This window comes from Pseudomonas sp. GV085, assembly GCF_003050925.1.
Classification (GTDB): Bacteria; Pseudomonadota; Gammaproteobacteria; order Pseudomonadales; family Pseudomonadaceae; genus Aquipseudomonas.
Genome location: NZ_QAOV01000005.1, coordinates 1 through 57035, shown reverse-complemented (window position 1 = coordinate 57035; position 57035 = coordinate 1). Strand labels below are relative to the sequence as shown.

Annotated in this window: 51 protein-coding genes and 1 pseudogene (1 of these 52 running past the window's edge); 25 read left to right on the top strand and 27 right to left on the bottom strand. The window is 59.3% G+C overall.

The window, feature by feature from the left end:
* The 4 genes from C8K63_RS12040 to rpsU form a co-directional block, all read right to left on the bottom strand.
* Positions 1-1101: the 5' end (the start) of a bifunctional diguanylate cyclase/phosphodiesterase gene (locus tag C8K63_RS12040; protein ID WP_108216914.1), read on the bottom strand. The gene continues 2646 nt to the left of window position 1, outside the view; only the first 1101 of its 3747 coding nucleotides appear in the window; it begins with the start codon at positions 1099-1101; its stop codon lies beyond the left edge, outside the window.
* Positions 1102-1223: 122 nt separating this feature from the next.
* Entirely contained in the window at positions 1224-3071 is a 1848-nt protein-coding gene (gene rpoD / locus C8K63_RS12035) for an RNA polymerase sigma factor RpoD (protein WP_108216913.1), read from the bottom strand.
* A gap of 67 nt (positions 3072-3138) precedes the next feature.
* On the bottom strand, positions 3139-5106 hold the full coding sequence (gene dnaG, locus C8K63_RS12025) for a DNA primase (RefSeq protein ID WP_008017402.1): 1968 nt from the start codon (positions 5104-5106) through the stop codon (positions 3139-3141).
* Between the two features lie 480 nt (positions 5107-5586).
* On the bottom strand, positions 5587-5802 hold the full coding sequence (rpsU, locus tag C8K63_RS12020; protein ID WP_002551877.1) for a 30S ribosomal protein S21: 216 nt from the start codon (positions 5800-5802) through the stop codon (positions 5587-5589).
* A gap of 199 nt (positions 5803-6001) precedes the next feature.
* Between rpsU and tsaD the strand changes: the two genes are divergently transcribed.
* The gene (gene tsaD, locus C8K63_RS12015; protein WP_108216912.1) at positions 6002-7027 is read left to right on the top strand and encodes a tRNA (adenosine(37)-N6)-threonylcarbamoyltransferase complex transferase subunit TsaD; all 1026 of its coding nucleotides are present in this window, start codon (positions 6002-6004) and stop codon (positions 7025-7027) included.
* A 23-nt stretch (positions 7028-7050) separates the two neighbouring features.
* Here tsaD and plsY read toward each other — a convergent pair whose 3' ends face one another.
* Positions 7051-7620 carry a glycerol-3-phosphate 1-O-acyltransferase PlsY gene (gene plsY, locus C8K63_RS12010; RefSeq protein WP_108216911.1) on the bottom strand — a complete coding sequence of 190 codons (570 nt, stop codon included), beginning with the start codon at positions 7618-7620 and terminating at the stop codon, positions 7051-7053.
* A 74-nt stretch (positions 7621-7694) separates the two neighbouring features.
* Between plsY and folB the strand changes: the two genes are divergently transcribed.
* Positions 7695-8051, top strand: coding sequence for a dihydroneopterin aldolase (gene folB, locus C8K63_RS12005; RefSeq protein ID WP_108216910.1), 357 nt, complete (start codon positions 7695-7697; stop codon positions 8049-8051).
* Positions 8042-8560 carry a 2-amino-4-hydroxy-6-hydroxymethyldihydropteridine diphosphokinase gene (gene folK / locus C8K63_RS12000; RefSeq protein ID WP_108216909.1) on the top strand — a complete coding sequence of 173 codons (519 nt, stop codon included), beginning with the start codon at positions 8042-8044 and terminating at the stop codon, positions 8558-8560. Before folB ends, folK begins: the two co-directional genes overlap by 10 nt.
* Before the next feature lie 120 nt (positions 8561-8680).
* Here the strand turns inward: folK and C8K63_RS11995 are convergent, their stop codons facing one another.
* The 11 genes from C8K63_RS11995 to C8K63_RS11945 all read right to left on the bottom strand — a co-directional run bounded on the left by C8K63_RS11995 (position 8681) and on the right by C8K63_RS11945 (position 22857).
* On the bottom strand, positions 8681-9904 hold the full coding sequence (locus tag C8K63_RS11995) for a multifunctional CCA addition/repair protein (protein ID WP_108216908.1): 1224 nt from the start codon (positions 9902-9904) through the stop codon (positions 8681-8683).
* A 63-nt stretch (positions 9905-9967) separates the two neighbouring features.
* On the bottom strand, positions 9968-11530 hold the full coding sequence (locus tag C8K63_RS11990; protein WP_108216907.1) for a SpoVR family protein: 1563 nt from the start codon (positions 11528-11530) through the stop codon (positions 9968-9970).
* Positions 11527-12798, bottom strand: coding sequence for a YeaH/YhbH family protein (locus C8K63_RS11985; protein WP_108216906.1), 1272 nt, complete (start codon positions 12796-12798; stop codon positions 11527-11529). Before C8K63_RS11985 ends, C8K63_RS11990 begins: the two co-directional genes overlap by 4 nt.
* Before the next feature lie 203 nt (positions 12799-13001).
* Positions 13002-14924 carry a PrkA family serine protein kinase gene (locus C8K63_RS11980; protein ID WP_108216905.1) on the bottom strand — a complete coding sequence of 641 codons (1923 nt, stop codon included), beginning with the start codon at positions 14922-14924 and terminating at the stop codon, positions 13002-13004.
* Positions 14925-15221: 297 nt separating this feature from the next.
* A complete protein-coding gene (gene glpE / locus C8K63_RS11975) occupies positions 15222-15551 on the bottom strand; it encodes a thiosulfate sulfurtransferase GlpE (protein ID WP_060541633.1) in 330 nt (109 codons plus the stop codon).
* A gap of 33 nt (positions 15552-15584) precedes the next feature.
* Positions 15585-16466 (bottom strand): symmetrical bis(5'-nucleosyl)-tetraphosphatase, encoded by an 882-nt coding sequence (locus C8K63_RS11970; RefSeq protein WP_108216904.1) that lies wholly within the window; start codon positions 16464-16466, stop codon positions 15585-15587.
* Complete coding sequence (gene apaG, locus C8K63_RS11965) at positions 16466-16846, bottom strand: Co2+/Mg2+ efflux protein ApaG (protein ID WP_108216903.1); 381 nt, start codon at positions 16844-16846, stop codon at positions 16466-16468. Before apaG ends, C8K63_RS11970 begins: the two co-directional genes overlap by 1 nt.
* A gap of 114 nt (positions 16847-16960) precedes the next feature.
* Positions 16961-17779, bottom strand: a complete 819-nt coding sequence (rsmA, locus tag C8K63_RS11960) for a 16S rRNA (adenine(1518)-N(6)/adenine(1519)-N(6))-dimethyltransferase RsmA (RefSeq protein ID WP_108216902.1) — start codon at positions 17777-17779, stop codon at positions 16961-16963.
* A complete protein-coding gene (gene pdxA / locus C8K63_RS11955) occupies positions 17776-18765 on the bottom strand; it encodes a 4-hydroxythreonine-4-phosphate dehydrogenase PdxA (RefSeq protein ID WP_108216901.1) in 990 nt (329 codons plus the stop codon). Before pdxA ends, rsmA begins: the two co-directional genes overlap by 4 nt.
* Positions 18762-20084, bottom strand: coding sequence for a peptidylprolyl isomerase SurA (gene surA / locus C8K63_RS11950; RefSeq protein WP_177413281.1), 1323 nt, complete (start codon positions 20082-20084; stop codon positions 18762-18764). The genes pdxA and surA overlap by 4 nt, the downstream gene beginning before the upstream one ends.
* Positions 20059-22857, bottom strand: coding sequence for an LPS-assembly protein LptD (locus C8K63_RS11945; protein ID WP_108216900.1), 2799 nt, complete (start codon positions 22855-22857; stop codon positions 20059-20061). Before C8K63_RS11945 ends, surA begins: the two co-directional genes overlap by 26 nt.
* Positions 22858-22987: 130 nt before the next feature.
* On the opposite strand from C8K63_RS11945, the gene C8K63_RS11940 reads away from it, so the two are divergent.
* Genes C8K63_RS11940 through C8K63_RS11930 form a run of 3 tightly spaced genes read left to right on the top strand, consistent with a single transcriptional unit; the run spans position 22988 to position 25444 of the window.
* Complete coding sequence (locus C8K63_RS11940; RefSeq protein ID WP_108216899.1) at positions 22988-24007, top strand: aminoglycoside phosphotransferase family protein; 1020 nt, start codon at positions 22988-22990, stop codon at positions 24005-24007.
* The gene (gene murU / locus C8K63_RS11935) at positions 24004-24675 is read left to right on the top strand and encodes an N-acetylmuramate alpha-1-phosphate uridylyltransferase MurU (protein WP_108216898.1); all 672 of its coding nucleotides are present in this window, start codon (positions 24004-24006) and stop codon (positions 24673-24675) included. The genes C8K63_RS11940 and murU overlap by 4 nt, the downstream gene beginning before the upstream one ends.
* 1 nt (position 24676) lies before the next feature.
* On the top strand, positions 24677-25444 hold the full coding sequence (locus C8K63_RS11930; protein WP_108216897.1) for a TerB family tellurite resistance protein: 768 nt from the start codon (positions 24677-24679) through the stop codon (positions 25442-25444).
* A gap of 124 nt (positions 25445-25568) precedes the next feature.
* On the opposite strand, the gene C8K63_RS11925 is transcribed toward C8K63_RS11930, so the two are convergent.
* Positions 25569-26558 carry an alpha/beta hydrolase family protein gene (locus tag C8K63_RS11925; RefSeq protein WP_108216896.1) on the bottom strand — a complete coding sequence of 330 codons (990 nt, stop codon included), beginning with the start codon at positions 26556-26558 and terminating at the stop codon, positions 25569-25571.
* Positions 26559-26631: 73 nt separating this feature from the next.
* Between C8K63_RS11925 and C8K63_RS11920 the strand changes: the two genes are divergently transcribed.
* From C8K63_RS11920 to trpE, 10 genes and pseudogenes are all read left to right on the top strand, one after another.
* Positions 26632-29028 carry a PAS domain S-box protein gene (locus C8K63_RS11920; protein WP_108216895.1) on the top strand — a complete coding sequence of 799 codons (2397 nt, stop codon included), beginning with the start codon at positions 26632-26634 and terminating at the stop codon, positions 29026-29028.
* 116 nt (positions 29029-29144) lie between these two features.
* A complete protein-coding gene (locus tag C8K63_RS11915; protein WP_008051638.1) occupies positions 29145-29774 on the top strand; it encodes a response regulator transcription factor in 630 nt (209 codons plus the stop codon).
* Positions 29775-30135: 361 nt separating this feature from the next.
* Positions 30136-31260 (top strand): ABC transporter ATP-binding protein, encoded by a 1125-nt coding sequence (locus C8K63_RS11910; protein ID WP_108216894.1) that lies wholly within the window; start codon positions 30136-30138, stop codon positions 31258-31260.
* A gap of 47 nt (positions 31261-31307) precedes the next feature.
* Positions 31308-32351, top strand: coding sequence for an ABC transporter substrate-binding protein (locus C8K63_RS11905; protein ID WP_108216893.1), 1044 nt, complete (start codon positions 31308-31310; stop codon positions 32349-32351).
* A gap of 182 nt (positions 32352-32533) precedes the next feature.
* Positions 32534-33781, top strand: coding sequence for an ABC transporter permease (locus C8K63_RS11895; protein ID WP_108216892.1), 1248 nt, complete (start codon positions 32534-32536; stop codon positions 33779-33781).
* A gap of 12 nt (positions 33782-33793) precedes the next feature.
* A complete protein-coding gene (locus C8K63_RS11890; protein WP_007986034.1) occupies positions 33794-34618 on the top strand; it encodes an ABC transporter permease in 825 nt (274 codons plus the stop codon).
* Between the two features lie 230 nt (positions 34619-34848).
* Positions 34849-35022 (top strand): annotated as a pseudogene (locus tag C8K63_RS11885) (alcohol dehydrogenase); the annotation flags it as partial.
* A 195-nt stretch (positions 35023-35217) separates the two neighbouring features.
* Positions 35218-35892, top strand: coding sequence for a ribulose-phosphate 3-epimerase (rpe, locus tag C8K63_RS11880; RefSeq protein ID WP_108216891.1), 675 nt, complete (start codon positions 35218-35220; stop codon positions 35890-35892).
* Positions 35889-36707 (top strand): phosphoglycolate phosphatase, encoded by an 819-nt coding sequence (locus C8K63_RS11875; RefSeq protein WP_108216890.1) that lies wholly within the window; start codon positions 35889-35891, stop codon positions 36705-36707. The genes rpe and C8K63_RS11875 overlap by 4 nt, the downstream gene beginning before the upstream one ends.
* A 70-nt stretch (positions 36708-36777) precedes the next feature.
* Positions 36778-38259, top strand: coding sequence for an anthranilate synthase component I (gene trpE / locus C8K63_RS11870; protein ID WP_108216889.1), 1482 nt, complete (start codon positions 36778-36780; stop codon positions 38257-38259).
* 164 nt (positions 38260-38423) lie between these two features.
* Here the strand turns inward: trpE and estP are convergent, their stop codons facing one another.
* Positions 38424-40334 (bottom strand): esterase EstP, encoded by a 1911-nt coding sequence (gene estP, locus C8K63_RS11865; RefSeq protein WP_108216888.1) that lies wholly within the window; start codon positions 40332-40334, stop codon positions 38424-38426.
* A gap of 408 nt (positions 40335-40742) precedes the next feature.
* Between estP and C8K63_RS11860 the strand changes: the two genes are divergently transcribed.
* From C8K63_RS11860 to C8K63_RS11845, 4 genes are all read left to right on the top strand, one after another.
* Positions 40743-41336 carry an aminodeoxychorismate/anthranilate synthase component II gene (locus C8K63_RS11860; RefSeq protein ID WP_108216887.1) on the top strand — a complete coding sequence of 198 codons (594 nt, stop codon included), beginning with the start codon at positions 40743-40745 and terminating at the stop codon, positions 41334-41336.
* Between the two features lie 9 nt (positions 41337-41345).
* Positions 41346-42395, top strand: a complete 1050-nt coding sequence (gene trpD, locus C8K63_RS11855) for an anthranilate phosphoribosyltransferase (protein WP_108216886.1) — start codon at positions 41346-41348, stop codon at positions 42393-42395.
* Positions 42392-43228, top strand: coding sequence for an indole-3-glycerol phosphate synthase TrpC (gene trpC / locus C8K63_RS11850; RefSeq protein ID WP_108216885.1), 837 nt, complete (start codon positions 42392-42394; stop codon positions 43226-43228). Before trpD ends, trpC begins: the two co-directional genes overlap by 4 nt.
* 159 nt (positions 43229-43387) lie before the next feature.
* Positions 43388-44089, top strand: a complete 702-nt coding sequence (locus C8K63_RS11845; protein WP_108216884.1) for a lipoate--protein ligase family protein — start codon at positions 43388-43390, stop codon at positions 44087-44089.
* A gap of 10 nt (positions 44090-44099) precedes the next feature.
* Here the strand turns inward: C8K63_RS11845 and crp are convergent, their stop codons facing one another.
* A complete protein-coding gene (crp, locus tag C8K63_RS11840; protein ID WP_108216883.1) occupies positions 44100-44744 on the bottom strand; it encodes a cAMP-activated global transcriptional regulator CRP in 645 nt (214 codons plus the stop codon).
* Between the two features lie 229 nt (positions 44745-44973).
* Here crp and C8K63_RS11835 point away from each other — a divergent pair, with 229 nt between their 5' ends.
* Together C8K63_RS11835 and speD are read left to right on the top strand one after the other, a co-directional pair.
* Positions 44974-45396, top strand: coding sequence for an OsmC family protein (locus tag C8K63_RS11835; protein ID WP_007994936.1), 423 nt, complete (start codon positions 44974-44976; stop codon positions 45394-45396).
* A gap of 239 nt (positions 45397-45635) precedes the next feature.
* The gene (gene speD / locus C8K63_RS11830; protein ID WP_057396317.1) at positions 45636-46427 is read left to right on the top strand and encodes an adenosylmethionine decarboxylase; all 792 of its coding nucleotides are present in this window, start codon (positions 45636-45638) and stop codon (positions 46425-46427) included.
* A gap of 117 nt (positions 46428-46544) precedes the next feature.
* On the opposite strand, the gene coq7 is transcribed toward speD, so the two are convergent.
* From coq7 to hemJ, 6 genes are all read right to left on the bottom strand, one after another.
* Positions 46545-47192 carry a 2-polyprenyl-3-methyl-6-methoxy-1,4-benzoquinone monooxygenase gene (gene coq7, locus C8K63_RS11825; RefSeq protein WP_096515638.1) on the bottom strand — a complete coding sequence of 216 codons (648 nt, stop codon included), beginning with the start codon at positions 47190-47192 and terminating at the stop codon, positions 46545-46547.
* Between the two features lie 160 nt (positions 47193-47352).
* Positions 47353-47691 carry a histidine triad nucleotide-binding protein gene (locus C8K63_RS11820; protein ID WP_007986008.1) on the bottom strand — a complete coding sequence of 113 codons (339 nt, stop codon included), beginning with the start codon at positions 47689-47691 and terminating at the stop codon, positions 47353-47355.
* A gap of 80 nt (positions 47692-47771) precedes the next feature.
* Positions 47772-48560 (bottom strand): SDR family oxidoreductase, encoded by a 789-nt coding sequence (locus tag C8K63_RS11815; RefSeq protein ID WP_108216882.1) that lies wholly within the window; start codon positions 48558-48560, stop codon positions 47772-47774.
* A gap of 61 nt (positions 48561-48621) precedes the next feature.
* Positions 48622-49587 carry a DUF805 domain-containing protein gene (locus tag C8K63_RS11810; protein ID WP_108216881.1) on the bottom strand — a complete coding sequence of 322 codons (966 nt, stop codon included), beginning with the start codon at positions 49585-49587 and terminating at the stop codon, positions 48622-48624.
* 93 nt (positions 49588-49680) lie between these two features.
* On the bottom strand, positions 49681-50649 hold the full coding sequence (locus C8K63_RS11805; RefSeq protein ID WP_108216880.1) for a nitronate monooxygenase family protein: 969 nt from the start codon (positions 50647-50649) through the stop codon (positions 49681-49683).
* Positions 50650-50682: 33 nt separating this feature from the next.
* Positions 50683-51114, bottom strand: a complete 432-nt coding sequence (hemJ, locus tag C8K63_RS11800) for a protoporphyrinogen oxidase HemJ (protein WP_108216879.1) — start codon at positions 51112-51114, stop codon at positions 50683-50685.
* 134 nt (positions 51115-51248) lie between these two features.
* Between hemJ and argC the strand changes: the two genes are divergently transcribed.
* Together argC and erpA are read left to right on the top strand one after the other, a co-directional pair.
* Positions 51249-52283, top strand: a complete 1035-nt coding sequence (gene argC / locus C8K63_RS11795; protein ID WP_108216878.1) for an N-acetyl-gamma-glutamyl-phosphate reductase — start codon at positions 51249-51251, stop codon at positions 52281-52283.
* 166 nt (positions 52284-52449) lie between these two features.
* On the top strand, positions 52450-52800 hold the full coding sequence (gene erpA / locus C8K63_RS11790; RefSeq protein ID WP_007906865.1) for an iron-sulfur cluster insertion protein ErpA: 351 nt from the start codon (positions 52450-52452) through the stop codon (positions 52798-52800).
* 68 nt (positions 52801-52868) lie between these two features.
* Here erpA and C8K63_RS11785 read toward each other — a convergent pair whose 3' ends face one another.
* Together C8K63_RS11785 and C8K63_RS11780 are read right to left on the bottom strand one after the other, a co-directional pair.
* The gene (locus C8K63_RS11785; RefSeq protein ID WP_108216877.1) at positions 52869-53960 is read right to left on the bottom strand and encodes an anhydro-N-acetylmuramic acid kinase; all 1092 of its coding nucleotides are present in this window, start codon (positions 53958-53960) and stop codon (positions 52869-52871) included.
* Between the two features lie 3 nt (positions 53961-53963).
* On the bottom strand, positions 53964-55400 hold the full coding sequence (locus C8K63_RS11780; protein WP_108217244.1) for a peptidoglycan DD-metalloendopeptidase family protein: 1437 nt from the start codon (positions 55398-55400) through the stop codon (positions 53964-53966).
* Positions 55401-55611: 211 nt separating this feature from the next.
* Between C8K63_RS11780 and tyrS the strand changes: the two genes are divergently transcribed.
* Positions 55612-56811: a tyrosine--tRNA ligase gene (tyrS, locus tag C8K63_RS11775; protein ID WP_108216876.1), complete on the top strand. Its 1200-nt coding sequence runs from the start codon at positions 55612-55614 to the stop codon at positions 56809-56811.
* The last annotated feature ends 224 nt before the right edge of the window (positions 56812-57035 follow it).

Genomic DNA, 57035 nt, shown 5'->3' with positions numbered 1-57035 from the left:
GTCGGCGGGGTGAATGATGTTGCGCCAGAAGCCCGGAATCAGCCAATGGGACAGGGGATAACCGAGAAGGTCTTCGGCGTGGGGCGATACATAGCTGTAGGTGAAGTCGGTGACTTTTGCTTCCCAGGCGATGGCCGACAGGCTCTCCACCAGGCCTCGGTAGTGGTATTCGCTGCTGCGCAGTTCCTGTTCAAGGTCGACCCGGCGGGCGATTTCCGAGCTCAAGCGGCGGTTGATGCGGATAACCACCGCCAGCACGGTAGAAAGCAGCAGCAATCCGGGCAGGCCATACACCAGCAGGTCATTCCAGAAAGTTCGATGATCGAGGACGTTGCCGACCCAATGTTCCTGAATAGCGCTGATTTCAGCGGGGCTCATGTCCGCCAGGACTTTGTCGAGAATGCCGACCAGCATCTTGTTGTCGCGGGGTACAGCCATGGCCAGTTGATAGCGATAGGGGGTTTCACCGCTGACATACAACCCATCGAGCTTGAGTTGGCGCAGGCTCCAGACGCTGGAAGCCAGATCGCCCACCACGGCGTCCACTTCGTCGGTGGCCAGCGCCTGTAGCGTCGAGCTGACGTTGGGCATCGCCACCAGGTTCAAGTCGGGATGGTGGGTGCGCAGCAGTTCGTGGGGAGCGTAGTTTTCCACTACAGCGATTTTCAGGCCGTACAGGTCTTGCAGGTTATGTGGCTGGGGGCCCCCGACATGGGCCAGGATGACAATCGGAAAATCCAGATAGGGGCGGGTGAACGACAGGTATTTCTGGCGTTCAGGGGTCGACATGATGCCCGGCAGCAAGTCCAGTTTGCCCTTTTTGGCCTGTTCCAGGACGGCGGTCCAGCTCACCGGCTCGATGGGTGTGAGCCGGGTTGCCAGCCTTTTGCGGATGACCTCGATGTAATCCGCGGCAAGGCCCTGGTAGCGGCCCTCATCGTCACGAAACTCGAAGGGCGGCCACGAGGCATCGACACCCAGGCGCAATTCCGGGTGACCCGCCAGCCAGCTACGTTCTTCGTCGGTTAGAGTCAGCGCGCCAGCCGTTGCGGTCCAGGTCATCAGCGACAGCAAAAAAAGCACGGTCGGCAGTCTGGGCATAACGGTCTCGTTATGGCTCGGGGGAATGTTTCGAGTGTAGACGGCTACAGGGCGGAGGGGGGGAGCGGGGGGATTTAATCTGTACAAAGCAAAACCCCCGGCCTAGGCCGGGGGTTCTGTGATCACTCGTCGAGGAAGGAGCGCAGATGCTCGCTTCTCGTCGGGTGGCGCAGCTTGCGCAGCGCCTTGGCTTCGATCTGACGAATCCGCTCACGGGTCACGTCGAACTGCTTACCAACCTCTTCGAGGGTGTGGTCGGTATTCATGTCGATACCGAAGCGCATGCGCAGTACCTTGGCTTCACGGGCAGTGAGGCCGGACAGCACTTCGCGAGTCGCTTCCTTAAGGCTCTCAACGGTTGCAACATCGATTGGCGACTGCATGGTCGAGTCTTCGATGAAGTCACCCAGGTGGGAGTCTTCGTCATCACCGATCGGGGTTTCCATGGAGATCGGCTCTTTTGCGATCTTCAATACCTTGCGGATCTTGTCCTCAGGCATTTCCATGCGTTCGCCCAGCTCTTCCGGGGTCGGTTCGCGACCCATTTCCTGCAACATCTGCCGGGAAATGCGGTTGAGCTTGTTGATCGTCTCGATCATGTGCACCGGAATACGGATGGTGCGGGCCTGGTCGGCGATCGAGCGAGTGATCGCCTGACGGATCCACCAGGTGGCATAAGTCGAGAATTTGTAGCCGCGGCGGTATTCGAACTTGTCTACCGCTTTCATCAAGCCAATGTTGCCTTCCTGGATCAGATCGAGGAATTGCAGGCCACGGTTGGTGTACTTCTTGGCGATGGAGATCACCAGGCGCAAGTTGGCTTCAACCATCTCTTTCTTCGCGCGGCGGGCCTTGGCCTCACCGATCGACATGCGACGGTTGATGTCCTTGATCTCGGCGATGGTCAAACCGGTTTCGGCTTCCAGCGCGGTCAGCTTCTGCTGGCAACGGATAATGTCCGGCTGCAGACGACCAATGGCTTCAGCGTATTTGCCTTTGCCTTTGGCCAGGGCATCACTCCAGCTTTCGTCGACTTCGTTGCCCGGGAACTGGCGCAGGAAGTCGGCACGCGGCATGCGTGCATCACGAACGCAGAGCTGCATGATTGCGCGCTCTTGCTGACGCAGGCGATCGAGGGCACTGCGAACACGCTCGACCAGGCCTTCGAATTGCTTCGGCACCAGTTTGATCGGCATGAACAGCTCGGCCAGGGCCAACAGCTCGGCAATTGCTGCCTTGTTGTTGCGACCGTGCTTTTTCAGCGCCTTGCGGGTGATTTCCATCTGATCGGCCACAGCGCCGAAGCGCTGTGCAGCGATGACTGGATCCGGACCGCTTTCGGCTTCTTCCTCGTCATCCGAGGCCTCACCGTCTTCGTCGTCGGAATCGTCATCCGCCTTGACGGCTTTCGCGTCAATCGGCGGCGGCACTTCTGCCGCAGGCGGCGCGATGCCGTCGTCCGGGTCGATATAACCGCTCAGGACGTCAGACAGGCGACCACCTTCGGTGGTGACGCGGGTGTACTCGGAGAGAATATGATCAACCGTGCCGGGGAAGTGCGCGATTGCGCTCATCACCTCACGGATGCCCTCTTCAATACGCTTGGCGATTTCGATTTCGCCTTCACGTGTGAGGAGCTCCACCGTACCCATTTCGCGCATGTACATGCGCACCGGGTCGGTAGTGCGACCAATGTCGGTCTCGACCGCAGCCAACGCTGCAGCGGCCTCTTCGGCTGCGGCTTCGTCGGTATCGGCGTCGGCCAGCATAAGGGAATCCTTATCTGGCGCAACCTCGAATACGTTGATCCCCATGTCATTGATCATGCGGATGATGTCTTCCACCTGTTCCGGATCTGAAATATCCTCCGGCAGGTGGTCGTTGACCTCCGCGTAAGTCAGGTAGCCCTGCTCACGACCAAGGGTGATCAACTCTTTGATACGAGACTGCTGTTGCGCTTTTCCGGACATAACACCCTATCCACTGAAGGTCTTGGCGGGCAAAAAACAAGCCGAGGATTATACCTGAGCAATGACCTCACGCGCCAGTTGAGGTCGGGTTTGATGCGGAAACATTGCGACTCAAGAGGTCGCGCAGTTGATTTTTCTCTTCGCTGGTCAATTCGCTTTGACGTGCTTTTCTAAGAAGTTGTTCCAGGTTTCGCTCGCGTTGGCGGGCCGACAAGCTAGTAATGGTGTCGAAAAACTGTTGTTCAAGGTTGTCTCCATCAATCAGCCATTCCTTTTCCGCCAGGGCTTTGAGCAGGCGGCCTTGTTCTGTGCCGTGCCAACGGGCAATCAGCTGAATTGAGTTTAGCTTGGGATTCTTCTGCACGGCTTCGAGCAGCGCCACCAGCAATTGTGTGTTGGTGTGATCTTCGGCGGCGAAGTGCCCGGCATCCTCGACTTTTTCGGCCAATTGCGGGTGATGCAGCAGCGTGCGCAAGGCGGCGAGGGTTGGCGGTTCTACGGCGGCGGGCACCCGTGGCGCGCGGGGTTGATCGCGATCACCGCCTCGCTTGCCATTCTTGTCCCATGGTTTCTTGTCCCATTTCTTGCCTCCTGCACCCGGTTTCTTCGGCGTCCATTCCTGCTGCGGCACATACATTTCCTGTGCCTGCGGCTGATGATAGTCGCTGTAATCGGGCATTGCGTCGTAATCGATGCCCGGGTCGTAGGCCGGCGGTGCTTCTTGCGGGGCGCTTTGTGCCAGCTGGCTCACTGCTTCGCCGCTAAGACCGGTGATTTCGCTCAGGCGCTGACGCATCAAGGTGCGCAGGTTGGCGCCGGGGACTTTGTCGATCAGTGGCGCGGCGAGGGTGGCCATGTGGGCCTTGCCCTCGAGCGAGCGCGGGTCGGCTTCTTCCGTCAGCTGCTGGAAGAAATAATCGGCCAGAGGCTGCGCGTGCTGGTTGATCCGTGCGCGGAAGGCATCGGTGCCTTCGGAGCGGACCAGGGTGTCCGGGTCTTCGCCTTCGGGCAGGAACAGAAAACGTGCGCGACGACCGTCCTGCAGGCTCGAAAGTGTCGCTTCCAGCGCCCGCCATGCCGCATTGCGACCGGCCTGATCGCCGTCGAAGCAGAACAGCACGCTGGGCACGACGCGAAACAGTCGCTTGAGGTGTTCCTCGCTGGTAGCGGTGCCCAGGGTCGCAACGGCATTGCGCAGGCCTTGCTGGGCCAGGGCTATGACGTCCATGTAACCCTCGACGACGATGATCTCGTCGAGATTGCGGTTGGTCTTGCGCGCTTCGTACAGGCCGTAGAGTTCCTGGCCTTTATGGAAAACCGGAGTTTCCGGGGAATTCAGGTACTTCGGCTTGTCGTCGCCCAATACCCGGCCGCCAAAGGCGATGACGCGCCCGCGACTGTCGCGGATCGGGAACATCACGCGGTCGCGGAAGCGGTCGTAACGTTTGCCGCTTTCGGCGTTTTCGATCAGCAGGCCGGCATCGATCATGGCTTTTTGTTGCAGGGTATCGCTGCTCAAGTGCTTGAACAGGTTGTCCCAGCCAGGCGGAGCAAAACCCAGGCCGAAGTCCCTGGCAATTTCGCCGGTCAGCCCGCGCCCTTTCAGGTAGTCCACGGCGGCCTTGCGCGATGGATGACTTTTCAGGGCCTGGCGATAAAAGTCGGCGGCGGCGCTGAGTAGCGGATACAGCGGCGAATCGGTTGGCTGTCGCGGTTTATGCGGGCGGCCGCTTTCTTCGCGGGGGATTTCCATGCCGGCGGCTTTGGCCAGCTCTTCGACGGCCTGGACGAAATCCAGGTTGTCGTGGTCCATGATGAAGCCGAGGGCGTTGCCGCCAGCGCCGCAACCGAAGCAGTAATAGAACTGCTTGTCGGGGCTGACACTGAACGATGGAGTCTTTTCCTTGTGGAACGGGCAGCAGGCGGTGTGGTTCTTGCCGGCCTTTTTCAATTGCAGGCGCGAGCTGACCACATCGACGATGTCGGTGCGGTTCAGAAGGTCGTCAATGAAGCTCTGGGGAATTAACCCGGCCATGGCGTTCTCGTCATCTGCGCTGAAAGGAACCCGAAACGTGCGGCGATCGAACGCGGTCATTGTTTGAGGCGCGCAAAGTGTGCGGCTCGACCAGTGTCGTCTGCGTAATCGCTGTCGGGAAGTGTATCTGCCGAAAATCCACTGACGTTAATGCCAATCAGTATTCGACTGTTTGAATGTGTTGCGCTGAATCCGCTGTGGCCAATCATAGGCCCCGGATAGCTCATCATCTGGCACGCAAGCAGGTGCCTTGGGCTGATCGTCGTGAGAGGAATCAGTGGGTGTGCTCGTCAGTAGCCTTGAAAGGCTCGTCAGAAAAGACGTGCACCGCTGGCAAAAGAGCCAGGTCTGACGTGGTGAAGCAGATTTGTCTCGGTCGCGTCTGCGGCTTTGACGGTGAAGCATCAAGCGTTTTACGCAAATGCCATAAGCCCGGCTGAGGGCCGGGCTTGGCAGAAGCTTGCTACGATCGTCTGTGTATTAGTACAGACGAACGGCGCGGCGCTGTTCGCGCTGAACTTTCTTGGCGTGACGCTTAACAGCGGCTGCTGCTTTGCGCTTACGCTCAGAAGTTGGCTTCTCGTAAAATTCGCGGCTACGAACTTCAGCCAGTACACCGGCTTTTTCGCAGGAGCGCTTGAAACGACGCAGAGCTACGTCGAAGGGTTCGTTCTCTTTTACTTTGACGGCTGGCATCCAGAGCTACCTTCATTCATTACCGGGGTCAACATCCTCGCGGCAAAAGAGCACTTGAAGACGTCGGTTTTTAAGGGTTGCGGATGTTAACCCCTCATCGCTCGGAATGCAAAGCCTCTGATCGAAAACCGCTGGTCGGGGCATCACGCGACGACTATTATGCGCGCCTTCGAATTCAGCCTAAACAAGGCGCAAACCCATGCTAGTACTGGGATTAGAAACCTCCTGCGACGAAACCGGTGTCGCACTTTACGACAGTGAGCGCGGCCTGCTGGCCGATGCGCTGTTCAGTCAGATCGACCTGCACCGCGCCTATGGCGGCGTGGTACCGGAGCTGGCTTCGCGCGATCACGTCAAGCGCATGCTGCCCTTGATTCGTCAGGTGTTGGCCGAGGCCGACTGCGTGCCGACCGAGATCAATGCGATCGCCTACACCGCGGGTCCTGGCCTGGTGGGCGCGTTGCTGGTAGGGGCTTCCTGTGCTCAGGCGCTGGCCTTTGCCTGGGGCATTCCGGCCCTTGGCGTGCATCACATGGAAGGCCACTTGCTGGCACCGATGCTGGAGTCGCAACCGCCGGAATTCCCGTTCGTCGCTTTGTTGGTCTCGGGTGGCCATACGCAACTGGTTCAGGTCGACGGAATTGGTCAGTACACGCTCCTGGGCGAGACCCTGGATGACGCTGCCGGCGAAGCCTTCGACAAGACGGCCAAGATGATGGGCCTCAATTATCCGGGCGGACCGGAGATCGCTCGCCTTGCAGAGCAGGGTGTTGCAGGACGTTTCGTCTTCCCGCGTCCGATGTGCGACCGCCCGGGCCTGGATTTCAGCTTCAGCGGCCTGAAAACCTTTGCATTGAACACTTGGCAGCAGTGCGTCAGCGCCGGGGACGACGGCCAGCAAGCCCAATGCGACATCGCGCTGGCGTTCCAGCAGGCCGTGGTGGAGACTTTGACCATCAAGTGTAAGCGCGCCCTGAAAGCCGCCGGCATGAAACGCCTGGTGATCGCTGGGGGCGTCAGTGCCAACAAGGCGTTACGCACTTCCCTGGAAAAAATGCTCGGGGACATGAAGGGTGATGTGTTTTATGCCCGTCCGCAGTTCTGCACCGATAACGGCGCGATGATCGCCTTTGCCGGTTGCCAGCGCTTGCAGGCCGGTCAGCAGGAAAGCCTGGCGATCAGTGTGCAGGCGCGTTGGCCGATGGAGCAGTTGTCGGCGTTGTGATGAGCGGCGCTCATGCCCGGCAACTAAAAGTGCCGTTCGCGCCCGGCAAACAGGTCGCGTAGATTGCCGCGATGGCGCCAGACGATCAGCCCGGTGAGCGTGCTCATGGGCAGCAGGGCTGCAGGCTCTTGCCAGGCCAGCAACGGCAGGGTCAGCGGCGTGGCGATCAGGGCGGCCAGGGAGCTGGTACGGGTCAGGTAGAACGTCAGGAGCCAGGTACAGACCGCCAGAAGGGCTGCGGGCGGGTACAGTCCCAGTAACATGCCGGCAGCGGTGGCGACACCTTTGCCACCGCGAAAGCGGAAGTACAACGGAAACAGATGACCGATGACGGCATAGACGCCGATCCAGGCTTGCTCCTGCTGCGAAAGGCCCGCAAGACGCGCAATCAGTACCGGCAGCAGGCCTTTGCAAAGGTCGCCGAGCAGGGTCAGGGTGGCGAGCTTCTTGCCGGCCAGGCGCAACATGTTGGTGGCACCGGCATTGCCAGAACCACTCATTCGCGGATCCGGGTTACCGGTCAGGCGGCTGAGCAAAATGGCAAAGGACAGAGAGCCGAGCAGGTAGGCGAGGATCGCCAATAACCAAAACATGCTAACTATTCCGGGCGAGGAAGCCCTGATTCTAACGGCGCATTGCGCCCTTGTCGTGTAGCGGAGAGAAGTGCTTGGACAGAGTGTTTATCGAGGGCCTGGAAGTCGACACGGTGATTGGTGCCTACGACTGGGAACGAAGCATCCGACAGTGCTTGCGTCTTGATCTGAGCTTCGCCTGGGATAATCGCCCGGCCGCAGTCGGTGATGACCTGACCCTGGCGCTCGACTACGCCAGTGTTTCCTCGCGCATCCAGGTGTTTGCCGAGCAGGCGCAGTTCCAGCTGGTTGAAACCTTTGCCGAGCGCCTGGTTGAAGTGCTGATGAGCGAATTCAAGATCACCTGGATGCGCCTCAAGCTGACCAAGCCAGGTGCGATTCCTGCCGCCACCGGCGGCGTGGGTGTGGAGATCGAGCGCGGATGTCGCTGACTCAGGTGTACCTCGGGCTCGGTAGCAATATCGAGCGTGAAACCCATTTGCGGGCAGGGCTCGATGCATTGGCTGAGTTCCTGGTGGATATCCGCTGTTCGGCGGTGTTCGAAAGCCAGCCGGTGGGTATCAAGAGCGGGCCGTTCTTCAATTTCGTGGTGTCGGCGTATACCGATCTGCCATTGATGGAGCTGGATCGGCGGCTGAAATTCATCGAGGCAGATAACGGTCGTTATGCACCGGATCGCCGAGGTTTGCCGCTGGATATCGACGTGTTGCTGTTTGGTGATCTGGTGGGCAACTTCGATGGCTTGATCTTGCCGCGGGCAGAAATTCTGAAAAATGCGTTCGTTCTGTGGCCGTTGTCGTTGATAGCGCCGGATCGCGTGCACTTGGGTGTAGGCAAGAGCTTTGCGACCTTGTGGAGTGAAGCGCAGATTGATCAAGTGTTGGCGCCAGTGGCTTTCGAGTGGCGTGGTGAACAGCTGACACCCTCTGATTTACTGTAAGGCAAAAAGATCGCAGCCTTCGGCAGCTCCTAAAGGTAAAAAGATCGCAGCCTTTGGCAGCTCCTACAAGGATTGATGCGTCCTGTAGGAGCTGCCAAAGGCTGCGATCTTTTATCCTGTTCAGGCTTTTTCTTTGTAGGTCTTCAGCGCCTTCAGCCGCTCACGCTTGATTGCCTCCCCCAGCTCCGGTCCCTTGAAGCCTTGCTCCAGCAACGGCTGAACTGCCACGTTGCGAGCAGCGGTTGCTGCGCCGCGCAAATAATCCGCCTGTGGATAACTTTTTTCTTCCAGCCCTTTGCGCCCACGCGCATCCATTTCACATGCTGCGATGAACTCCTCGAACCGCTGTGGTCGACGGAAAACGTCGAAGCTTTGCAGCAGTTCCAGCAATGTCGATGGCTTCAGCTCATGGGCGCGATGCCCGTGGGTGTGATACTCGCCCACCAGCAGAGCCAGTTCCTGGCAGTCTCTCGGCACCTTGAAGCGCTCATTGACCGCTTTGATCAGCTTCAGCCCCTTGAACTCGTGGGCAATGTGTCGCGGCCATTCCTGCTCTGGCGTCAGGCCTTTGCCCAGGTCGTGCAGCAGGCAGGCCCAGCGTACGGTCAGTGGTTGTTTGTGTATGGCGGCTTGCTGCAAAACGCTGAGGGTGTGCGCGCCGGTATCGATTTCCGGGTGATGGGCCGGGGGTTGTGGTACGCCGAACAGCGCGTCGACCTCGGGCATCAGTACCTTGAGTGCGCCGCATGCGCGCAATACCTCAACAAACACCTGTGGCTGATCTTCCATCAGCGCGCGGGAAATTTCCTTCCAGCTGCGCTCCGGGGTCAGCGCCTCAAGTTCGTTTGACTCGCTGAGTTGGCGCATCAGCTCCAGGGTTTCCGGGGCAACGGTAAAGCCCAGCGTCGCGTAGCGCGCCGCAAAGCGGGCAACACGCAGGACCCGGAGCGGATCTTCGGCAAATGCCGGGGAAACATGGCGAAGCAGGCGTGCTTCGAGATCTCGCTGGCCGTGGTACGGGTCAGTCAGGTTTTGCTGATCGTCTTCGGCCATGGCGTTGATGGTCAGGTCGCGACGGATCAAGTCTTCTTCGAGGGTGACTTCAGGGCTGGCGTGAAAAGTGAACCCGCCGTAACCGCGCCCGCTTTTGCGCTCGGTGCGGGCGAGGGCATACTCCTCACCACTTTTTGGATGAAGGAAAACCGGGAAGTCCACGCCCACCGGGCGAAAGCCCTTGGCGAGCATTTCTTCGGTGGTGGCGCCGACCACGACCCAGTCGATATCGGTAACCGGTTTGCCCAGCAGGCGATCACGAACTGCGCCGCCGACTTTATAAATACGCATAAAAAACCTCCGTTAGCTCGACAGGATAACCGTTGCATCGAGCTTTCGGAGGCGTAAAGCGGATCAAAGATGGATGACGGCCAGGTCCAGTCGGCCGTAATCACCTTCGCTGTGCTCGCTTCTGGGTGGAACATGGTGGGTTTTCATCACCTGATCGCCTTGCAGGGTTTCCAGGTGAATATCGAAGCCCCAGAGGCGGTGCAGGTGTTTGAGTACTTCTTCGGTGGAATCACCCAGCGGTTTGCGGTCGTGTTGCTGGTGCCGCAGGGTCAGGGAGCGGTCGCCACGGCGGTCGATGCTGTAAATCTGCACGTTGGGCTCGCGATTGCCCAGATTGTATTGCGCCGCCAGGGTTTCACGGATGATGCGGTAGCCTTCTTCATCGTGGATCGCTGGCACCAGCAGATCGTCCTTTTGGTCGTCATCGAGAATGCTGAACAACTTCAGGTCTCGGATCACCTTCGGCGACAGGTACTGCAGGATGAAGCTTTCATCCTTGAAGCTGCTCATGGCGAACTTGATGGACGATAGCCAGTCGGTGCCGGCAATTTCCGGGAACCAGTGGCGATCTTCCTCGGTGGGCTCTTCGCACATGCGCCGGATGTCCCGGTACATGGCAAACCCGAGAGTGTAGGGGTTGATGCCGCTGTAGTAAGGGCTGTCGAAGCCCGGCTGAAAGACCACGCTGGTGTGGGATGTCAGGAACTCCATCATGAAGCCGTCGGTGACCAGGCCTTCGTCGTACAGGTCATTCATCAAAGTGTAGTGCCAGAACGTTGCCCAGCCTTCGTTCATCACCTGGGTCTGACGTTGAGGGTAAAAATATTGAGCGATCTTGCGCACGATCCGCACGATTTCCCGTTGCCATGGTTCCAGTAGCGGAGCGTGTTTTTCGATGAAGTACAGGATGTTTTCCTGAGGTTCGGCGGGGAAGCGTGCGTTGTCCTTGTCGCTGAACTTGTCCGCGCCCTTGGGAATGGTTCGCCACAGATCGTTGATCTGCTTCTGCAAATGCTCTTCCCGATCCTTTTGCCGGCGCCGTTCTTCCTCAGCGGAAATCGGGTAGGGGCGTTTGTAGCGGTCGACACCATAGTTCATCAGTGCGTGGCAGGAGTCGAGCAGGTCCTCGACCGCGTCGATACCGTGGCGCTCTTCGCATTGCATGATGTACTGCTTGGCAAACACCAGGTAATCGATGATCGAACTGGCGTCGGTCCAGGTGCGGAACAGGTAATTGCCTTTGAAAAAGCTGTTGTGCCCGTAGCAGGCATGGGCCACCACCAGCGCCTGCATGCAGATGGTGTTTTCTTCCATCAGGTAGGCGATACACGGGTCGGAGTTGATCACGATCTCGTACGCCAGGCCCATCTGGCCGCGGGTGTAGGATTTTTCAGTACTGAGGAAATGTTTGCCGTAGGACCAGTGGTGATAGCCCAGTGGCATGCCAACGGAGGCGTAGGCATCCATCATCTGTTCGGCGGTGATCACTTCGATCTGGTTGGGGTATGTGTCGAGGGCGTAACCCGCCGCAATACGACTGATTTCGCGGTCGTACGCCTGGATCAGCTCGAACGTCCATTCGGAGCCGGTGGAAATGGGTTGGCGCTTCTGCTCTTTGGCGGTCATGTCACTAACCTGCGCTGGAAGAGTTCACGGAAGACCGGATAGATATCCCCGGCCGAGACCAGTTGTTGCTGGGCAAAAGTGTCGGAAAAGGCTTCGGCGATGCGTTCGTACTCGAACCACAGGGCCTGGTGTTCGCGCGGGGTGATCTCAACGTAAGTGTAGTACTGCACGAATGGCATGATCTGGTTGATCAGGATGTCGCGGCAGATCGGAGAGTCATCGTTCCAGTTGTCACCGTCGGAGGCCTGGGCGGCGTAGATGTTCCACTCGTTGCTCGGATAACGCTCGGCCATGATCTCCTGCATCAGTTTCAGGGCGCTGGAGACGATGGTGCCGCCGGTTTCCCGGGAGTAGAAAAACTCCTCTTCATCCACTTCGCGGGCACTGGTGTGATGGCGGATGAACACTACGTCGATCTTTTCGTAGTTCCGCTTGAGAAACAGGTACAGCAGGATAAAGAAGCGCTTGGCGATGTCCTTGGTCGCCTGGGTCATCGAGCCGGACACGTCCATCAGGCAGAACATCACAGCCTTGGAGCTGGGGTTGGGTTGCTTGATGAGCAGGTTGTACTTGAGGTCGAATGTGTCGAGAAACGGTATGCGGTGAATGCGCGCGCTGAGTTTTTCTATTTCAGCTTCTATTTCCTGAATATCGCCGAAGTTGTCTGGTTCTTCCTGCTTGATTCGCAGAAGTTCTTCCTTGGCTTCGCGCAGTTTTGCCCGGCTGCTGCCGGACAGGGCGATTCGCCGGGCGTGGGCTGAACGCAGGGTGCGGATGATGTTGATCCGCGACGGGTTGCCCTCGTTGCTGATCCCGGCCCGCACGGTCTTGAAGGTATCTGTGCCGGTCAGGTTGCGCTTGACCAGGTTGGGCAGTTCGAGATCCTCGAACATGAATTCGAGGAATTCTTCCTGGGTGATCTGGAAGACGAATTCGTCCATCCCTTCACCGGAATTGCCGGCCTTGCCGGGGCCTCGGCCGCCACCGCCTCCCGGTGGACGGGCGATATGTTCGCCACTGGTGAATTCCTTGTTGCCCGGGTGCACGACCGTCTGCTTGCCGCCGCGACCGTGGTGGAGCACCGGCTCGTCGATGTCGCGGCCGGGAATGCTGATTTGTTCGCCGTGTTCCATATCGGTAATGGAGCGCCGGCTGACCGCCTCTTCGACAGCCTTTTTGATGTGGTCACGGTAACGCCGCAGAAACCGCTGACGGTTCACCGTGCTCTTGTTCTTGCCATTGAGACGTCGGTCGATCACATAGCTCATGACTGCTCCTTAGAAGCTGTCCTGAAAGGGGCGAGCGGTGATACAGCATCGAACCGAGAGCCGAGGGATATTGAACGCTCCCCCAAGCGCTTTGGATGCTGCCTGAACTCGCTACCGACTTTCGAACACCTCCCAGAGGCCTGTGTAACAGAAAAGCCCACACAGGTCTCTGGCTGACGACAACCGGTCTGACCGGCAGCGGGTTATTGTGATTTTCTGACTCGCAGGTACCACTCGGACAGCAGTCGTACCTGTTTGTCGGTGTAACCGCGCTCGACCATCCGTGTGACGAAGTCGTTGTGTTTTTGCTGGTCCTCTTTGCTGGCCTTGGCATTGAAGCTGATGACTGGCAGCAGGTCCTCGGTGTTGGAGAACATTTTCTTCTCGATGACCACCCGCAGTTTTTCGTAGCTGAGCCAGGTCGGGTTCTTGCCGTTGTTGTTGGCCCGGGCACGCAGGACGAAGTTGACGATTTCGTTGCGGAAATCCTTCGGATTGCTGATGCCGGCCGGTTTCTCGATTTTCTCCAGTTCTTCGTTCAACGCTACGCGGTTGAGGATCTCGCCGGTTTCCGGGTCGCGGTATTCCTGGTCCTGGATCCAGAAGTCGGCGTACAGCACATAGCGATCGAAGATGTTCTGGCCGTACTCGCTGTAGGACTCGAGGTAGGCGGTCTGGATCTCCTTGCCGATGAATTCGATATAGCGCGGTGCCAGGTACTCCTTGAGGAAGCGCAGATAGCGTTCACGGGTCTCCGCCTGGAACTGTTCCTGTTCGATCTGTTGTTCCAGCACGTAGAGCAAATGTACCGGGTTGGCGGCAATTTCGTGCGGATCGAAGTTGAACACCTTCGACAGGATCTTGAACGCGAAACGGGTGGAAAGACCGTTCATGCCTTCGTCGACACCGGCGTTGTCGCGGTATTCCTGGATCGACTTGGCTTTCGGATCGGTGTCCTTGAGGTTCTCGCCGTCGTACACGCGCATCTTCGAGTAGATGTTGGAGTTTTCCGGCTCCTTGAGGCGCGAGAGCACGGTGAACTGAGCCAGCATCTTCAGGGTGTCCGGCGCGCAATGAGCCTTGGCCAGCGAGCTGTTGAACAGCAGCTTGTCGTAGATCTTCACTTCGTCACTGACCCGCAGGCAGTACGGCACTTTGACGATGTAGATCCGGTCGATGAAGGCTTCGTTGTTCTTGTTGTTGCGGAAGGTATGCCATTCCGATTCGTTGGAGTGGGCCAGCAGGATCCCGGTGAACGGAATCGCGCCAAGACCTTCGGTGCTGTTGTAGTTGCCTTCCTGGGTAGCCGTAAGCAATGGGTGCAGCACCTTGATCGGTGCCTTGAACATTTCGACGAATTCCATCAGGCCCTGGTTGGACCGGCACAGTGCGCCCGAGTAGCTGTAGGCATCGGCGTCGTTCTGTGGGAATTCCTCCAGTTTGCGGATATCGACCTTACCCACCAGTGCCGAGATGTCCTGATTGTTTTCATCGCCCGGTTCGGTCTTGGCTACGGCGATCTGGTTGAGGATCGACGGATAGAGTTTGACCACACGGAACTGGCTGATGTCGCCGCCGAATTCGGCCAGGCGTTTGGTGGCCCATGGCGACATGATGGTATTGAGATAGCGCCGTGGAATGCCGAAGTCTTCCTCGAGGATCGCGCCATCTTCGGTGGCGTTGAACAGACCCAGGGGTGACTCGAAAACCGGCGAGCCCTTGATCGCATAGAAGGGTATTTTTTCCATCAGTTGCTTGAGCTTCTCGGCCAGGGACGATTTACCGCCACCGACGGGGCCAAGCAGGTAGAGGATCTGTTTCTTCTCTTCCAGGCCCTGAGCGGCGTGGCGGAAATACGACACGATCTGGTCAATGCATTCTTCCATCCCGTGGAAGTCTTCAAAGGCCGGATAGCGGCGGATCACCTTGTTGGAAAAGATTCGCGACAGTCTCGAGTTGGTCGAGGTGTCGAGCAGCTCCGGTTCTCCGATGGCCAGCAGCAGACGCTCGGCGGCGGAAACATAGGCGCTGCGGTCTTTTTTGCACAGCTCCAGGTACTCTTGCAGAGAGAGTTCTTCCTGGCGCGTGGACTCGAAGCGTTGTTGGAAGTGGCTAAAGATACTCATGACGTCACCTCGCTCGATACGTGGAGCCGACGCCGGATCACTCAGTCGATGCTGGCAGCAACCGAACAGGCGGTTGCTGTTTACCCCCCAGAACTCCCTCAAGGCTTACCGCCCCGAAAGCTACTCCCGATGATCCGTGCGCCGGTGTACCGGCTCTCCCCTGTTTTGGATGGCCTGCGCTTAAGGATAGTTGGGAATTCGGCAGGGAAAGGCAAGATGCGTAATTGTTTGTGGCAGACCGTTCGTCTGCCACCGCGCCAGCCCGCGGGAGCCGGGGCCTGCAACGTTACAAAAAAATTATTCGGAGGTGCCTTGCGCGGTTTCTGCTGGATAGGTCGTACGCCACAACTCGAATCCGCCATCCATGCTGTAGACGTCGGAGAAACCCTGGCTGATCAGGTAGGCGGCCGCGCCCTGGCTGGAATTGCCGTGATAGCAGACCACCACGGTCGGTGCGTCGAGGTCGGCACCCTGGATGAAAGCGTGCAGGGAATGATTGTCCAGATGCCTGGAGCCTGCGATGTGCAGGGCGGCAAAAGTGGCCGGGTCGCGGACGTCGACCACCACCGCGCCTTGTTCGCGCAGGGCCTGGGCCTGTTCCGGGGGGATACGTTTGAATTCGCTCATGGCGGGCTCCTGTGGCTCGGCTGATTGGGCAGTCTAGCGCGGGGCGCCGGCTGACGATATTTGGGGTATGGATAAGGCGACTGGCGGCACGGCATGACCGTGTTCGTCGCATTTGCACGAAAGGCGCTCACCGCTGTCGACGTTCATCAGGGTCAGTGCGCCGCCCCAGACGCAACCGGTGTCGAGCGCCGAGATGCCCGGCTCGTCGCACTTGCCTTCCAGTGCTGCCCAGTGACCGAAGATGATTTTCACATCCCTGGTCTTGCGCTCCTTGTGCTGGAACCAGGGCTTGTAGCCGGCGGGCGCGGTATCGAGGCCTTCCTTGCTCTTGAGGTCGAGTTTGCCGTCGGCGGTGCAAAAACGCATGCGCGTGAAATAGTTGGTGATCACCCGCAGACGCGGCACGCCTTTGAGGTCGTTGTCCCATTTCGCCGGATCGTTGCCGTACATGCCATCGAGGTAAGGCGGCAACAGGTTGTCGTCACGCAAGGCAGTCTCGACTTCGGCAGCGCACTTCAAGGCTTTGCGCAGCGACCACTGGGGTGGAATGCCGGCATGGACCAGCGCAATGTTGCGCTGTTCGTCATAGTGCATGAGCTTTTGCTGGCGCAGCCATTCGAGCAGTTCGGCGCAATCCGCCGCTTCAACGATCTCGCGCAGGGTATCGGCCTTCTTCAGGCGTTCGATGTTGCGTCCGGCCGCCAGCAGGTGCAGGTCGTGGTTGCCGAGCACGCACACCAGCGATTCGCGAATGCTGTAGAGGAAGCGCAAGGTTTCCAGAGACTGCGGGCCGCGGTTGACCAGATCTCCCACCAGCCACAGACGATCCCGTTGTGGGTCGAACGCCACTTGTTTGAGCAGGCATTGCAGGGCTTGAAGGCAGCCTTGCAGGTCACCAACCGCGTATGTCGCCATCAGTGCAGGGCTCCGGGCACCGCCAGGCGGAAGGGCGCGATGATGGCATCGAAATGTTTGCCGTCGTCGGAAAGCATCTGATAGGTGCCTTGCATGGTGCCGACCTTGGTGGTCAGGACCGTGCCGCTGCTGTAGGTGTGGCTCTCGCCAGGCTCGATCAACGGCTGCTGACCTACCACGCCAGCGCCGCGCACTTCTTCGACATGCCCGTTGCCATCGGTGATGACCCAGTGCCGTGAAAGCAGTTTGGCGGGTATCTGGCCATTGTTTTGCACGGTGATGGTGTAGGCGAAGGCAAAGCGGTCGTGCTCGGGTTGCGATTGGTCTGCCAGATAGCGGGTGACGACGCTGACGTCGACCTGATAACGAGGATCGGACATGCAAGGGGCCTTAAAAACGAAGCGGGACGCGGGGCGTAGCTGATGGGTTCAGTCTAGGCCAAGTATCGGGTAGTAGACCAGAGTGGTGTCCTACCCGATAGCGCTCATCGCCTGTCAGACTGCAACAGGTGTTTGTGGTGCCTGCTCGCTGAGCTTGTCGGCCAGACGCACGAAGGCGGCCAGGTCGAGTTGCTCGGGGCGCAGGCTGCCGTCGACGCCGGCGGCTTCGATTTCGGCATTGCTCAGCAGCAGCTTGAGGGTGTTGCGCAGGGTTTTGCGGCGCTGGTTGAACGCTTCGCGCACGACGCGCTCCAGCAAGCGGTGATCCTTGGCCGGGTGCGGCAGCACTGCGTGGGGTACCAGGCGCACGATGGCCGAGTCGACTTTCGGCGGCGGGTTGAATGCCCCCGGGCCAACGTTGAAAAGGTGCTCGACCCGGCAGTGGTACTGAACCATGATCGACAGGCGGCCCCAGTCACCTCCACCAGGACCGGCAGCCAGGCGCTCGACCACTTCCTTTTGCAGCATGAAGTGCATGTCGCGGATCAGGTGCGAGTTGTGCAGTAGGTGAAAAATCAGTGGCGTGGAGATGTTGTACGGCAGGTTGCCGACCACGCGCAGGCTACCTGGCGCGGCATTCAGGCTGTTGAAGTCGAACTTCAGTGCATCGCCCTGATGCAGATTGAAGTTGCTCTTGCTGGCAAACTGCTGGTTGAGGATCGGGATCAGGTCCTTGTCCAGTTCCACCACGTCGAGTTGCGCGCCGCTGCTGAGCAGGCCTTGGGTCAGTGCGCCCTGGCCCGGTCCGATTTCCAGCAGGCGGTCGTCGCTCTTGGCATGAATGGAGCGCAGGATACGGTCGATAACGCCAGCATCGTGCAGGAAGTTCTGGCCAAAGCGTTTGCGCGCCTTGTGTTGGTAGTGCTCGGTCATAAACGGGTCTCGGCCATCTGGTAGGCTGTTTCCAGGGCGACTTGCAGGCTGCCGGTGTCGATCTTGCCGCTGCCGGCCAGGTCCAGGGCTGTGCCGTGGTCGACCGAGGTGCGGATGATCGGCAAGCCGAGGGTCACGTTGACTGCTGCGCCGAAGCCTTTGTACTTCAGCACCGGCAGGCCCTGGTCGTGGTACATCGCCAGCACCGCATCGCAGTGCTCCAGATATTTGGGGGTAAACAGAGTGTCGGCGGGCAGGGGGCCGCGAAGGTCCATGCCCTCGCCGCGCAAGCGCTCTAATGTGGGTTCGATGATATCGATTTCTTCATGGCCCAGGTGTCCGCCTTCGCCGGCATGGGGGTTGAGCCCGCAGACCAGGATACGTGGCTGGGCGATGCCGAATTTGTTTTGCAGGTCGGCGTGCAGGATTCGCGTGACGCGTTCCAGGCGCTCCGGCGTGATTGCATCGGCAATCTCGCGAAGGGGCAGGTGAGTAGTCACCAGAGCCACGCGCAAGCCGCGTGTGGCCAGCATCATCACCACTTGCGCGGTGTGGGTCAGGTCGGCGAGGAATTCCGTGTGCCCGGAAAAGGCGATACCGGATTCGTTGATCACGCCTTTGTGCACCGGTGCGGTGATCATGCCGGCAAAATCCCCGCTCAGGCAGCCCTGGCCGGCCCGAGTCAGGGTTTCCAGAACGAAGGCAGCGTTGGCCTTGTCCAGTTGCCCGGTGACGACCTTGGCATTGAGCGGTGTATCCCAGACATACAGGCTGTTGGCGGGCGCGGGTGCATCCGGCCAGTTGTCCGGTTTTACCGGCAGCAAGTCGACAGCCACGCCCAGTTGCGCGGCCCGCTCAGTGAGCAGGTCGCGGCTGGTAATGGCAATCAGGGGGTAGGGCTGGGCTTGCGAGGCGAGCAGCAGGCACAGGTCGGGACCTATGCCGGCTGGTTCACCGGGTGTCAGCGCGAAACGTTGGGGTTTCACTGCGCTGCCTGGTCGGCGCCAGGGAGTTTGATTTCCACGTATGCTTCGTCACGGATCTGACGCAGCCAGGTTTGCAGCTCTTCGTCGTATTTGCGGTTACGCAAAACGGTCATTGCTTGCTGCTCGCGAGCCTGTGTGGTGCTGTCGGTGGCGCGACGGCCAAGGACTTCCAGGACGTGCCAGCCGTATTGAGTCTGGAACGGCCTGGACAGTTGACCTTGCGGGGTCTTGGCCATCACCGCGCGGAACTCGGGCACCAGCGCGTTCGGGTCGACCCAGCTCAGGTCGCCACCGTTGAGGGCAGAACCCGGGTCTTCCGAGTAGTTTTTCGCCAGCTCGCCGAAGTCTTCGCCAGACTCGATACGGCTGTAGAGCGACTCGGCCAGGGCCTTGGTCTTCGCTTCGTCGCGGATTGGGCTCGGTTTGACCAGGATGTGGCGCACATGCACTTCATCGCGCATCTGGGTCTCGCCGCCACGCTTGCCGAGAATCTTCAGGATGATGAAACCGCCTGGCGTGCGCATTGGCTGGGTGACATCACCTACCGGCATGGTGCTCAGCAGGCGATCGAACGGCGGAGGCAATTGAGCGGCTTTACGCCAGCCCATGTCGCCACCTTCCAGTGCGGTTTCGCTGGCAGACTTGGCGATGGCCAACTGACCGAAGTCAGCGCCCTGCTTGAGCTGCTGGTAAATCGCATCGGCCTGTTTGGCTGCATTCTGAATCGCATCGGAGTTGGCGCTTTCCGGCGTAGGAATCAGGATATTGGCCAGGTGGAACTCTTCGGACAGCTGCATTTTGCCCAGGTCTGACGCCAGGAAGTTCTTCACTTCCTGCTCGGAGACCTGAATGCGCTCGGCAACCCGACGTTGGCGCACACGGCTGATGACCATTTCGCGGCGGATCTGCTCACGTGCGTCGTCATAGGACAGGCCGTCGCGAGTCAGGGCGGCGCGGAACTGCTCGACCGACATGTTGTTGCGCTGGGCAATGGTGCCGACTGCCTGGTTCAACTCTTCATCGGTAATGCGGATGCCGGAACGATCGCCGATCTGCAATTGCAGGTTTTCGACGATCAGGCGCTCAAGTACCTGCTGCTCCAGCACGCTGGCCGGCGGCACGGCAGAACCACGCTTGGCAATGGTTTGCTGAACGTCATGAACGCGCTGGTCCAGTTGGCTCTGCATGACCACGTCGTTGTCGACGATGGCCACCACCTTGTCGATGGACTGTACGGCGGCGCTGGCCGCCGTACTCAGGAGCAGCGCGCCCAGCATCAGCGGGCGCAGACAATCAGAAAGCTTGGTCTTCACGTTCACGATAACCTTGAATGCCTTTGTCGAGGAAACTCTCTGCCTTGGCGCCGGTAAGGCCGCCGAGTCCCTTCAGAACAATTTGGAGGAAGACGCCATGGTCGCCTTTTTCGTTTTGCGGTGCTTGCTGGCTGAACTCGTCATAATCAACGAAGTAACGGTTGATCAGGCGCAGTTTCCAGCAGCAGTTGTCGTACTCGAAACCACCGAATGCATCCAGGGTACGGTTGCGATTGTAGTCATACTGCCAACGGCTGATAGCGCTCCATTGCGGCACGATCGGCCAGATCACCGAGAAGTCGTGCTGTTCGATCTTGTAGTAATCCTTCACGAAGCCAGGCTGGCCAGGGGTGCCGTAGTCGCCACCGCCCACAGTCCATTTACCGGTGTTCTGGTCGTAACGGACCTGGTCATTGCGATAGCGGTAGCCGAAGTTGACGATCTTGTTCGGATTGTCTTCAGGCTGGTAGTGGAACATCGCGCTGCCCGAGCGAGGGCTGCGGCTGTCCGGGTCCCAGTTGTAGTCGGCTGTGGTGCGCCAGTCGCGGTTCCAGCGATATTCGTATTCCAGTGCGTACGGCGAAACGCTGGCATGGGCATCGGCGCGGGTTTTTGCATCGATACCCGGCAACTGAACTTCGCGGTCCTTGAAGTATAAGGCCTGGCCGACACTGATGCGTTGACGCTCGAAACCGTTGTCTTCGATCCAGCGGCTGGTCACGCCCAGGGACAGTTTGTTCTCGTCGCCGACACGGTCGGAGCCGGAGAAACGGTTGTCACGGAACAGCGACGCATAATTGAAGGTGTATTCGGTGGTATCGAATACCGGGATGTCTTCCTGGTCGACCTCAGGTACGTACAGGTAGAACAGGCGCGGTTCGAGGGTCTGGCGATAGTTCTTGCCGAAATACTGGGTATTGCGATCGAAGTACAGGCCGCTGTCGATGCTGGCGATCGGCACGCCGCGATTCTGGTTGCTGTCAAACGTTCCCAGGAGCTTGTCCTGTTCTGCGGTCTGACTGGCAATCTGACCTTTGCCAGTGCTGTCCAGATCCAGTTGGTACTGGGTGTACTGGTACTTGAGCTTCGGTGTCAGGAAACCGTACGTCGTGTTCATCGGCAGGCTCATGGCAGGCGCGAGATTCAGGCGGTCGCCATTGGCGCGAGCCAGACCTTGAACGTTGGTATCGAGACGGGGAGAGCCAACACCGTCTTCATCGAAGTATGTTCCGTTCTGCAGATCCCGGTCAAACCGCACGAGTTCAGTGTTGTACGTGAAGTCCAGGCCTTCCGGATGATAAGGCAGCATGCCGTCGAGCGTGAGCTGCGGCAGGCGGTCGTACGGCGTAATGTTCGACACGCTCGCCAGTTCGTATGCCTGGGCGTTCACGCGAGCGGAATAGCTGTCGCCACGATAGGTCACGGAACCCTGTTGGTTCACGTAGTCACTGCTTTTCACGCCAATCTGGTCGGTCTGCAGATCCTGGAAGTAATACGGATCGCTGATCTTGGTGTAGTCGACTTGCGTGAGCACTCGGGAGTCGAGACCGCCCTTGTGCTGCCAGTTGTACATGTAGCGGGTTTTTTCGGCGTCTGACTGCTTGTCGCGCTCGTCGCTTTCGTCGTTGAGGTACGCCGCACCGAACTGGCCTTCGCTGGACTTGGTCAGGTAGCGGAATTCGCCTTCCATCAACAAGCCGTGCTTCTCCATGTAGCGCGGGTACAACGTGGCATCGTAGTTCGGCGCCAGGTTGAAGTAGTACGGGGTGACCAGCATGAAGCCGGTATCGCTGCCGGTGCCAATGGTCGGCGGCAGGAAACCGGACTGGCGACGGTCGTCGATCGGGAAATAGATGTACGGCGTGTACAGGACCGGAATGTCCTTGACCCGCAGCGTCACGTTGGTCGCTGTCCCGAAACCGGTGGCCGGGTTCAGGGTGATGTTGTTGCCCTTGAGTTGCCAGGCGTTGCTGTTCGGTTCGCACGTGGTGTACGTACCATCCTTGAGGCGGATGATCGCGTTCTCGGCACGCTTGGCGTACAGCGCATTACCGCGGATGCGGGATTTGTGCATCACGTATTCGGCGTTGTCGACCTTGGCTTCACCGGTGTCGAGCTGCACGTCGGCATGGTCGCCGACGATCAGCGCGCCGTTGTCGCGAATGCGCACGTTGCCGTTCAGGTCGCCACGGCTTTCGGCCTGGTACAGGTTGGCTTCGTCGGCTTCGACCTGCATGCTGCCCTGGCGCATGACAACGTCGCCGGCCAGGGTCGCGACCTGCTCATCCTGCTTATAGCGGGAGGCTTTTGCGCCGATAAAGGTTGGAGCGTCACTTTTATTCGTCTTGTCATCCATGCCAGGACGAATCGGTTCGATATAGGAACCAGAGCAATAAGGACCGGTTTCGGCCAATTGTGCGGCGGTGAGCTGCTCGCGGGGAACCCAGTCGAGGTGACTGTAGTCTGCGCTACGTGACTTCAGGCCACGGCCTTTGGATTCGGTGACCAGCACCGGCTTGGCGCCAGCGTCTTCGCTGGAGCCGCTCTCGGCCGGGGCTTCGCCGGTGGCGGAAACTGCGCTGCCGTCATGAACGGGACGCGGTGGCAAAGCCGCCGCCGGCGCCTTTGGCGCACAGTCCCAGGAACCCGAAGCAGAGACTGAACAGTCAAACTGTTCCGCGGCGACCACGTAGGAAGTGGCAAGGGGTTGCAGCGCCAGCAAACTGCCGGTAACCAACAACGGAAATTTTTTACGAAACGCGGGGGATTTCAATGCCATCTTATTAGTCCGGGCTTCCTGCGTGCCATCTGCCCGCGGTGTGGGCCGCACGCCTCTCGATGGTCTGAAAAAGATGCTGGATAATAAAGCATGACCCGCTTGACGGCTAGCGCCGTCGGAGACCCTTGCAATGCCTGATCAAGATGTACGCTTGCAACACCTGAAAGTTTGGCTCGATGAACAATTGGCGACCTTTTTTGCCGAGCAACGTTGGGGCGCCGTCCCCCCGTCCACGTTGACTGCGGCCAGCAGCGACGCGAGTTTTCGGCGGTATTTTCGCTGGGAAGGCGGTGGCAAAAGTTTCATCGTGATGGACGCGCCGCCACCCCAGGAAAACTGTAAACCCTTCGTGGATATCGCCTTTTTGCTGGCGAAATCCGGAATAAATGTGCCGAAAATTTATGCCGAAGATCTCGAGCGCGGTTTTCTTTTGCTCAATGACCTGGGCAACAAGACCTATCTGGACGTCATCGACAGCGAAAACGCCGACAATTTGTTCAACGATGCCCTGCGAGCATTGCTGGCTTTCCAGCAGTTGCCGATGATTGCGCCATTGCCGAGCTATGACGTGGCCTTGCTGCGTCGTGAGCTGGAACTGTTCCCCGAGTGGTACGTGAAGCGCGAATTGGGCATTGAATTCGACGCGGCGCAGCAAGTGCTCTGGCAGCAGGTCAGCGAACTGTTGATCGACAGCGCCCTGGCACAGCCAAAAGTCCTGGTGCATCGCGACTACATGCCGCGCAACCTGATGCTCAGCGAGCCCAATCCCGGTGTGCTGGATTTCCAGGATGCGGTGTATGGCCCGGTGACCTACGACGTGACCTGCCTGTTCAAGGATGCATTTCTCAGCTGGCCGCAAGAACGCGTTCACGGCTGGCTCGAAAGCTACTGGCAGCAAGCGGGCGCCCTCGGAATACCGGTTCAGCCCGACTTCGAGGACTTCCTGCGGGCCAGCGATTTGATGGGTGTGCAACGCCATCTGAAAGTCATCGGCATTTTTGCGCGCATCTGCCATCGCGACGGCAAACCGCGTTACCTGGGTGATGTGCCGCGTTTCTTTGCGTACATAGAAGCAGTGATCGCTCGCCGCCCTGAACTGGCCGAGCTGGATGTGTTGCTGGCCAGTCTGCGCGCCGGAGTGAAAGCATGAAGGCAATGATTCTGGCTGCGGGAAAAGGCGAGCGCATGCGCCCGCTGACCCTGACCACGCCAAAACCGCTGGTTCGTGCAGGCGGTGTGCCGCTGATCGAATATCACCTGCGAGCACTGGCCGCGGCCGGGTTCACCGACATCGTGATCAATCACGCCTGGCTTGGTCGGCAGATCGAAGACTACCTGGGCGATGGATCGCGCTATGGCGTGAGCATTCAGTACTCGGCGGAGGGTGAGCCCCTGGAAACCGGCGGCGGGATTTTCCGCGCCTTGCCGTTGCTGGGGGATGAAGCGTTTGTGGTGGTCAATGGCGACATCTGGACCGATTACGACTTCAGTGTGCTGCATCAACCCATCAGCGGCCTGGCGCACCTAGTACTGGCCAGCAACCCGCCCCATCATCCGGCCGGGGACTTCAGCCTGGTCGGAACCCGGGTGACCGACGGGCAGCCGCAAGCCGACACTCTGACCTACAGCGGCATCGCCGTGTTGCATCCGCAGCTGTTCGACGGTTGCACCGCGGGGGCCTTCAAGCTCGCGCCGCTGTTGCGCAAAGCCATGGCTGAGGGGCAGGTGACCGGCGAGCAATTGAGGGGGCACTGGGTCGATGTCGGCACTCACGAGCGTCTGGCCGAAGTTGAAACATTAATAGAAGCGAGCCGCTGACATGCTATGGCCAGGGACTCTGATCGGAGCCGGAGCGGGTTTTGCCATAGCCAGCTTTCCGGGGGCCATGCTCGGCGCATTGTTGGGGCAGGCGCTGGACCGGCGCTTGCACCTGCAGAGCTGGGGGCACTTGCGGGAAAAACTGGGCGGTCGCCCGGTGTTGCGTAACGATGAATTACTGTTTGTCCTGTTGGGGCGCCTGGCCAAGTGCGACGGCCAGGTGATGGCCGGGCACATCGATCAGGCCCGAGCGGAAATGCGTGCGCTGGACATGTCCGAGCCGGCCCAGCGTCGTGCGATTGCTGCGTTCAATCGCGGCAAATCGGGCCGCGACCGGCTACGCGGTTATCTGCGTCGCCTGAGTGCCCAGCCCCATGCGGCGGAGGGCGTGTTGCGCGCCTGCTGGCGAATGGTCTGGGCCGATGGTCGTGCCGGCAGCAGCGAGCGTGAATTGATCGGCCAATGGGGCCAGTGGCTGGGCTGGACGCCACACCAGGTGCAGGCGCTGGCCCACGACTATGAGCCGCAGAAGCGGCCATTGGCCAACAGCGTGCCAAGTTATCAGGACGCCTTGAGGCTCTTGGGGGTGTCGGCCACTACTGAACCGGCGCAGATCAAGCGTGCCTATCGGCGTCTGCTCAGTCGCCATCATCCGGACAAGATTGCCGGCAGTGGCGCGACGGCGTTGCAGGTGCGTGAGGCTACCGAGCGAACGCGTGAGCTGCATAACGCCTACACACTGATTCGGGAGCGGCGGGATTTTCGCTAGTAAGGAAGGTTCGCGTTGTTTGTGGCTGCCCCATCGCGAGCAGGCTCGCTCCCACAGGGGATCTTCTAACGCTGGAGATCTGATGTGGGAGCGAGCCTGCTCGCGATGAAGGCGCCTCGGTCTGTCAATTAGCCAGGTTCTGCGGATTCAACCAGCCCCGCACCCGCCGGAACAGTTGCTCCTGTTCGGCCTTGGTATCGGGCAACGCCTTGAGCGCGACCTGGCTGAATGCCGATGACTTCAAGCGCTTGCTGGCCTGCAGGCGTTCCAGTGCTGCGTTGCGATCTGGCGCTTTGTCCTTGTAGTAAATATCCGCGGTCGGCAGTTTCAGGGTCGGGGTCAGCTCCGCCAGCCCGGGCTTCGCTGCCACCGGTGTCCGGGCGGCGACCATCACCAGCTTTTCGACTTGCGACGGTTGCTTCTCGCTCAGGTAACGCGTGGCCCAATAGGCGCCGGAACCATGCCCCAACACCACGATACTGCGGGCGCTTTGCTGTTCGGCGAAGGCGAGTGCGGCGTCGATCCGGGCGAAGATGCGCTCGGCATCGGCCTTGGACTGCTCCTCAGTGGTTTCGGCGATGACTTTGTCGGCCACATCGGCCTCGCCTCCGGCTACCTGTTCGATGGGGGCCGCAGTGGTCGAGTCTTTGCTGCCGGTTTCGGGGGCCTTGGGAGCTGGCGCTGCTTCTACGATACGTGGCGCAATGGCATCGCTTTGCAGGTCCGGCAAGGTGATACTCAGGCTGCTCCACTCGGCGTCCGGCAGTTTGCGCCGCAAAGGACCGACCGCTTGCGGCCAGTCAACGGTTTCGCCGGCGCCGGGGATGATAATCACCGCGCCTTTGGGGTCGGCGGTATTGGCCGGTTTCCACAAGGCCAGAAACGTGTCGGTGCCCGCTTGCAGTTGTTGCTGTTCCTGAGCCGGAATTTTTCGCTCAAGTGCAGTCGCTTCTTCCTGACTACGCTCAGGCAACGGCTGACGTTCGAGTGGTTTTTCTTCGGCGGTTTTTTCTGCTGCTGCAGGCGCCGGGTCGGCCGCCTCGACGGAAAAAGCGCATGGCAGGATCAGCGACAGGCACAATGCTGGCAGTGCCAGGCGGTAGACAGGGGGCATCGGATATTCCAGGCCAGAAGTTGTTCCGGCAGCCTAATGGGTTGGTCAGTATTTGTCAGTGTGTGAGAGTTCAATGATGCGTTTACGCTGCCTGTGGGTTATCGGCTGTTTGTGGTTTCCCTTGATGGGTTGGGCGGCGGCCATGCCCCCGGAGCGCGTTGCCCAACTGACTCCGAAACAACAGCACTGGCTGGCGCAGCAGGACGAGTTGCGGGTCGGCGTGGTGTTGCAGGCGCCCTATGCGCAATATGATCGCCGCTTGCAGCGCCTGTCCGGGGTGAATGTCGACTTGATGAAGTGGCTGGCAAAGACCCTCAACGTCGAACTGAGCTGGCGCAACTTTCCCGACCTTGAGCAACTGGAGGCGGCTGCACGCGAGGGCGAAATCGACATCGCCCCGGGGCTGACCCAAACCCCTGGCGGATTGCGCCTCTGGCAGTTTTCCGACCCTTACATGCGAGTGCCGCAACTGGTGGTCAGCGACCAGAAAAGCGCGGGCGCTGTCGAGCTGGAAAAGCTCGACAGCCAGACCCGCGTTGCCGTGCGCATGCCCAGCGCCATCGCCGATTACCTGCGTAGCAACTATCCGCACCTGAATCTGCAAGGCGTCCCGATGGAGCGTCAGGCATTGCAATTGCTGACTGGCCAGCAGGCGGGTTATGCGGTGGTTGATGAGGCGCAATTAGGGCGCCTGTCCGTCGAGCCGGAGTTCGCCGGGTTGGTGGTGGTCGGGGATGTCGGCTTGCCGCAGCTGCTGCGAGTGGCCACGCGCCGCGACAAGCCGGAACTGGCGGGCATCGTCGAAAGTGCATTGCGGGCTATCCCGGCCAAGGACCTGGAGCAATTGCACAATCAATGGCTGCAACCCAAGTACCCGCGGCTCACCGAGTCCCCGGGTTTCTGGCAAAACCTCTGTTTATTGCTGGCCGTGCTGGCGTTGAGCTGCATGGCCATCGTGTTCTGGCAGCGTCGCCAGCAGCACAGCCTGGAACAACGCTTGATGGCCGCGCAGGAAGACATTGCCTTGCGCGCCGCCAGCGAAGAGGCATTGCGGCTCACCCAGTTTTCCATCGATCAAAGCACCGTCGGTATCCTCTGGGTCAACTGGGACAGCCACGTGCGCTACGCCAACCGCGCGGCGGAAAGCATGCTTGGCTATCCGGCTGGTGGGATCATCGATCGGCCCTTGATCGATTTCGAACCCAGCCTGCACATGGACCGCTGGCTGAACCTGTGGAAGCGCGCCCGGGCCAGTGAAGAAGGCCCGCAAAGCTTCGAAACCAATTGCGTGCGCGCCGACGGCAGCATTCTGCCGACCGATGTCTCGTTGAGCTTTCTGCGCTTTCGCGATGGCGAATACCTGGTGGTTTACCTCAACGACGTCACCGAGCGGCGCCGCGCCCTGGCCGCCTTGCAGGAAAGCGAGGCGCGGCTGCAAGGCATCGCCGCCAATGTTCCGGGGCTGGTATTCCGCCTGGAGCGAGCGCCGGTGACCGGTCAGATCGACTTTGCCTACATCAGCGAAGGCAGCGAAAGCCTGGTGGGTTATTCGCCGGCCACGCTGGCGCATCGCGACAAAGGTCTGCGCAGCCTCGTGCATCCGGATGACAGGGCCAGCTATCACCAGACCCAGGATCATGCGCTGGATACCGACAGCGACTGGTCGTGGCAGGGGCGAATTCTCACGCGCCAAGGCGAGCAGCGCTGGGCGGAAATCAAGGCCATCACCCGTCGGCTGGAAGACGGAGCCTATGTCTGGGACGGGATCGTCTGGGACATCAGCGAGAGCAAGCGCATCGAACTGGAATTAGCCAGCTCCCGGGAACAACTGCGTGAGTTGTCCGCGCACCTGGAAAGCGTGCGCGAGGAAGAAAAAGCGCGCATTGCCCGGGAAGTTCACGACGAGTTGGGTCAGATGCTCACAGTGTTGAAGCTGGAAACGTCCATGTGCGAACTGGCTTACGCGCAGCTTGATCCGGGTCTGAACGAGCGCTTGAACAGCATGAAGCGCTTGATCGCTCAGTTGTTTCAGTTGGTCCGTGATGTGGCCACGGCATTGCGACCGCCGATTCTCGACGCTGGCATCGCCTCGGCCATAGAGTGGCAGGCCCGCCGATTCGAGGCGCGCACGCAGATCCCGTGTCTGGTGCAGGTGCCGGACAATTTGCCAGTGCTCAGCGACGCCAAGGCTATCGGCCTGTTCCGGATCCTTCAGGAAGCGCTGACCAATGTCATGCGCCACGCCCAGGCGCATACTGTTGAACTGACGCTGGCGCTGGAAGGTGACGAGTTGTGTCTGACAGTCAGCGATGATGGCGTGGGATTTGTCGCCGCGCCAGGCAGGCCAACATCCTTTGGGATCGTCGGCATGCGCGAGCGGGTGTTGATCCTGGGCGGCGAGTTGTCGCTGGAGAGTGAACCGGGTGAGGGCACGACATTAGAAGTGCGCGTGCCTTTGGACGAAGCCTGAAGATTTTTTGGTGTCTGTGCCGACGCTTTTGCGAGCAGGCTCGCTCCCACAGGGGGAACGCATTCCAAATGTGGGGGCGAGCCTGCTCGCGATAGATCTTGAATCTGGAGAAGTCTGTGATCCGTGTACTGGTAGCCGAAGACCACACCATCGTCCGTGAAGGCATCAAGCAGCTGATTGGCCTGGCCAAGGACCTGCTGGTGGTGGGGGAGGCGAGCAATGGCGAGCAGTTGCTCGACACCTTGCGTCATGTGCCCTGCGAAGTGGTGTTGCTGGACATCTCCATGCCGGGCGTCAACGGTCTGGAAGCGATTCCGCGGATTCGCGCGCTGAACAATCCGCCGGCGATCCTGGTGTTGTCGATGCACGACGAAGCGCAGATGGCCGCCCGGGCGCTCAAGGTTGGAGCGGCGGGTTATGCGACCAAGGACAGCGATCCGGCACTGTTGCTGACAGCCATTCGCAAAGTGGCGTCTGGCGGGCGTTATATCGACCCGGAACTGGCCGACCGCATGGTCTTCGAGGTCGGCCTGACCGACTCGCGTCCATTGCATTCGCTGCTCTCCGAGCGCGAATTTTCAGTGTTCGAACGCCTGGCCCAGGGCGCCAACGTCAACGACATCGCCCAGCAACTGGCGCTGAGCAGCAAAACCATCAGCACGCACAAGGCGCGGCTGATGCAGAAGCTCAACATCACCTCGTTGGCGGAACTGGTGAAGTACGCGATGGAGCACAAGCTCCTCTAAACAACACCGCCTTACACTGTGGGAGCGAGCCTGCTCGCGAAGGGGCCCGATCAGTCAATATTGATACCGACTGACAGTCCGCCTTCGCGAGCAGGCTCGCTCCCACAGGGATCTCCATCAGTCATTGAATTGTGCACATATCCAATAGCGACGTGCCTGACGAGCTGCTTTTGCCGTGACTTGTGGCTTGCAGCCAACCACTCGCCGCTGCATTTGCCAAAACACGCCATCCTTGTAGGGCAATCCCTACCCACAACCTTCCATCCGGCTGAGGCGAATCTCTCTTACCCCCCGATTTGCGCGGTCCCCAGCGTCCACTAGGCTTAATCCCACAGCAGTCATCAATAACAAAGGTGTGGGTATGAGCCAGGTCGATTCAAGTGCAGGGGCCAATGATGTTCTGGTCAGCTTTCGTGGAGTGCAGAAGAGCTACGACGGCGAGAACCTGATCGTCAAAGACCTCAACCTGGACATTCGCAAAGGCGAATTCCTCACCTTGCTCGGACCGTCCGGCTCCGGCAAGACCACCAGCCTGATGATGCTCGCCGGCTTCGAAACGCCGACCGCGGGCGAAATCCTGTTGGCGGGGCGCGCCATCAACAACGTGCCACCGCACAAGCGCGACATCGGCATGGTGTTCCAGAACTACGCATTGTTCCCGCACATGACGGTGGCCGAGAATCTGGCGTTTCCGCTGACCGTGCGCGGCATGAACAAGAGCGACGTCAGTGCCCGGGTCAAGCGGGTGCTGAGCATGGTCCAGCTCGATGCCTTCGCCCAGCGCTACCCGGCGCAGCTTTCCGGCGGTCAGCAACAGCGTGTGGCATTGGCCCGTGCGCTGGTGTTCGAGCCGCAACTGGTGCTGATGGACGAGCCCCTCGGCGCACTCGACAAACAACTGCGTGAACACATGCAGATGGAGATCAAGCACCTGCACCAGCGCCTGGGCGTCACCGTGGTCTACGTGACCCACGATCAGGGCGAAGCCTTGACCATGTCCGACCGTGTGGCGGTGTTCCATCAGGGCGAAATCCAGCAGATCGCGCCGCCGCGCACCCTCTACGAAGAGCCAAAGAACACCTTCGTCGCCAACTTCATCGGCGAGAACAACCGCCTCAATGGCCGCCTGCACAGCCAAACCGGCGACCGTTGCATTGTCGAGCTCGGACGCGGTGAAAAGGTGGAAGCCCTGGCGGTTAACGTCGGCCAGACCGGTGAGCCGGTGACCCTGTCCATTCGTCCGGAGCGAGTGAGCCTCAATGGCTCCAGCGACCAATGCGTCAACCGCTTCTCCGGGCGAGTCGAGGAATTCATCTATCTGGGCGACCACGTCCGGGTTCGCATGGAAGTCTGCGGCAAGACCGACTTCTTCGTGAAACAACCGATTGCCGAGCTTGATCCCTCGCTCGCCGTCGGCGACGTGGTACCGCTTGGCTGGGAGGTCGAACACGTTCGCGCGCTCGACCCTCTTCTAGAGGCGAACTGATCGCCCCGCAATACCAACACCAACCCTGCACGTGGAGAGAACAATAAATGTTGAGATCCCTGAAATTCACCGCTTTGGCACTGGGCATGATGGGCGCGACACATGCAATGGCGGCCGGCCCGGACCTGACCGTGGTGTCCTTTGGCGGGGCGAACAAGGCGGCTCAGGTCAAAGCCTTCTACGCACCGTGGGAAGCGGCAGGTAACGGCAAGATCGTGGCCGGTGAGTACAACGGCGAAATGGCCAAGGTCAAGGCCATGGTCGACACCAAAAGCGTGTCCTGGGATCTGGTAGAGGTTGAGTCGCCGGAACTGTCCCGTGGTTGCGACGAAGACATGTTCGAGCAGCTCGATCCGAAGTTGTTCGGCAAGAACGAAGACTACGTCAAGGGCGCCATCCAGCCTTGCGGCGTGGGTTTCTTCGTGTGGTCGACTGTACTGGCCTACAACGCCGACAAGCTGAAAAGCGCGCCGACCAGTTGGGTGGATTTCTGGGATACCAAGCAGTTCCCGGGCAAGCGTGGCCTGCGTAAAGGTGCCAAGTACACCCTTGAATTCGCACTGATGGCCGACGGCGTTGCGCCGAAAGACGTCTACAAAGTGCTGGCCGGTAAAGACGGTCAGGACCGCGCATTCAAGAAGCTCGATGAGCTCAAGCCGAACATCCAGTGGTGGGAAGCCGGCGCACAACCGCCGCAATATCTCGCTTCCGGCGACGTGGTCATGAGCTCGGCCTACAACGGTCGTATCGCTGCCGTGCAGAAAGAAAGCAACCTGAAAGTCGTGTGGAACGGCGGTATCTACGACTTCGACGCATGGGCCATTCCGAAAGGTCTGGACAAGGCACGGGCCGAAGCGGCGAAGAAGTTCATCGCTTACTCGGTGATGCCACAACAGCAGAAGACCTACTCGGAAAACATCGCCTACGGCCCGGCCAACACCCAAGCCGTACCGTTGCTGTCCAAGGATGTCCTGAAAGACATGCCGACCACCCCGGAAAACATCGCCAACCAGGTGCAGATCGACGTCAGCTTCTGGGCTGACAACGGCGAGCAACTGGAGCAGCGCTTCAATTCCTGGGCTGCCAAGTAAGACCGCACCGCGGGCTTACGCTGTAGGAGCGAGCTTGCTCGCGAAAGCGGTGGGTCAATCAACACAGATGTTGAATGTGCTGGCCTCTTCGCGAGCAAGCTCGCTCCTACAGGTTGCGGTGTTTCAACACAACAGGGGCGGTTCGCCGCCTCTGTAACGATCAAAGATTCCCGGAGTACGTCATGGCTATCGCCGTTCCCCTGAACGAGGGCACCAGCCCCACCTTGAAGCAGCGGCTCAAGCACGCCGAGCGGGTCAACCGCTGGAAGGCCCAGGCGTTGATCGCGCCGCTGGTGCTGTTTCTGTTGCTGGTGTTCCTGGTGCCGATCGTGGCGCTGCTCTACAAAAGCGTTGGCAACCCGGAAGTGGTCGGCGGAATGCCGCGCACCGTGACCGCCATCGCCAGTTGGGACGGCCGCGGCCTGCCCGCTGAACCGGTTTACAAAGCGGCGGCCGAAGACCTCGCCGACGCTCGCAAGAACCAGACCCTGGGCGATCTGTCCAAGCGCTTGAACATGGAGCTGGCCGGCTACCGCAGCCTGCTGACCAAAACCGCCCGCGCCTTGCCGCTCGCCACTGAGCCGGCCTCTTATAAAGAAGCGCTGGAAGGCCTCGATGAGCGTTGGGGCGACCCGGCCTACTGGCAAGCGGTACGCCGCAACACCAGCAGCATCACTCCGTATTACCTGCTGGCGGCCGTCGATCATCGCATCGACGACCTCGGCGAAATCGCTCCCGCCACCCCGGATCAGGCGATCTACCTCGACATCTTCGCCCGCACCTTCTGGATGGGCCTGATCATCACCGTGATCTGCCTGGTGCTGGCGTATCCACTGGCTTACCTGTTGGCGAACCTGCCGTCGCGCCAAAGCAACCTGCTGATGATTCTGGTGCTGTTGCCGTTCTGGACGTCGATTCTGGTACGGGTCGCGGCGTGGATCGTGTTGCTGCAATCGGGTGGCTTGATCAACAGCGGCCTGATGGCCATGGGCATCATCGATAAGCCGATCGAGCTGGTGTTCAACCGCGTCGGTGTCTACATCTCGATGGTGCACATCCTGCTGCCGTTCATGATCCTGCCGATCTACAGCGTGATGAAAGGCATCTCGCCGACCTACATGCGCGCCGCGATTTCCCTCGGCTGCCATCCGTTTGCCAGTTTCTGGCGGGTGTACTTCCCGCAGACCTATGCCGGTGTCGGCGCCGGTTGCCTGTTGGTGTTCATCCTCGCCATCGGCTACTACATCACCCCGGCATTGCTGGGCAGCCCGAACGATCAAATGGTCAGCTACTTCGTCGCCTTCTACACCAACACCAGCATCAACTGGGGCATGGCGACCGCACTCGGTGGATTGTTGCTGCTGGCGACTGTGGTGCTTTATCTGATTTACAGCTGGCTGGTGGGCGCGAGCCGCCTGCGCCTGAGCTAAGGGGAGAACGAAATGCTGAGTCCTTATATGTCGCCCATCGAACGGGTGTGGTTCTACAGCTTGCGGATTCTCTGCGGCTTGATTCTGTTGTTCCTGATCCTGCCGGTACTGGTGATCATTCCGCTATCGTTCAACTCCGGCAGTTTTCTGGTCTATCCGCTGCAAGGCTTTTCGCTGCACTGGTACCAGGACTTCTTTGCCTCGGCGGAATGGATGCGTTCGTTGAAGAACAGCATCATCGTGGCCCCGGCGGCGACGGTACTGGCCATGATCTTCGGCACGCTGGCGGCGATCGGCCTGACCCGAGGCGATTTTCCAGGCAAGCCGCTGGTGATGGCGCTGGTGATTTCGCCGATGGTGGTGCCGGTGGTGATCATTGGTGTGGCCAGTTACCTGACCTTCGCTCCACTGGGATTCGGCAACAGCTATACCTCGCTGATCGTCGTGCATGCGGTGTTGGGTGTGCCGTTTGTGATCATTACCGTGTCGGCGACGTTGCAGGGGTTCAATCACAACCTGGTGCGGGCCGCTGCGAGCCTGGGCGCTTCACCGTTGACCACGTTCCGCCGTGTGACCTTGCCACTGATCGCGCCGGGCGTGATCTCGGGGGCGTTGTTCGCCTTCGCGACTTCGTTCGATGAAGTGGTGGTGACGCTGTTCCTCGCAGGCCCTGAACAAGCGACCCTGCCACGGCAGATGTTCAGCGGCATCCGCGAAAACCTCAGCCCGACCATCGCTGCAGCCGCGACGCTGCTGATTGCCTTCTCGGTGATCCTGCTGCTGACCCTGGAATGGCTGCGCGGGCGAAGCGAGAAACTGCGTACTGCGCAGGTCTGACGGATCACCCGATCAACTGTAGGAGCGAGCCTGCTCGCGATGAACTTCAACGACAACGCGGGAAATCTGACACCCCGCGGCGCTCTCAGGTTCATCGCGAGCAGGCTCGCTCCTACAGGTGTTTTTGGTGGTTTTGGGCAGGGCCGGTCATTCACGAGCTGAATGGAAGACAACCCGCAATCCCCAGCTACGATTGTGCCCAGCTCCCCTACCTACAAGAGACTGCGCACATGAGTCTTTCCTCTTTCAAAATCGCTCACAAACTGATCACCGGCGCAGGTGCCATCGAGTAATTGTCTGCCGAGCTGGCGCGTCTGGACATCGACAACCCACTGATCGTCACTGATGTCGCATTGGTGAAATCCGGCACAGTAGAACTGGCACAGGTGCAGATTGGCGAACGCAGATCGAGCGTTTGATTCCTAACAATCCTCGTAAGTTGAGTGCCGTCGATATCGAAAAGATCTATCGCGCGGCGTACCAGGGCTTCTGCCGTTGATGGGTGATGGCAAGGTCCAATCATCGCGCTCACGGTGCGCGCGTCAAAGCATGAGGTATACAATGCGCGCCATCGTGATTCTGCTCAGAAAAGGTGCGTCATGCAGCCCTTCGTAATTGCTCCGTCGATTCTCTCCGCCGACTTCGCCCGACTGGGTGAAGAAGTGGATAACGTCCTGGCCGCCGGCGCCGACTTCGTGCACTTCGATGTCATGGACAATCACTATGTGCCGAACCTGACCATCGGCCCGATGGTCTGCTCGGCGCTGCGCAAGTACGGCGTGACCGCGCCGATCGACGCGCACCTGATGGTCAGCCCGGTGGACCGCATCGTGGGCGACTTCATCGAAGCTGGGGCGACTTACATCACCTTCCACCCGGAAGCCACCCAGCACGTCGACCGCTCTCTGCAATTGATCCGCGAAGGCGGCTGCAAGTCGGGCCTGGTGTTCAACCCGGCGACCCCGCTGGACGTACTCAAGTACGTGATGGACAAGGTCGACATGATTCTGCTGATGAGCGTCAACCCGGGTTTCGGCGGGCAGAAGTTCATCCCCGGCACCCTCGACAAACTGCGTGAAGCGCGGGCGTTGATCGATGCCTCCGGCCGTGACATTCGCCTGGAAATCGACGGTGGCGTGAACGTGAACAACATTCGCGAAATCGCGGCGGCCGGTGCCGACACCTTCGTCGCCGGCTCGGCCATCTTCAATGCGCCGAACTATCAGGAAGTCATCGACAAGATGCGTACCGAACTGGCGCTGGCTCGCCCATGAGTGGCTTTGAGCAGCTGTTCCCGGGGAAACTGCCGCGGCTGGTGATGTTCGATCTGGACGGTACGTTGATCGACTCGGTCCCGGATCTGGCAGTGGCTGTGGACAAGATGCTGCTCAAACTCGGTCGTAAGCCCGCCGGTCTGGACGCGGTACGCGAATGGGTCGGAAACGGCGCGCCAGTGCTGGTGCGTCGTGCGCTGGCTGGTGCTATCGATCATTCGGCGGTCGATGACCATGAGGCCGAACGGGCGCTGGAGTATTTCATGCAGGCTTATGGCGAGGGCCATGAGTTGACCGTGGTTTACCCCGGTGTGCGCGACACGCTCAAATGGCTGAAAAAGCAGGGCGTCGAGATGGCGCTGATCACTAACAAGCCAGAGCGCTTCGTCGCACCGCTGCTGGACCAGATGAAAATTGGTCGTTACTTCCGCTGGATTATTGGCGGCGACACCCTGCCACAGAAAAAACCCGACCCGGCCGCGCTGTTTTTCGTGATGAAAATGGCCAACATTCCGGCTTCGCAGTCGTTGTTCGTCGGCGATTCGCGCAGCGATGTGCTGGCGGCGAAAGCGGCGGGGGTCAAATGCGTGGCCTTGAGCTACGGCTATAACCACGGCCGGCCGATTGCCGAAGAATCGCCGGCACTGGTGATCGACGACCTGCGCAAGCTAATTCCCGGTTGCCTCGCTACGGCCGCTGAGATAACGTTGCCCGACGCTTCTCAATTCCTTTCTGGAAACGCCATCGTGGTGGTCACTCGCAAACTCTGGATGAAAGTCATGAAGGCCCTGGCCCGCTGGCGTTGGCGCGCCTGACTTGATTCTGGCCGATTATCCGGCGCGTTTGCATACCTGACTGTTCGACCCTCAAGCCACGAGGCACCTCATGATCCGCGAAGAATTCCTGCGTTTGGCCGCTGCCGGCTACAACCGCATCCCGCTTGCCTGTGAAACCCTGGCCGACTTCGACACGCCGCTGTCGATCTACCTGAAACTGGCCGACGAGCCCAATTCCTACTTGCTGGAGTCCGTACAGGGCGGCGAGAAGTGGGGCCGTTACTCGATCATCGGCCTGCCGTGCCGCACCGTACTGCGGGTTCACGATCATCACGTCAGCGTGACCGTCGATGGAGTCGAGACCGAAAGCCACGACGTGGAAGACCCGCTGGCCTTCGTCGAAGCTTTCAAGGCTCGCTACAACGTGCCGACCATTGCCGGCCTGCCGCGTTTCAATGGCGGCCTGGTGGGTTACTTTGGTTATGACTGCGTGCGTTATGTGGAGAAGCGTCTGGGCAAGTGCCCGAACCCGGATCCGCTGGGCGTGCCTGACATTCTGCTGATGGTCTCCGACGCCGTGGTGGTGTTTGATAACCTGGCCGGCAAGATGCACGCAATCGTCCTGGCCGACCCGGCGCAGGAAGACGCCTTCGAACAAGGTCGCGCACGCCTGGAAGATCTGCTGGAAAAACTCCGTCAGCCGATCACCCCACGCCGTGGCCTGGACTTCAGCAAGCAACAATCGGCTGACCCGGTGTTCCGCTCCAGCTTCACCCAGGACGATTACGAAAAAGCCGTCGACACGATCAAGGAATACATCCTGGCCGGTGACTGCATGCAAGTCGTGCCGTCTCAGCGCATGTCGATCGACTTCAAGGCGGCGCCGATCGATCTGTATCGCGCGCTGCGCTGCTTCAACCCTACGCCTTACATGTACTTCTTCAACTTCGGCGACTTCCACGTCGTCGGCAGTTCGCCGGAAGTGCTGGTGCGGGTCGAAGATAACCTGATCACCGTGCGCCCGATTGCCGGCACCCGTCCGCGGGGCGCCAACGAAGAGGCTGACCTGGCGCTGGAAAAAGACCTGCTGTCCGACGACAAGGAAATCGCCGAACACTTGATGCTGATCGACCTCGGTCGCAACGACACCGGTCGCGTATCGGAAATCGGCTCGGTGAAACTCACCGAGAAAATGGTCATCGAGCGTTACTCCAACGTGATGCACATCGTGTCCAACGTCACCGGGCAACTGAAATCCGGGTTGACGGCCATGGATGCACTGCGAGCGATTCTGCCGGCGGGCACCTTGTCCGGCGCACCGAAGATTCGCGCGATGGAAATCATCGACGAACTGGAGCCGGTCAAGCGTGGCGTCTACGGCGGTGCGGTCGGTTACTTTGCCTGGAACGGCAACATGGACACCGCCATTGCGATCCGCACGGCGGTGATCAAGAACGGCGAACTGCACGTGCAGGCCGGTGGTGGCATCGTCGCCGACTCGGTGCCGGCGCTGGAATGGGAAGAAACCCTGAACAAGCGCCGCGCGATGTTCCGCGCCGTTGCCCTGGCGGAACAAACCCCGAATACCTGATCCACGCAAAACCTACTGTAGGAGCTAGCTTGCTAGCGAAGGAGTGTCAGCAACACAGTGTCGACTGACATACCTTCGCTAGCAAGCTAGCTCCTACAGGGGATTTGCGTACACCAAAAAAACGCGGCGCCTGTGAGGGCGCCGCGTTTTTTATTGGCTGCACATCAGAAGTCCAGCGCAACACCTACGTTGATGCCCTGTTGGGTGAAATCGTCGTCCTTGCGGATGTTGTAGCTGGCGCGCAATGCCAGGTCCTGGGTGAGGTTGTGGCTCACGCCCAGATTCACACGTTGCAAATGACTTTGCGGGGTGTAGCCTTCCAGCGTGAACTGGTTGTTTGGCAGGCTGTTGAGGTTGATGCTCACGTCCTGGGTATCATCGTTGTACTCACGTTCGACTGCTGCTTCGCCAAAAACCTGGGTTTGCGGGGTGATCTGGTATTTGCCCTGCAGGCCAGCGCCAAGACGCCGGGAAATACGCTCCTGATCGGCGAAGGTCAGTGCCGTGGAGTTGTTGCCGTCCTCCGAGTAACCGTCGACTTGCACCTTGGCGAAATCGGCGCTGACAAACGGCGACAGGTGCCAGGGGCTGCTGGCTTGTTGCGCAATGTCGTAACCCAGGCGAGCGCTGAAGGCCTCGACGTAGCCGCTGGTATCGCCTTTTTCGCTGCGTTCGTTGGCGCCCAACTGGAATTTACGCTTGAGGCTGTCGTAATCCAGATGCCCGGCCGTCAACGCCGCGTCGGCCCACACACGGTTTTGCTGGTACTGGGCGAATACCGTGCCCAGGTAAGTGTTGAGCTTGTAGTCGGAATCGTTGCTGCCGGCTTCGAGTTTCTGGTTATAGAAACCGGCCACCAAACCGACGCGCCATGCATCGTCAAGGCGATAGCTGCCACCGATGTTCAGGTTGGCTCCGTTGCCGTCGGCGCTTGCCACGCTGTCCTGACCGTCAAAGTCCTGATGCTGTCCGCCGCCGGAAACAATGGCTCGCCATTGGCCGACACCTTGCCAGTTTTCCCAATCGGCCAGCCACTGGTTGCGCAATTCATCCTGATGCGCGCGCACGGTGCCTTGGGCCATTTCCGGCAGTAATGTCAGCTCCCACGGCGCTGCCAGCAGGGAATACGCGTAATCGGCAATCAGGCGCTGCCCGGCTTCGGTGGGATGCACGGAGTCGTTGTAGATCAGCTTGGTCGGGTCTGGTGTGGCGCTGTTGATGCCGTAACGGGCGTTTTCGGTGCAGCCGCTGCCGCTGAAGCATGTGGCGATGAGATTCTGGTCGGTGGCCAGGCCAAACTGCACCGGATTGGCGAACGTCTCTTTGAGCAGTACCGGAATGTTGAGCGGGATAATTTCTGCATTGATGTTCTGCAGTCGACTTACCAGTTCAGTATTGAACTGGGCGCTGAGTTGGGACGTGAACGCTTGCAGCGGGGTGCCATTGAACGCCGGGGTAAAGCCGATATCGGGCAGCAACCAGACCATGACGTATTTGGCACCGGCGGTTTGCAGCGTCTGCACGCTGTCGGCCAGGCGGTCGGCGGCGGCACTGGCCTGTGGCAGGCTGGTGACGCGTCCTTGCAGGAAGTCGTTGCCGCCACCCGACAGGTAATACAGTGCGTTCGGGTCGGCACGGAAGTTATTGGATGGAAGATAGCCGGCCCGGGTGCGTTCGCCGGTGGCGGAGATGCTGGTAATCGAATCAAGAATCTGGTCGGTACGGTAGCCGCCTACAGCCCAGTTGTTACCATCAGGCAGGCCTTCGTTGGCGCGAACGGCTGAAGCAGAGGATGCCGTCTGGTCCGCTGAAAACCCCAGTTTTCCGCCCAGAATCTGTGTGGAGTTGAGCGAGCGGACTTCGCCGCTGCCATCCAGGTACACCGGCCCCGTCCGGTTGGTGAAGCGCTGTGTCGCCCCGGCTGGCCCGCCCGTGTCGGCAAAGGTCCCTGCATCGTTGAGGCTGTCCCCGAAGACAACGAAATTTGTATAAGGATTGGGTGCGGCGTTCGCCTGGGCGCATGCGATCGCGAGCAAGCATCCTGCGAGCGGTACAAACAACGACTGTTTGATCATGAGCAAGTCCGTTTATTTATTGTTTTAGTGAACGAAACGACAGTACCAAAAACTCCCGGCCTTTTGCCATCTGTCGCGAAGCCTTTGATAGTTTCGCGGGCAGTGCCCCCGGCGATATTGCGCGCTCTGCCCAGCTAAGTTACTGTGCCGGGACGTACGAACGAGACCTTCCCCGTGTTGATCATCAGTAAACTCCTGGATCAAGTCATCAAGGCACACGCCCGCTGGCGTTGGCGCGCCTGAATTCTTTTGCCGGCCTCGCCGGACCTGTATCGCTTTGCCTTCTTTACCTGTTTGAAATGCCGCTTTGCTGGCGCTACTCCGGCACCTGACAAAGCGCAGCGCTCTGCGGGTAAATCATTCGAAGGCCATCTTTAAAGTCAGTGAATTCAAGAGGTTCTATACGCCATGTTGCTGATGATCGATAACTACGACTCCTTTACCTACAACGTTGTGCAGTACCTGGGCGAGCTCGGCTCCCTGGTCAAAGTCGTGCGCAACGATGAACTGACCATCGCTGAAATCGAAGCCCTCAACCCAGAGCGCATTGTTGTGTCCCCCGGTCCTTGCACCCCGACCGAAGCCGGCATCTCGATTGAAGCGATCAAGCATTTCGCCGGCAAACTGCCGATTCTTGGCGTCTGCCTCGGTCACCAATCCATCGGCCAGGCCTTTGGCGGTGATGTGGTGCGCGCCCGCCAAGTGATGCACGGTAAGACTAGCCCGGTATTTCACGAGGACAAGGGTGTATTCGAAGGCTTGAATCGTCCGCTGACGGTGACCCGCTATCATTCATTGATCGTCAAGCGCGAAACCCTGCCCGATTGTCTGGAGCTGACCGCCTGGACCCAGCTCGAAGACGGCTCGGTCGACGAGATCATGGGCCTGCGTCACAAGACTCTGAACATCGAAGGCGTGCAGTTTCACCCTGAGTCGATCCTCACCGAACAGGGCCACGAACTGTTCGCCAACTTCCTCAAACAAACCGGCGGCACGCGCTAAGGACTTATCATGAACATCAAGACAGCCCTGGGCCGTATCGTCGATCACCTCGACCTCAGCACCGATGAAATGCGCGATGTCATGCGCGAAATCATGACCGGGCAATGCTCGGACGCGCAGATTGGCGCGTTCATGATGGCCATGCGCATGAAGAGCGAAAGCATCGACGAAATCGTCGGCGCGGTGTCGGTGATGCGTGAGCTGGCGGACAAGGTCGAGCTCAAGACCCTCGACGGTGTGGTCGATGTGGTGGGCACCGGCGGTGACGGTGCGAATATCTTCAACGTGTCGACCGCTGCTGCGTTCGTGGTTTCCGCTGCTGGCTGCACCGTGGCCAAGCATGGCAACCGTGCAGTCTCGGGCAAGAGCGGCAGTGCTGATCTGCTGGAGGCGGCCGGTATCTACCTGAACCTGACCCCAGTGCAAGTGGCGCGTTGCATTGACAACGTTGGTATTGGTTTCATGTTTGCCCAGACTCATCACTCTGCGATGAAATACGCCGCCAGCCCGCGCCGTGAACTGGGTCTGCGGACCTTGTTCAACATGCTCGGTCCGCTTACGAATCCGGCCGGTGTGAAGCATCAGGTGGTCGGCGTATTCACCCAGGCCCTGTGCCGGCCGTTGGCGGAAGTGCTGCAGCGTTTGGGCAGCAAGCACGTGCTGGTGGTGCATTCGAAGGATGGTCTGGACGAGTTCAGCCTGGCTGCGCCGACGTTTGTCGCTGAGCTGAAGAATGGCCAGATCACCGAGTATTGGGTCGAGCCGGAAGACCTTGGCATGAAGAGCCAGAGCCTGCATGGCCTGGCGGTGGATAGCCCGGCGGCGTCCCTGGAGCTGATTCGCGATGCCCTGGGCAAGCGCAAGACTGAGAACGGTCAGAAAGCGGCCGAGATGATCATGCTCAATGCCGGTGCCGCGCTGTACGCAGCCGACCATGCCAGCAGTTTGAAAGAGGGCGTTGCACTTGCGCACGATGCGCTGCACACCGGTCTAGCTCGAGAGAAGCTCGAGGAACTGGGTGCGTTCACCGCGGTATTCAAAGTGGAGAATGAGGGATGAGTGTACCGACGGTTCTGGAAAAGATTCTGGCGCGCAAAGTCGAGGAAGTCGCCGAGCGCAGCGCTCGCGTCAGCCTCGCTGAGCTGGAAAGCCTGGCCAAGACGGCCGATGCACCCCGTGGTTTTGCCAAGGCCTTGCTGGCTCAGGCCAAGCTGAAGCAACCGGCAGTCATTGCCGAAATCAAGAAAGCCTCGCCGAGCAAAGGTGTGATCCGCGAGAACTTCGTTCCCGCCGACATCGCCAGAAGCTACGAGAAGGGCGGCGCGACCTGTCTGTCGGTACTCACCGATATCGATTATTTCCAGGGCGCTGACGCCTACCTGCAGCAGGCCCGCGCGGCGTGCCAGCTGCCGGTGATCCGCAAGGACTTCATGATCGATCCGTACCAGATCGTCGAGGCCCGGGCCCTGGGTGCCGATTGTGTGCTGTTGATCGTTTCCGCGCTGGATGACGTGAAAATGGCCGAACTGGCAGCCGTGGCCAAAAGCGTCAACCTCGATGTACTGGTGGAAGTCCACGACGGCGACGAGCTGGAGCGGGCCTTGAAAACCCTCGACACTCCGCTGGTTGGTGTGAACAACCGCAACCTGCATACCTTCGATGTCAGCCTGGAAACCACCCTCGACCTGTTGCCGCGTATTCCTCGCGATCGTCTGGTCATCACCGAGAGCGGCATTCTCAACCGCGCCGATGTCGAACTGATGGAAATCAGCGATGTCTACGCGTTCCTGGTCGGCGAAGCGTTCATGCGCGCCGAAAGCCCGGGTACCGAGTTGCAGCGTCTGTTTTTCCCTGAGCGCGGTGTGCCTGTCAGCGGCTCTACACTCGACTGATTATTTGCAGACCGAATCGACCCCATCCGAGCAGGCTCGCTCCCACAAGGAATTGGCTAATGCCAAAGATCCAATGTGGGAGCGACGGTGCGGCGATCCGACCTGCTCGCGATGGCAGCATAAGATGCACCACAGACTGACCGTCCTATGGAAGACCTTATGATCTCACCTGTTTCCCTGACTATCGAAGCCGGCCTGCAAGCCGAACAGGATCTGTTGGCCTCGGTCTGTGCCGGCAACGCGGACTTCGGTCTGTTGTTCTGGCAACCGAGTGACCAGGCATTAGTGATGCCGCGTCGCTTGAATCGCTTGCCAGGCTTTGAATCCGCATGTGAAATCTCGGCAGCGGCAGGCTGGCCAGTGTTGTTGCGCGATACCGGCGGAGAGCCCGTTCCGCAATCCGACACCACGATCAACATCGCTCTGGTCTATGCACCGCCGCGCAGCGAAGGTGACCTTAACCGCATCGAATCCGGCTACCGGCGTCTATGCGATCCAATCTGTCGGTTGCTGGATGAGTTGGGTGGCACTTCGTCCCTGGGTGAAATCGAAGGCGCTTTCTGTGACGGTCGCTTCAACGTCAACCTCGATGGTCGCAAGATGGTCGGCACCGCCCAGCGCTGGCGCCAGAGTCAGGGTGGGCAGCGTCCGGTAGGACTGGTGCACGGAGCCATGCTGATCGATAACGAGCGAGCGTCAATGGTCGCCGCGGTCAATCGTTTCAACGAGGCCTGCGGTCTGGAACAACGAGTACGCGCCGAAAGCCACATCGCGCTGCATGAGAAGTTCGCCGCACCCGATGCACTGGCGCGCCTCGACGAACTCTACCGGCTGATGCTGGCGCAGATGTTCAGCGGCTAGGTTTTCGAGCTTATCGCGTACCGAAAACCACCATGGTCTTGCCTTTGACGTTCACCAGTTCGCGTTCTTCCAGATCCTTGAGGACGCGACCGACCATCTCCCGGGAACAACCGACTATCCGCCCGATTTCCTGACGGGTCACCTTGATTTGCATGCCATCGGGGTGAGTCATGGCGTCTGGCTGTTTGCACAGCTCCAGCAGGCAGCGGGCAACGCGGCCGGTCACGTCAAAAAATGCCAGGTCACCGACCTTGCGCGTGGTGTTGCGCAGGCGCTGTGCGATTTGTCCGCTGAGGACGTAAAGAATTTCCGGATCCAGCAGAGATAACTCGCGGAATTTTGCGTAGCTGATTTCCGCGACTTCGCATTCAACCTTGGCCCGCACCCAGGCGCTGCGCTCCTGCTCCAGGCCGGCTTGCTCAAACAGGCCCAACTCGCCGAAAAAGTCTCCGGCGTTCAGATAGGAAATGATCATTTCCCGGCCGTCGTCATCTTCGATCAGGATGGTGACTGAGCCTTTGATGATGAAGAACAGCGTTTCCGAGCGGTCGCCGGCACAAATGATGCTGCTCTTGGCCTGATAACGGCGGCGCTGGCAATGCATCAACAGCTTGTCGAGGTTCTTGATCTTGGGGTTGGGGGCAATCGCAACCATGGTTGTATCCCGAAAAGACTGCACGGTGTGTTTGGTTTTTTATGAATAGCGAACGCTGGGGAAAAGCTGGCAATGCGCCATTGAATTGGCGTCAGCTTAACAGACACTTCCTGCAATATTCGAGCATTTACCTACAAGGCAGTGGGATATGTCCTAAGACGCCGGGCGCCGTCAATCACAGGGCCTGTGCTAAGCTGGCGACCCTTTTTTATACAGTGGAGTCTTGGCGATGAAGGCACGCATCCAATGGGCTGGCGAAGCCATGTTCCTCGGCGAATCCGGTAGCGGTCATGTCGTGGTCATGGACGGTCCGCCCGATGCCGGCGGACGTAACCTGGGTGTCCGGCCGATGGAAATGCTGCTGCTGGGTGTCGGCGGTTGCAGCAATTTCGATGTGGTCAGTATCCTCAAGAAGTCCCGCCAGGCGGTCGAAAGCTGTGAAGCTTTCCTTGAAGCCGAGCGTGCGACCGAAGATCCAAAGGTTTTCACCAGGATCCACATGCACTTCGTGGTCAAGGGCCGTGGGCTGAAAGAAGCCCAGGTCAAGCGCGCCATCGAATTGTCTGCCGAGAAGTATTGCTCGGCCTCGATCATGCTCGGCGCGGCAGGCGTGGCAATTACCCACGACTACGAGATCATCGAACTCGGTTGAATCGACATTCAACTATCATAAAAGCAGTGCAGACTCTGGCGAACACAAGCTGACGTCTGCATAATGCGCCACTTTTTTCAGGGTAGTGGCCCGTCAGCCGACAGGCCTCGCACCCGAGCAGACAACCAAAATCGCCATCGCGAAGAGGTGTTAACCGTCCTACGCAGGTGCGTTGTTCGCATTTGACGGGCATGCTTGATCACGCGGCCGGGCCGCAAACACATAGAGAGTTTTTAACGGTGAAAAGCAAACTCAAGCTCCACGGGTTCAATAACCTGACAAAGACCTTGAGCTTCAACATCTATGACATCTGCTACGCGGAAACCCCGCAAGACCAACAGGCTTACGTCGAGTACATCAATAAAGAGTACAACGCGAAACGCCTGACGCAGATCCTCACGGAAGTTGTCGATATCATTGGTGCCAACATCCTGAACATTGCCAGTCAGGACTATGAGCCGCAGGGCGCCAGCGTCACGATCCTGATCTCGGAAGAGCCGGTAACCCCGACCGACAGTCAGATCGAAGAATCCCCGGGCCCGCTGCCTGAAATCATTCTTGCTCACCTCGACAAGAGCCACATCACGGTGCACACCTACCCGGAAATCCATCCGGTCAGCGGTATTGCAACCTTCCGTGTGGACATCGACGTATCGACTTGCGGGGTCATTTCACCGCTTAAAGCGCTCAACTTCCTGATTCACCAGTTCGATTCGGACATCGTGACTGTGGATTACCGTGTGCGCGGCTTCACCCGTGACGTTGAAGGCAAAAAGCACTTCATCGACCATGAGATCAATTCGATCCAGAACTACCTCTCCGAAGACACTTACGACGCGTACCAGATGACCGACGTGAACGTGTACCAGGAAAACCTGTTCCACACCAAGATGCTGCTGAAGAACTTCGAACTGGATAACTACCTGTTCGGCGACGCCACCAGCAACTTGTCCTCTGAGCAACGCGCCCAGGTGACCGAGCGGGTGAAACACGAAATGCTCGAAATCTTCTACGCGCGCAATATGGCGTAAGATTCTCGGACACAAAAAAGGCGACTCCCTCACGGTAGTCGCCTTTTTTATTGCCGGAATGCATTCACTGTGGGCGTTGGCTTGCCCGCGAAGAGGCCCTGCCAGGCAACCGAAAGATCAGATCCGATAAGTACTCTTGGTCATCACCTTGGCCATCAGGCTCATCCCGAATTTCACCGGTGCCGGAAACCGGAAACCGCCAGCCTCCAGCGCACTTTCGGCATGCTGTTCTTCATCGATGCGCATCTGCTCAAGAATCGCCCGGGATTTTTCATCCTCGGCCGGCAATTGCTCCAGATGTTCGTTCAGGTGTTTGCACACCTGGTCTTCCGTTGCCGCCACGAACCCCAGGCTGACTTTATCGCTGATCAGGCCGGCCACCGCGCCAATCCCGAAAGACATGCCATAAAACAGCGGATTGAGGATGCTGGTGTGGCTACCCAGTTGATGGATGCGTTGTTCGCACCAGACCAGGTGATCGATCTCTTCTTCGGCGGCATGCTCCATCGCGGCACGCACTTGCGGCAGCTTGGCGGTCAGCGCTTGCCCCTGATACAGCGCCTGGGCGCAGACTTCGCCGGTGTGGTTGATGCGCATCAGGCCGGCAACATGGCGCGTGTCTTCATCGCTCATTTTCGCATCCGGCTGCACGATGGCGGGCGACGGACGGTACGGCTGGCCGCTGAAGGGCAGCAAGGTGCGCATCGCGGCATCGGCTTGCAGCAGAAGGCGGTCGATTGGCGAGTAGTGACGTTGGGTAGTCATGCTGACCTCCGGAGGAATCTCGGCGGCCAGTTTAACCCAATCGGCCAGGGAAGGTTTGCGCTGGGTCAAGATCAAAAGATCGCAGCCTTCGGCAGCTCCTACAGAGGTTCGCGATACACATAGGAGCTGCCGAAGGCTGCGATCTTTTGAGAACCTATGCTCAGCCCGGCGGCCAGTGCATCTGGCGCTGACCCAGCACGTGCATATGAATGTGATAGACGGTTTGCCCGCCTTCTTCATTGCAGTTCATGACGACGCGGAAACCTTTTTCGCAGCCCAGTTCCAGAGCCAGACGCTGCGCGGTGAACAGAATATGCCCGGCCAGCGCCTTGTCGTCCTCGGTCAGGTCGTTCAAGGTGCGAACCGGTTTCTTCGGGACCACCAGAAAATGTACCGGTGCCTGTGGGGCAATGTCGTGGAAGGCCAGTACCTGGTCGTCCTCGTAAATGATCTTCGCCGGGATTTCCCGGTTGATAATCTTGGTGAACAGAGTATCCACAGCTGTTTTCTCCGTTGTTTGGGCTGGGCTGAGTGTACTCATGGCGTATGCCTGCGCCCAGCCTTTTACCTTGAGTTGGATCAGCGCGGGCAGTACGCCTTGTTGATCATGCCGGCGATGGTGCGAGTCAGCCAGCGCGAGCCGAGCCGCGGCAGGAAGACGAACCAGCGGTTGCGCCGCCCGGGAATAATGATCGCTTTATTCTTTTCCAGTGCGCGCACGGTGTAGAGCGCCACTTCCTCGGAGCTCATCAGCAGTTTGCTGTTGGCCAGTTTGTCGCTATCGAGTTGTGCGGTACGGAAAAACGCCGTGCGGGTCGGTCCGGGGCAGAGCACCGAAACCTTGATCGCACACTTTTTCAGCTCGACGCGCAATCCTTCGGAAAAGTGCAGCACATACGCCTTGCTGGCGTAATAGGTGCTCATCCACGGCCCCGGCTGAAACGCTGCCACCGAGGCCACATTCAGAATCTGCCCGCCGCCTTGCAGGGCCATGCTGTTGCCGATGGCGTGGCACAGGCGGGTAAGGGCGAGGATGTTCACTTCAATCAGGTCTTGCTCGGTCATCCAGTCCTGGGCCAGAAACGGGCCGCAGGTGCCGATACCGGCGCAGTTGACCAGCAGATCGATCTGCCTGTCGCCTTCTTCCAGCTCCAGCAGGAACCCGGACAAGCGTAGCGGTTCGCCCAGGTCACAGGCACGGAACAACACTTCCACGCCGAACCTTTGGGTCAGTTCAATCGCAATACTTTCCAGCTGATCACGTTGGCGGGCCACCAGAATCAGGCTGCGGCCGCGCCGGGCCAGCGCTTCGGCCATTGCCAGGCCGATGCCGCTGGAGGCGCCAGTGATCAGAGCGTAACGGGTCATGCAGTTCTCCATCGCAACAGCTCCGCGCCGCGACGCAGGTGTCACGGGCCAGGAGCGCTGTTCATTCTTTCGCAGAGTCTACAGGGGGCTGGGCCTCTTCGGCTGCATCGTTGGTGGAATTTGGCACCGGTTCGACCTCGACGTCGATTTCATCGGTGGTGACCGAACTGCTTTCGTAGCTGCTCTGCGCGGCGTTTTCGTATCCTTCCCGTATCGCCGTGAGACCACCGGCCAGCGAGCCGAACAGAACCAGCGCGATAACGATCAGCCACAGCGAAGACAATACCTTGACCGCGGTACTGTTCGGCGGAGGCGGCGGGCCGTAGCGGTTGGCAGTGTCGTTGCCCGGTACGACCATGATCACGAACGGAAAGAAACTGCCAACAAATGGCACCAGGTTCAGCAGCCACAGCCAGCCGGACCAGCCGACATCGTGCAAGCGTTGAACGGTGATCTGGATGCTGACGAATACAAATCCGGCGAAGAGGATCAAGGCCAGCAAGCTGCCCAATATCAGGCCGGCGGTCGAATTCGCGCCGATGAGAGCCAAGGCGACTAAGGCAAACACCCCGCAAACGGCCAGGAGCACAGTTGACAGCACCAGCGTCCAGGCGAGGTAACGCAAGCGCCCGATACGGCCATCGAAACTGAATGGCTTGAGCGTGGCGAATTCCGCCACGGCTTCGCCGACGGGGGCGCGAGGCGGCGCGTAAGGGAACTGCGGATCTGCCTGGGCAGCCTGGCTACTGGCCGAGGTGTGGTCGTGAACGTCGGCGAGGTTCAGCACGATCGGCGTCTCGGCTTCGATGCGGGCGTCGATACCGGTTTTGCTCAGCGCCTGGAGATAGGTCTGGGCATCGGCTTGCGACAGGTTGCGTTTGAGCGCTACCGGACGCCCGGTGAACAGGCGCTCGATGGCCGTGACATCGCTTTTGAACAACTCAGCGAGATTGAGCTTTGCCGTGGTGATGTCGACACCGGGCAGCAAGGCGCCCTCGAATACGATCTTGAAATGATTTTCGCCCATGTGCGAAGCATCCTTGTCGCGAGAGGTTGAAAGAAGAATGTTGTGCCCGGGCGAGAGTAAGGCCAGCCGGGCAAGACTGGCCAAGGTTTGCTGTCAGCTCGGCCAGCGTTTGGTCAACTGGGCAGCCTGTTCCAGGGCTTTGCGGTACTCCGAGTCGAGACGTGCAATCAACTGCTCGACGCTCGGCAAGTCCTCGATTTCTCCCACTCCCTGGCCTGCAGACCAAACGGTTTTCCAGGCTTTGGCCTCATCGCTCACGGGTTTGAGCTTGGAGCCGAAGTTGATCTCGCCCTTGCCTTGCAAGGCGGCCATGTCGAAACCGGCTGCTTCCAGACTCTGGCGCATGAAGCTCGCGGGGACACCTGATACGGCTGGAGTATGGATGATGTCTGCCGCTTTGGATGTCAGCAGCATTTCTTTGTAGGCGTCAGGTGCGTGACTTTCGGTTGTGCCGATAAATCGTGTACCAAAGTAGGCCAAATCCGCGCCGAGCAGTTGGGCGGCAAGAATTTCGTGGCCGTGGTTCAAGCAGCCGGCCAGCAACAAGGTCTTGTCGAAAAACTGGCGGATTTCGGCAATCAGCGAGAACGGGCTCCAGGTCCCTGCGTGGCCACCGGCCCCGGCAGCCACAGCGATCAAACCATCCACGCCGGCTTCGGCCGCTTTCTCGGCATGACGACGAGTTGTCACGTCATGGAACACCAGGCCGCCGTAGCTGTGCACCGCGTCGACCAGTTCTTTTACGGCACCGAGGCTGGTGATCACGATCGGTACTTTGTGTTCGACGCAGATCTGTAGATCCGCCTGTAAACGAGGATTGCTGTTATGGACGATCAGGTTTACGGCATAAGGCGCGGGGTTTTCCAGTGTCGCCAGCCCGGCTTCGATTTCTTCCAGCCAGGCCTTGAAACCGCTGCTTTCGCGCTGGTTCAGCGCCGGGAAGCTGCCGACCACGCCCTGGCGACAACAGGCGAGTACCAATTGCGGATTGGAAATCAGGAACATCGGCGCCACCACCACGGGCAGACGCAAACGTTGTTCAAGCAGAGCGGGCAGCGACATTGGAAGTACCCCGGTGAGTTGTGCCTGTTGGATTTAGAACGGTCGAACGACGACCAGAATTACGATAGCCAGCAATATCAGAACCGGCACTTCATTGAACCAGCGATAAAAGACATGGCTGCGGGTGTTCTCGCCACGGGCAAAACGTTTTACCTGCGCGCCACACATGTGGTGGTAGCCGATCAGAATCACCACCAGTGTCAGCTTGGCGTGCATCCAGCCACCCTGAGTGAAGTAGGCGCTGGGGTTGAGGCTGATCAACCAGCCGCCGAAGATCAGCGTAGCGATCATTGCTGGCCCCATGATGCCGCGGTACAGCTTGCGTTCCATGACGCTGAAGCGTTCCTTGCTGATCGTGTCTTCACTTTGTGCGTGATAAACGAACAGTCGTGGCAGGTAGAACAGGCCGGCAAACCAGCACACGACGCTGATGATGTGAAGCGCTTTGAGCCACAGATAGAGCATTTTTAGTTATTCCCCAATTCACGGTACTGGGAATATAGAGGCTTGAGCGTCCGCACGTCACCTTGGCGGTTGTCGCAGGCGCGCGCGGCCCCTATTATCGACGGCTTTCCAGTGGGTTCGTTGAGGGCAGGTTTATGGTCAAGGTCGGTATCGTCGGCGGCACGGGTTACACTGGTGTCGAACTGCTGCGTCTGTTGGCGCAACATCCGCAGGCTGAGGTGGTTGTCATCACTTCCCGATCCGAGGCTGGCCTGGCCGTGGCCGACATGTACCCGAACCTGCGAGGGCACTACGACGGCCTGGCGTTCAGCGTTCCGGACATCAAGACCCTGGGTGCCTGCGATGTGGTGTTCTTCGCCACACCGCACGGTGTTGCCCATGCCCTGGCGGGCGAACTGCTGGCGGCCGGGACCAAGGTCATCGACCTGTCGGCCGACTTCCGATTGCAAGACGCGGATGAATGGGCCAAGTGGTACGGTCAGCCGCACGGTGCACCGCAGTTGCTGGATGAGGCGGTCTATGGCTTGCCGGAAGTCAATCGCGAGCAGATCAAGAAAGCGCGACTGATTGCCGTGCCGGGCTGCTACCCGACTGCAACGCAATTGGGTTTCCTGCCATTGCTCGAAGCCGGCCTTGCCGATACTGCGCATCTGATTGCTGACTGCAAATCCGGTGTCAGCGGCGCCGGTCGTGGTGCTTCCGTAGGCTCGCTGTACTCCGAGACATCGGAAAGCATGAAGGCCTATGCGGTCAAAGGGCACCGTCATTTGCCGGAAATCCGCCAGGGCCTGCGTCGTGCAGCAGGCAAGGACGTCGGCCTGACCTTCGTTCCGCACCTGACTCCGATGATTCGTGGCATTCATTCCACGCTCTATGCAACCGTTGTTGATCGCTCGGTGGATCTGCAGGCGCTGTTTGAAAAGCGTTATGCCAACGAACCGTTCGTCGATGTGATGCCTGCCGGCAGCCACCCGGAGACGCGTAGCGTGCGTGGTGCCAATGTTTGCCGTATCGCGGTGCATCGTCCGCAAGACGGCGACCTGGTGGTTGTGTTGTCGGTGATCGACAACCTGGTCAAGGGAGCGTCGGGTCAGGCCGTGCAGAACATGAACATTCTGTTCGGGCTGGATGAGCGTCTGGGCCTGTCCCACGCAGGCATGCTGCCGTAAGGTTTATCGCGTACAGCAAAAGGCCCGTCTGACGGGCCTTTTTGCATTTCGGGCCGGCGATTGGAGTGGTTGATATACCATAACAATAGTTGACCGCTTTTCTAGGAGAAGCGGATAATGCGCGTCATCACGCAATATGACGGCGTTACGCCGGGAGATAGTCAGCATGAGCGTCGAATCCTTCACCCCCACGGCTTTGCAATTCACCCACGGTGCCGCGCACAAGGTGAAGAGCCTGGTCGATGAAGAGGGGAATGATCGCTTGAAGCTGCGCGTATTCGTTACGGGCGGCGGTTGTTCAGGTTTTCAGTACGGCTTCACCTTCGATGAAGAAGTGGCCGATGACGACACCATCGTCGAGCGCGAAGGTGTGAGTCTGGTGGTCGATCCGATGAGCTTCCAGTACCTGGCGGGTGCCGAGGTGGACTACCAGGAAGGTCTGGAAGGTTCGCGTTTCGTCATCAAGAACCCGAATGCGACCACCACCTGTGGCTGCGGTTCTTCGTTTTCGATCTGATCAGCGCACCTGTTTCACAGAACGCCGCACGACCCCAGGGTCTTGCGGCGTTTTGCTGTGTGGAGGATTTATGCGGGGTAGATGGCGCCCAGTACGCGCAAGCCGCGGGCACCGGTAACGCTCGGACGGTTGGCTGCGATGCCTTCGAGGCAGCAATGAGCCAGCCACGCGAAGGCCATGGCTTCGACCCAGTCGGGGTCTACGCCGTAAGTGGCAGTGCTGCTGACACTGGCGTTTGGCAGTAGGCTTGCCAGGCGGTTCATCAACGCGGTGTTGTGGGCGCCACCGCCGCAGACCAGTAGTTCCTGCGTGTCTGCCTGGGCGCTTTGCAGTGATTCGATGATGGTCAGCGCGGTCAGCTCAAGCAGCGTCGCCTGAACATCTTCGGCGGCGTAGGCTGGCAGTTGTGCCAGGTGCTGTGTCAGCCAAGGCAGGTTGAATACTTCCCGTCCGGTACTCTTCGGGCCTTTGGTTACGAAGAACGGATCGCTGAGCAGCTCATTCAATAGAGCCGGTTCAACCTTGCCGCTGGCGGCCCATTGGCCGTCGCGGTCATAGTTGTCGCCACGTTGCTGATGAATCCAGGCGTCCAGCAGGACATTGCCCGGGCCGCAGTCGAAACCGGCAACAGGCTTACCGGGTTCGATCAGGCTCAGGTTGCTGAATCCACCGATGTTCAGCACGGCACGATTGCCGGGACGCTCTTCAAACAAGGCTTCGTGAAAGGCGGGAACCAGCGGTGCGCCTTGTCCGCCGGCAGCGACGTCGCGGCTGCGGAAGTCGCTGACCACGGTGATGCCGGTCAGCTCCGCCAGCAGGGCCGGGTTGCCAATCTGCACGGTAAAACCGCGTGCCGGTTCGTGGCGGATGGTCTGGCCATGGCTGCCAATCGCACGAATGTCGTCAGGCTTCAGTTGCTGCTGAGCGAGAAGGGCATGAATCCCTTGGGCTGCCAGTTTCACCCAGCTCTGCTGGGCGATGGCGGAGCGGGCAATTTCGTCCGGGCCGCTGGCGCACAAGCCGAGCAGCTCGGCGCGCAGGGGATCGGGCATCGGGATGTAGTGGGAGGCGATCAGTCGGATCGCCGGGGCTTGCTCGATCAGTGCGATGTCCAGGCCATCAAGGCTGGTTCCGGACATCACACCTATATAGAACGCCATGACTTAGCGCTTGCTCGAAGCCAGCAGAGTGGCTTTTTCCTGTTCCATGCGCGCCATCAGTGGCTGGCTTTGGGCGAGGAAGCGTGGGCGTTCCGCCTTGGCAATCGGATCGGCCATTGGCAGTTTCTGGCCCAACGGGTCGACGTGCACACCATTGACCTGGAACTCATAGTGCAGGTGCGGCCCGGTGGAGAGACCGGTGGTGCCGATATAGCCAATCACCTGGCCCTGTTTCACCGTGCCGCCAGTCTTCACGCCTTTGGCGAAGCCTTGCATGTGGCCATAGAGCGTAGTGTAGGTATTGCCGTGCTGGAGGACCACGGTATTGCCGTAGCCACCACGGCGACCGGCCAGCAAGACCTTGCCATCACCGGCTGCCTTGATCGGCGTGCCGCGCGGTGCTGCGTAGTCGACGCCTTTATGGGCGCGGATCTTGTTCAGGATCGGGTGTTTGCGGCCCATGGAAAATTTCGAGCTGATACGGGCGAAGTCCACCGGTGTGCGGATGAACGCCTTGCGCATGCTGTTGCCGTCAGCGGTGTAGTAGCTGCTGTTGCCTTGTTTGTTGGTGTAGCGCACGGCGGTGTAGGTCTTGCCGCGGTTGGTGAAACGCGCCGACAGGATCGGGCCAGTGCCGACGGCCTTGCCGTTGACCACCTTCTGCTCGTAGATCACGTCGAACTCGTCGCCCTGGCGAATATCCTGGGCGAAGTCCACGTCGTAGCCAAACACACTGGCCATGTCCATGGTCAGGCTGTGAGACAGGCCCGCTCGGGCCGCGGACTGCGACAGTGAGCTGTTGATCACGCCATGAACGTAAGCCGAGCGCACGATCGGTTTGGCGGTAATGCGATTGAAGGTGTAGCCCTTGTCGTTCCTGGTCAGGCTGATGCTTTCGAGATCGTTGAGCTTGCTGTGCAGGTTGGTCAACTGGCCGTCAGGACTCAGTTCGAATTCGAGTTTTTGCCCGTGCTTGAGCTGGCTGAACTGCTTGGCCTGCTTGTCGCTGGCCAGTATTTCACGCACCGAGGTGGCTGGGAGGCCGACCTTCTCGAACAGTGTAGAGAGGGTGTCACCCTTGGTGACGATCACTTCCCTGTGGCTGGCCGGCTTCTTTTCTTCGACGACCGGCGCAGGTGCAGGTGCAGGCGCAGGTTCGGCTTGAGCGGTTTCCTGGGTGTCTTCGGCGCTGTTGTCGATCTGCGCGAAGGGGGAGGTTGCTGGTTCATTTGTGGCTTGAACGGCGTCAGCAGCGTCTTGATCTTGTGTCAGTTGTTCAGCAGGACTTTCCAGTTCAAGACTCAGGGTTGTCTTTTTGGCTTCGACATCGCTGGAAGGGAATACCAGAAGCGCCAGGCTGAGAAGGGCGGCGATGCCACTTGCGGCAAGCAAGTGGGTCTTCGGGTAAAGCGGCGGCGCTTTAGACGATTCTGTGGTCATAAGTGGTTTTGACTTTGAAAAAGATGAATTGGAAAAGATGAATGACATGATGAAGATGAAATAACTGTATAAAATATAACCAAATCATCTCTGAAGCAAGTCCGCAGGCACTCTGTCTGCGGATTGGCGTCCGTGCGCCGGGCAAACCTTGTATTTGACGCGCGATCTTGTATGGTTGGTTCCCTTTGAATCTGAGCCTTGCGGGTCTGTTATGAAGTCGGTTGAAGAGCAGCTAGCGCTGATCAAACGTGGTGCGGAAGAACTGTTGGTCGAGTCCGAGCTGATTGAAAAGCTCAAGCGTGGCCAACCGCTACGTATTAAGGCGGGCTTCGATCCAACGGCTCCGGATCTGCACTTGGGTCACACCGTGCTTATCAATAAGCTGCGCCAGTTCCAGGAGCTGGGGCATCAGGTGATCTTCCTTATAGGCGACTTCACCGGGATGATCGGCGATCCGAGCGGTAAGAGTGCCACGCGCCCGCCGCTCACTCGTGAGCAGGTCCTCGAGAATGCCGAGACCTACAAGACTCAGGTCTTCAAGATTCTGGACCCGGCAAAGACCGAAGTGGCATTCAACTCCACCTGGATGGATCAGATGGGGCCGGCCGACTTCATTCGCCTGACTTCGCAGTACACCGTGGCTCGCATGCTCGAGCGCGATGACTTCGACAAGCGCTACACAACCAATCAGCCAATCGCCATTCATGAGTTCCTTTATCCGCTGGTTCAGGGTTACGACTCGGTAGCTCTGCGCGCAGATGTCGAGCTCGGTGGTACTGATCAGAAGTTCAACTTGCTGATGGGGCGTGAGCTGCAGCGTGGTTATGGTCAGGAAGCCCAGTGCATTTTGACCATGCCGCTGCTTGAAGGTCTGGACGGCGTTAAGAAAATGTCCAAATCCCTGGGCAACTACGTCGGTATCCAGGAAGCGCCGGGTGTGATGTACGGCAAGCTGGTTTCCATTCCGGATGTGCTGATGTGGCGCTACTTCGAGTTGCTCAGCTTCCGCTCCATGGATGAGATCAATGCGTTCCGCGCTGATGTAGAGGCGGGTGCCAATCCGCGCGATATCAAGATCAAGCTGGCTGAAGAGATCGTTGCGCGTTTCCATGGTGAGGAGGCTGCGGCCAGTGCTCATCGTGCTGCCGGTAACCGCATGAAAGATGGCGAGCTGCCGGAAGATCTGCCGGAAATCGAATTGACTGCTGTCGAGGATATGCCGATCGCTGCTGTCCTTAATAAAGCAGGGCTGGTTAAGAACTCGGCGGTGGCGCGGGATCTCCTGGGTTCCGGTGGTGTGCGTATAGACGGTGAGGTTGTCGATCGCACCTTTATATATGCACTGGGCGCGACCCATGTTTGCCAGGCCGGGAAGAAGGCATTTGCGCGTATTACGCTCAAATCCGAATAAGGCTGAAATAAAGGGTTGACGGCGAATTTTAGAAGCCTATAATTCGCCCCACTTCCGGCGCAGTCGAAGCGGAAAACTCCTTGGTAAACAATGAGTTACGCAGTTTTCGGCAGCAGGTTGCTTCAGGTTATCGAAGCCAAAAGGGAGTTGAAAAAGAGGTGTTGACAGCAGCGTGTAACGCTGTAGAATTCGCCTCCCGCTGACGAGAGATCTGAAGCGCAAGT

Bases quoted from the DNA above. Each gene is read 5' to 3' on its own strand.
- rpoD (WP_108216913.1), bottom strand. From the start codon at position 3,071: ATGTCCGGAAAAGCGCAACAGCAGTCTCGTATCAAAGAGTTGATCACC.
- dnaG (WP_008017402.1), bottom strand. From the start codon at position 5,106: ATGGCCGGGTTAATTCCCCAGAGCTTCATTGACGACCTTCTGAACCGC.
- rpsU (WP_002551877.1), bottom strand. From the start codon at position 5,802: ATGCCAGCCGTCAAAGTAAAAGAGAACGAACCCTTCGACGTAGCTCTG.
- tsaD (WP_108216912.1), top strand. From the start codon at position 6,002: ATGCTAGTACTGGGATTAGAAACCTCCTGCGACGAAACCGGTGTCGCA.
- plsY (WP_108216911.1), bottom strand. From the start codon at position 7,620: ATGTTTTGGTTATTGGCGATCCTCGCCTACCTGCTCGGCTCTCTGTCC.
- folK (WP_108216909.1), top strand. From the start codon at position 8,042: ATGTCGCTGACTCAGGTGTACCTCGGGCTCGGTAGCAATATCGAGCGT.
- C8K63_RS11995 (WP_108216908.1), bottom strand. From the start codon at position 9,904: ATGCGTATTTATAAAGTCGGCGGCGCAGTTCGTGATCGCCTGCTGGGC.
- C8K63_RS11990 (WP_108216907.1), bottom strand. From the start codon at position 11,530: ATGACCGCCAAAGAGCAGAAGCGCCAACCCATTTCCACCGGCTCCGAA.
- C8K63_RS11985 (WP_108216906.1), bottom strand. From the start codon at position 12,798: ATGAGCTATGTGATCGACCGACGTCTCAATGGCAAGAACAAGAGCACG.
- C8K63_RS11980 (WP_108216905.1), bottom strand. From the start codon at position 14,924: ATGAGTATCTTTAGCCACTTCCAACAACGCTTCGAGTCCACGCGCCAG.
- glpE (WP_060541633.1), bottom strand. From the start codon at position 15,551: ATGAGCGAATTCAAACGTATCCCCCCGGAACAGGCCCAGGCCCTGCGC.
- C8K63_RS11970 (WP_108216904.1), bottom strand. From the start codon at position 16,466: ATGGCGACATACGCGGTTGGTGACCTGCAAGGCTGCCTTCAAGCCCTG.
- apaG (WP_108216903.1), bottom strand. From the start codon at position 16,846: ATGTCCGATCCTCGTTATCAGGTCGACGTCAGCGTCGTCACCCGCTAT.
- rsmA (WP_108216902.1), bottom strand. From the start codon at position 17,779: ATGACCGAGCACTACCAACACAAGGCGCGCAAACGCTTTGGCCAGAAC.
- C8K63_RS11945 (WP_108216900.1), bottom strand. From the start codon at position 22,857: ATGGCATTGAAATCCCCCGCGTTTCGTAAAAAATTTCCGTTGTTGGTT.
- C8K63_RS11940 (WP_108216899.1), top strand. From the start codon at position 22,988: ATGCCTGATCAAGATGTACGCTTGCAACACCTGAAAGTTTGGCTCGAT.
- murU (WP_108216898.1), top strand. From the start codon at position 24,004: ATGAAGGCAATGATTCTGGCTGCGGGAAAAGGCGAGCGCATGCGCCCG.
- C8K63_RS11930 (WP_108216897.1), top strand. From the start codon at position 24,677: ATGCTATGGCCAGGGACTCTGATCGGAGCCGGAGCGGGTTTTGCCATA.
- C8K63_RS11925 (WP_108216896.1), bottom strand. From the start codon at position 26,558: ATGCCCCCTGTCTACCGCCTGGCACTGCCAGCATTGTGCCTGTCGCTG.
- C8K63_RS11920 (WP_108216895.1), top strand. From the start codon at position 26,632: ATGATGCGTTTACGCTGCCTGTGGGTTATCGGCTGTTTGTGGTTTCCC.
- C8K63_RS11910 (WP_108216894.1), top strand. From the start codon at position 30,136: ATGAGCCAGGTCGATTCAAGTGCAGGGGCCAATGATGTTCTGGTCAGC.
- C8K63_RS11905 (WP_108216893.1), top strand. From the start codon at position 31,308: ATGTTGAGATCCCTGAAATTCACCGCTTTGGCACTGGGCATGATGGGC.
- C8K63_RS11895 (WP_108216892.1), top strand. From the start codon at position 32,534: ATGGCTATCGCCGTTCCCCTGAACGAGGGCACCAGCCCCACCTTGAAG.
- C8K63_RS11890 (WP_007986034.1), top strand. From the start codon at position 33,794: ATGCTGAGTCCTTATATGTCGCCCATCGAACGGGTGTGGTTCTACAGC.
- rpe (WP_108216891.1), top strand. From the start codon at position 35,218: ATGCAGCCCTTCGTAATTGCTCCGTCGATTCTCTCCGCCGACTTCGCC.
- C8K63_RS11875 (WP_108216890.1), top strand. From the start codon at position 35,889: ATGAGTGGCTTTGAGCAGCTGTTCCCGGGGAAACTGCCGCGGCTGGTG.
- trpE (WP_108216889.1), top strand. From the start codon at position 36,778: ATGATCCGCGAAGAATTCCTGCGTTTGGCCGCTGCCGGCTACAACCGC.
- estP (WP_108216888.1), bottom strand. From the start codon at position 40,334: ATGATCAAACAGTCGTTGTTTGTACCGCTCGCAGGATGCTTGCTCGCG.
- C8K63_RS11860 (WP_108216887.1), top strand. From the start codon at position 40,743: ATGTTGCTGATGATCGATAACTACGACTCCTTTACCTACAACGTTGTG.
- trpD (WP_108216886.1), top strand. From the start codon at position 41,346: ATGAACATCAAGACAGCCCTGGGCCGTATCGTCGATCACCTCGACCTC.
- trpC (WP_108216885.1), top strand. From the start codon at position 42,392: ATGAGTGTACCGACGGTTCTGGAAAAGATTCTGGCGCGCAAAGTCGAG.
- C8K63_RS11845 (WP_108216884.1), top strand. From the start codon at position 43,388: ATGATCTCACCTGTTTCCCTGACTATCGAAGCCGGCCTGCAAGCCGAA.
- crp (WP_108216883.1), bottom strand. From the start codon at position 44,744: ATGGTTGCGATTGCCCCCAACCCCAAGATCAAGAACCTCGACAAGCTG.
- C8K63_RS11835 (WP_007994936.1), top strand. From the start codon at position 44,974: ATGAAGGCACGCATCCAATGGGCTGGCGAAGCCATGTTCCTCGGCGAA.
- coq7 (WP_096515638.1), bottom strand. From the start codon at position 47,192: ATGACTACCCAACGTCACTACTCGCCAATCGACCGCCTTCTGCTGCAA.
- C8K63_RS11815 (WP_108216882.1), bottom strand. From the start codon at position 48,560: ATGACCCGTTACGCTCTGATCACTGGCGCCTCCAGCGGCATCGGCCTG.
- C8K63_RS11810 (WP_108216881.1), bottom strand. From the start codon at position 49,587: ATGGGCGAAAATCATTTCAAGATCGTATTCGAGGGCGCCTTGCTGCCC.
- C8K63_RS11805 (WP_108216880.1), bottom strand. From the start codon at position 50,649: ATGTCGCTGCCCGCTCTGCTTGAACAACGTTTGCGTCTGCCCGTGGTG.
- hemJ (WP_108216879.1), bottom strand. From the start codon at position 51,114: ATGCTCTATCTGTGGCTCAAAGCGCTTCACATCATCAGCGTCGTGTGC.
- argC (WP_108216878.1), top strand. From the start codon at position 51,249: ATGGTCAAGGTCGGTATCGTCGGCGGCACGGGTTACACTGGTGTCGAA.
- erpA (WP_007906865.1), top strand. From the start codon at position 52,450: ATGAGCGTCGAATCCTTCACCCCCACGGCTTTGCAATTCACCCACGGT.
- C8K63_RS11785 (WP_108216877.1), bottom strand. From the start codon at position 53,960: ATGGCGTTCTATATAGGTGTGATGTCCGGAACCAGCCTTGATGGCCTG.
- C8K63_RS11780 (WP_108217244.1), bottom strand. From the start codon at position 55,400: ATGACCACAGAATCGTCTAAAGCGCCGCCGCTTTACCCGAAGACCCAC.
- tyrS (WP_108216876.1), top strand. From the start codon at position 55,612: ATGAAGTCGGTTGAAGAGCAGCTAGCGCTGATCAAACGTGGTGCGGAA.